The sequence below is a fragment of the Sporosarcina sp. P18a genome, from assembly GCF_002743135.1.
Taxonomy (GTDB): domain Bacteria; phylum Bacillota; class Bacilli; order Bacillales_A; family Planococcaceae; genus Sporosarcina.
Genome location: NZ_PDYQ01000009.1, coordinates 1 through 57671 on the forward strand (window position 1 = coordinate 1; position 57671 = coordinate 57671).

The window sequence follows — 57671 nt, forward strand, 5'->3', positions numbered from 1 at the left end:
AGGGCAGGTTGCCCACGTGTTACTCACCCGTCCGCCGCTAACTGAAGGAAGCAAGCTTCCAACAGTTCGCTCGACTTGCATGTATTAGGCATGCCGCCAGCGTTCGTCCTGAGCCAGGATCAAACTCTCCATAAGAGAAATTCGATTAGCTCGAGTTTCATTTGCTGGCATCAATTAAGATACTCATTTTGTTTATGTCACCGTTAGGTGCACAAACTGTATTTCGTTAACGTTTTGCTGTTCAGTTTTCAAGGTTCATTCAGTTGATCTCTCGTAAGAGACAACTTTTTAATAATAACATCTCATCGTTTCGTTGTCAACACTTTTAGTAAAAACTTTTTCGTTATGTTTTTCGCTAAGTCGCTAACTTCAAAAGCAACTTCATAAATATACCACCCGTTTTCAAAAGATGCAACTGTTTTCTTAAATTCTTTTTGATTTTCTTTTACATTCTATTAAAACACTGTATTTCGGCAATAAAAAAACAGCTCCAATATTGCTATTGGAGCTGTCATATCAGTCTTTAGGACGCATTTGAGGGAATAGTAGCACGTCACGGATTGATTGCGAGTTCGTCAACAACATGACGAGGCGGTCGATTCCGATGCCGAGTCCACCTGTTGGTGGTAGTCCGTATTCCAATGCCGTAATGAAATCTTCATCCATTTCATGCGCTTCATCGTTTCCTTGTTCTTTTTCCACCAACTGCGATTCAAAGCGTTCGCGCTGATCAATTGGATCATTCAACTCCGTGAAGGCATTCGCGTGTTCACGGCGTACAATAAATAGTTCGAAGCGATCTGTGTATCTCGGATCTTCCGGATTCTTCTTTGCAAGCGGCGATACTTCTACTGGATGTCCATAGATGAATGTTGGCTGGACAAGTTCTTCTTTTACTTTCTGCTCGAAGAATTCATTCAGTACATGACCTACTTCCATAGAAGGAGTTACTTGTACGTTATGCTCTTTTGCTAGTTCATGCGCTTGTTCTTTCGTCAGTTGCTGCCAGAAGTCTACACCTGTAAACTCTTTGACTGCGTCTGCCATGTGAAGTCGCTTCCAGCGCGGTGCTAATTCGATTTGATCTTCACCGTACTGGATAGTAGTCGTACCCAGTACTTCTTGAGCGATATGCGCTACAAGATTTTCTGTTAATTCCATAATGTCGTTGTAATCCGCATAGGCTTCATATAACTCGATCATTGTGAATTCAGGGTTGTGACGTGTGGACATTCCTTCATTACGGAATACACGTCCAATCTCATATACTTTCTCAAGACCTCCAACGATCAGGCGCTTTAAATGTAATTCGATAGCGATTCGCATATACAATGTCATATCGAGTGTATTGTGATGTGTAACGAATGGGCGGGCCGCTGCTCCCCCCGCTATTGCGTGAAGCATAGGTGTTTCTACTTCAAGGAAGCCTTGTCCATCCAAGTAATGACGCATCGATTGAATGATCCGGCTGCGCATAATGAATGTTTCTTTGCTACCTTCTGTCGATATTAAATCCAAGTAGCGCTGACGATAGCGTTGTTCTACGTCTTGTAGACCATGGAATTTCTCAGGCAACGGACGCAACGCTTTCGTTAAGAACGTAAACTTTGTTGCTTTAATAGAAAGTTCTCCTACTTTTGTTTTGAAGATAATACCTTGGACACCGACAATGTCCCCAAGATCTGCAGAAGTAAATAGCTTATAAGCCTCTTCACCGATAGCGTCCAAACGTACGTAAATCTGAATTTGACCTTCAAGATCTTGAATGTGAGCAAACCCAGCTTTACCTTTTCCACGCTTTGTCATGATGCGACCAGCAATAGTTACCTCCTGCTCGTTTTCTTCTAAATCCTCTTTTGACTGCCCTTCATATGTAGAGCGTATCTCGCTTGTTAGATGTGTGCGTTCAAAACGCTGACCGAACGGATCTAAACCATCTTCACGTATATCATTCATCTTCTGGCGTCTCACCAAAAGCTGATCATTCATTTCATCCATATTGGACATTTCCTTTCACTCCTTCATACTTTGACCGTCCCTATCCTCGGAATCAGTCGTCTGCAACTATTGTACACAAATTTCAGGCCTAACAAAAGGACAAACAGTCATCTCGTTCCATTGTATAGAAAAAACTGCCTTATTATAGAGCAGTTTGGCCATTCAATGTTCAATCTTGTCGTAAAAACTCTTCGACTCGTCCAATCTTTTTCCAAAGATTTATCCCGTCTTCTTTTATCGCCAGTTCTTCACGATAAAGAGTTCCTGTTATAGGATTCTTTACATCCTTATTAATCTCAACTAGCGGAACGAGCACGAATGCACGCTCTTGCATACGTATATGCGGAATGATCAAATTCTCTAATTGGATGTGACTCTCGTTATAAAGCAAGATATCCAGGTCTACTGTTCGGGGGCCCCAACGTATTTTACGCATTCTACCAAGCTTATTTTCAATAGACTGGCACACACTCAATAATTCCGTTGCTTCTAATGTCGTGCTGAGCTTTACCACGATATTCAAAAACTTCGCTTGTTCCGTTAGTCCGACTGGATCGGTTTCGTATACGGAAGAAACTATTGACACATTAATAGAAGGATGTTCATTTAACAACTGCACAGCTTGCTGTAAATGTTCAAGGCGATTGCCTATATTTGATCCCAGTGACAAATAGGCGTTATTCAGGAGAAACGCCCCCTCGTGATTTCCACGGAAACGGATGAATAATGTCCACGAATCGGTGGATCCGGTTTTATAAGCAAGACACGTACACCGTTTACCTTTTCTGCAAAGTCTGTCATGATCGTCCCGGCCACTGTTTCAGCCACCGTCTCGATCAGATGAACCGCTTCACCTTCCACGATGTTCTTACACATCTCATACACTTCTGCGTAATTCATTGTTTTCGATAAATCATCCGTCTGTCCGGCCTCTGCAAGATCCGTAGCCAATGAAACTGTCAGCCGAAAACGTTGTCCGAGTTTATTCTCTTCAGGCAATGCGCCGTGGTAACCGTAAAACTCCATATCATTTAAATGAATATAATCCATGAAATCCCTCCATTTTATCGCTTACCCAGTGTATGCTGCTTTCTTAGTCAATACATCCATCATCTTGACCATCCGTGAGATTTCCTTCACATCATGAACACGCATAATATGCGCGCCATGCTCAATACCGTAACAAACCGTTGCACCCGTACCCTCCATACGTTCTTCCACTGGTAGATCAAGCAATTTACCGATCATGCCTTTACGAGACGTACCGAGTAAAACCGGATATCCGAGTTCCGCAATCGAAGACAACCCTTGCATTGCTAATATATTCTGCTCGAGATCTTTCGCGAAACCGATGCCTGGATCCAGCCAAATCATCTCTTCATTAACTCCAGCCCGCTTTGCAATATCGATACTCTCCTGCAAATCTTCTATAATAGCCCCCATGAACGGTAGCTGGTAATCACGATTTTCACGGTTGTGCATCAAAATGATAGGCACACCATAGCGCGCCGCCACTTCCGCGATCGCCGGTTCCCGCTTCGCGCCCCACACATCATTAATTATACTTGCGCCCGCTATAATTGCCGCTTCCGCCACAGCTGCTTTTGACGTGTCGATTGATAATACACAGCCGAGTTCCCTCGCGAGTACTTCGATGATTGGTACAACACGATCTATTTCCTCTTCAACTGAAATAGGCGTGTACCCTGGACGAGTGGACTCTCCACCGACGTCAATGATTTTCGCACCGTCTGCAAGCATTGTCCGCGCATGTTCAAGCGCCAGGTTTTGCCGACCATATTTTCCACCATCCGAAAATGAATCCGGTGTGACATTCAATATCCCCATAATCACTGTTTCTTCGCTAAAATTAATCGTCGTTCCACCCAATTTATAAGATGCACGTGCTTTTGATAATTCCATCACTGGTCACTCACTTTCATTCGATTGATTGCCTCTTGATAACTCGCATGCAACCGTTGATAAATCGGTCCTTCCTTGCCAGAAAACATCACTTCTCCTACCTGACGAATTGGCACTAGCTCCTGGATCGCGTTGGTAATAAATACTTCTTCCGCTGATTCAAGCGCTTCCTGCATATACAACCCTTCGTTGATAGGCAACCCTAGTTCTCCAGCCATTTCGATGACAAACGCACGCGTCGTACCAGGTAAGATCCCCGTCTCCAAAGAAGGTGTATACAACTCGCCTTGTTTCACCCAAAATACATTCGATGTAATACCTTCTGCCACATAGCCGTCCGAAGTAACAAATAGACCTTCTGTTTCTTTCAATGAAGGTAATTCCAGACGCCCTTTTACATTATTTGCATACTGGTGTGACTTATGACGAACGACACTTTCCGGTTCATTACGCGTTGTCGCAAGCCAGACGCCCTCTTTTTCCGTATGTGCAGGCGGTAGAATAAGTACTTTTTGGAAGATTAGTACATTAGCTTGTTCATATTGTGTAGGTGCAAGCCCGATATCATGCACACCCGCTGATACGTTCAAACGATAATAGCCATCTACACAACCATTTTCTTTATACAAAGAATGTATAGCTGATAGAATCTCTTCATCACTATATGGCATTTTAATACGGAAATCAGCCAATGCCGACCGCAAGCGAATCATATGCGATTTGTAGAGGAATACTTCTCCGCCATACGTGCGGAATGTCTCGAAAAAACCCAGCCCGTAAAGAAATCCATGATCAAAAGGTGATATCAGCAGTTCTTCCGCGACTACTCGCTTACCGTTCATCCAGCAAATCAATACAGTTGCTCACTTTCATCACGAATCGCCAACTCAGCCATTTCTTTCGCTTGCCATAGCGCTTTCGCTTTATTAAGAGACTCTTGATATTCAGCAGCAGGATCCGAATCGGGTACTAAACCAGCACCCGCTTGGATATGCACGATGCCCTCTTGAATGAATGCTGTACGAATCGTGATATTCAATTCCATGTCTCTGTTGAAGCCTATCCAACCCATCGATCCAGTGTAGAGCCCTCTACGAGTCGGCTCTAGCTCCTCAATGATTTCCATCGTACGCAATTTAGGATCTCCCGTAATGGAGCCACCAGGGAATACTCCATGCACAATAGATGCCAGATCTTCAGAGGACGCAGTACCACGAACATTCGATACCAAATGCATGACGTGCGAATACTTTTCGACGACCATGAATTCATCCACTTCCACTGTACCTTCCTGACAGATGCCTTCAAAGTCCGCGCATTCGAGATCGACAAGCATCTTGTGCTCACCTATCTCCTTTGTGTTCGATATCAACTCTTCCTGCAATGCAAGGTCTTCTGCTTCCGTCATCCCACGCTTTCGTGTACCGCCAATTGGTCGCGTGCTCAATTCAGTACCGCGCTTTTTCAACAATAATTCAGGCGAACCGGAGACTACTTCAAAATTCGGTGCCGCCATATAGGCCATATAGGGTGAGGGATTGAACGAGCGTAATGCTTCATACATCAATAAAGATGGTGCGACGAGCGGTTTTGACTGTCGTACAGACAAATTCACTTGCACGACATCTCCGTTCTCAATGAATTGCTGTACATCGCGCACCATTTGCTCGAACTGTCCTCCTGTTACAGAAACTTGTAAATCTTCTTCTGTAACGCCCACGTCTATTGCTTGTCCAGTAGTAAATTGACGATTCAGCAGACCTGTTTGTGATGCTTCGGTCCATTCCTTTACCATACTGTCCAGTGCGTGCCGTTTTTCAGGCAATGCCATAAAGTAGACGTCTTCTTTTTCTATATCGAACACAGCCCATTGATCAAAAAGATAAAAGAATACGTCAGGCGTCGTCAAGTCGTCCATCGCGAGAAGCGGTAGAGCCTCATAGCGTCTGACATAATCGTAACTGACCATCCCAATCGCCCCTCCTTGAAAGGCAGGTAAATCTTTCTGATGCTCTAGGTTATATTTCGCCATAAAGTCATTCAACAAAACTAGCGGATCTTCTCCCGTCAGCAATTCTTCTTTGCCATCGCGCCATTCTAAACGTAGACCTGTTTTGGTTGCATTGAACGTCACAAGCGGATCAAGTCCTGCCACACACATCTCCCCGCCACGACCACTCTCCAATAAAACATGCCGGTTTTTCCCTGTTGCAAGTTGGCGATAGGCATAAAAGAATTCGTCTTTTGTCATTGAAGCTGTCTGATAGGCTACTGTATTCATGCTAGTTCCCCCTGCGTCTCTAGTATTTACTCCGCGTTACTTTCCTCTATTAACTGTTTGATCATCGTATCATCCAACGGCAGCATCACTTTATCCGTGATTACACCATCTTTATTGATAATATACGAAGTCGGATAGACTTTTATCTGATACATTTTCATTACTTCGCTGTCCTTATCCAATAAAATTGGAAACGTTAATTTATATTTATCGACGAAATCTTTCGCACTCTTTACCTTCTTCTTCTCAGTTTTCGTCATGTTGACTGCGAGTATCTCCATATCATCGGACTCTTTATTGTGTGTATAGTACTTTTCCATATGTGGCATTTCAGAACGGCATGGCGGACACCACGAGGCCCAAAAGTTCAACATGACCGTCTTGCCACGGTAATCGGACAATTTGACTGTGTCACCTGAAAGTGTAGTTAGTTCGAAGTCCGGAGCCAAATCTCCTTTAGCCAGTCCAGGCTTATCCGTATCCGTAGTAGTTTGCCAATCTTCAGGTAAACGATCAACCACATCTTTCGGCAAGCTCTCCATATTCAAATCCTCGTAACCAGGAAGGCCGCCCGTCTCCTCCTTAATTTCCTGTTTTAATAAGAAAATTATCGTGCCCATGACAATCACAATTAAAACTGACGCTAGTATGCTCCACTTTTTATTCACAGTGAGTCCCCTCTATTCTATGTATAACTAGATTGGTTCGTCTCAATTATACAGAATTTCACCCACTGATAACAGCCTGACGATTGCGCAGTTTTTTTACTGGATATAAAAAGAAACTGCCGCTAGAAGCAACTTACTACTTCTAGTGACAGTTTCATATATGCAAGGAATCAAATGACGTCAATGAAATCAATACAGTGCTAGCAAATGAATGCTACGATACCTTATTTCTTACTCTTCATCAAACTGATAAAGAGGTGTGCTCAAGTAACGCTCACCGTTAGATGGAATGATCGCTACTACCGTTTTGCCTTTGCCTAGCTTCTTCGCCACTTGCAACGCAGCTGCAATCGCCGCGCCTGAAGATACTCCGCCAAGGATACCTTCTTCACGAGCCGCACGACGCGCAAACGTATATGCGTCATCATTGGAAACTTTGATAATCTCATCATAGATTTCTGTATCCAATACTTCCGGCACGAATCCCGCACCGATACCTTGAATTTTATGTGGTCCTGGCTTACCGCCAGATAATATCGCTGAATCTTCCGGCTCTACCGCTACGATATTAATTCCAGGGAAACGCTCTTTTAGCACTCCGCCTGCTCCTGTAATTGTACCGCCCGTCCCGATTCCCGAGATAAATGCATCTACTTGATCCAAGGCATTCGCGATTTCGGGTCCCGTTGTCAGACGGTGAACTTCTGGGTTTGCTTCATTATTGAACTGCTGCGGTAGGAACCAACCGTTTTCTTCTGCTAATTGCTCGGCTTTCGAGATTGCACCCTTCATTCCTTCAGCTCCAGGAGTCAATACTAAATCCGCTCCGTATGCGCGAAGTAAGTTGCGTCGCTCTAAGCTCATGGTGTCTGGCATGACAAGTACAGATTTATACCCTTTCGCTGCCGCAATCATAGCAAGCCCAATTCCTGTATTGCCACTAGTCGGTTCGATGATTGTACTATTTTCTTTCAGATCACCGCTTTTTTCTGCCGCCTCGATCATGGCAAGCGCAATACGATCCTTGACGCTTGAGCCGGGATTGAAGAATTCAAGTTTCAAATACACATCTGCGTCATCTGCACCTGTCAAACGATTTAATTTTACTAACGGTGTGTTACCTACCAAATCAATAACTGAATTTCCCACTCTACTCATTTGTCATCCGCTCCCAATACCAAGTATTTTAATATGTTTTATTGACTTAATATTACTACCTTCTATTTTACTTGTCAATATAATCATTCGGAAGATTATGGTTTTTCAATCCCCCGCTAAACAGGTTGATCTGCAAGGCGGTATCCTTTGCGCGGATGCTGATAGCGCTTTCCAAATTGATTATATAAGTTCATGTAAATTAGTAAATTACCCGCTACCGCAAAACACTTTCGGCAACGGGTGAGTAGTTTAGAGTAAAATCAAAGTAATTCACGAAGCTCTTGCTCAGAGAATTGATACTTCTCCAAACAGAAGTGGCATTGCGCTTCTGCACCATGATCTTCATCGATCATCGCTTGAATTTCTACAGCTCCAAGTCCTTTAATAGCTTCACTAAAACGTTCCTTGGAACAATCACAATCAAACTTCACGTCGATTCTAGAGAGGAATTCCACATGTTCCTGGCCTAGTACTTCTTCCAGGATTCCTTCAGGTGTCAATCCGTTGTCAATCATAGTAGAAATCGCTGTCATGTTCGCGATTCTTCCTTCTAGCAATTCAATCGTCTCTTCCGTAGCACCTGGCATTACTTGCAGAATAAAGCCACCTGATGCTTTAACCGTGTTATCTGGATTAACGAGTACGCCTAACGCCACAGCGGATGGCACTTGTTCAGATACTACCATGTACTGGGTGAAGTCTTCGGCAATTTCCCCGGAAATAATCGGTACTTGCCCCGTAAAGTAATCTTTCAACCCTAGATCTTTTACGATCGACAGCATACCTTCCGTACCAACTGCTCCACGAACGTCTAATTTACCTTGTTCATTTAGCGGCAAGTGCGTTTGCGGATTCGTTACATAACCACGAACTTCCCCTCTAGCATTAGCATCCACGACAATTGGACCAAGTGGACCATCGCCCTGAATTTTTACCGTAATGCTATCATCGCCTTTTAACATAGCACCCATCATGACTGACGCTGAAATCGTTCGTCCTAAGGCAGCAGTCGCTGTCGGCCACATTTGATGACGCTTTTGTACCTCTCCCACCGTTTCTGTTGAACGCACCGCATACGCACGAATTTGCCCTTCAAATGCCAATGCTTTTACTAAGTAATCTGTTGTCATTTTATTCTCTCCTTACAAGTTTCTTTCATAAATCAGATGTAATCCTTTTAGCGTCAGGAAGTCATCTACAATATCAATCACTTCGGTTTCAGATGCAATTAATTCTGCCATCCCACCTGTCGCGATTACAGTAGGTTCGACTGCACAATCTTCTTTTATACGATTGACTATTCCTTCAACCTGTCCAACGTAACCAAAAATAATACCCGACTGCATAGCAGCAACGGTGTTCTTACCTACTACATGCTCCGGCCGTGCGAGTTGAACGCGCGGTAGTTTAGAGGCACGATCAAACAATGCTTCCATAGAGATTTTAATGCCGGGAGCGATGGAGCCACCCATGTATTCGCCATGTTCATTCACATAGCAATACGTGGTAGCTGTTCCAAAGTCTACGATAATGAGCGGGCTCCCGTATTCGCGAATCGCTGCCACCGCATTGACAATCCGGTCTGCACCGACTTCTCGAGGATTTTCATATTTGATATTTAATCCTGTTTTCACACCAGGTCCAACGACCATCGGCTTTTGATTAAAGTACTTTTTACACATTTGCTCTAACGGGAACATAACAGGCGGCACTACGGATGAAATAATAATGCCCGTGATGTCAGCGAATGAAATCCCCACGTGTTGGAACATTGCCTTTACTTGCATGGCGTATTCGTCTTCTGTTTTATGTCGGTAGGTTTCCATCCGCCAGTGGTGCTTTAGTTGATCCCCTTCATATACACCTAACACAATATTCGTATTGCCTGTATCTAATACTAATAACATAGTCGTTGTCCCCTCTTACTTTGACTTTTTCCCGTACATCATATCATAATTTCACATCGAGATACTGTGAATGCGTACTGAACACGTTTCCCCCTCATAAGAAAACAGCCGACTGTATACAGTCGGCTGTTGGGTTCGCTTAGTCTCTACGTTCTTCATCAATAGACGGCAATGTCTTATCTACCGCTCCACCTTCACGTGGCAAGTCACCGATTGACGGGTCAGATGGCGCACCCGTGCTATCCGGGATTGTAGTTTCCGCAGGGGATTTTTCTACAATTTTCTTGTCATCATCGTTGTTGTCGTAAGGACGATCAGGTAAAGTACCGTGATCCTTCAAGTGATTGATTTGTTCCGCATCCAACGTTTCAACTTCCAATAAAGTGGTTGCAATCAGATTAAGCAACTCTCGGTTTTCAGTCAAAATTTGTCTTGTGCGTTCGTATTGTTCTTTGATAATTATTTGCATTTCAGAATCAATCTCGTATGCGATTGCTTCAGAATAGTTTTGTTCAGAGTTAAAGTCACGTCCAAGGAATACTTGGCTGCCTTGCGTCTGCCCGAACTGCATCGGACCGATTTTATCACTCATTCCATATTCTGTAACCATCGAACGCGCAATACCTGTAGCACGCTGGAAGTCGTTATGTGCACCGGTTGATACATCACCAAGTACAATTTCTTCTGCTACGCGTCCACCTAGAAGACCCGCAATTTTGTCGAGGAGTTCAGGTTTTGTCATGAAGTAGCGGTCTTCTTTCGGAAGCATAACTGCGTATCCGCCAGCTTGCCCACGAGGAACAATCGTTACTTTATGGACGATTTCCGCATCGTCAAGCATTAAGCCCACAACTACGTGACCCGCTTCGTGGAACGCAACGATATTTCGTTCTTTTTTCGAGATGACACGATTTGTTTTCGCAGGACCTGCAATCACACGATCCGTCGCTTCATCAATGTCAGACATATCGATTTTCTTTTTATCTCTTCTCGCCGCCACAAGAGCCGCTTCATTCAATAAGTTCTCAAGATCTGCACCAGAGAATCCTGGAGTACGTTGAGCAAGAGCTTTCATATCGACTGTATCATCAAGTGGTTTGTTTCGTGCGTGAACTTTCAACACAGCTTCTCTTCCTTTAACATCAGGACGGCCAACCGTAATTTGACGGTCAAAACGTCCCGGACGAAGAAGTGCCGGGTCCAAAATATCCGGACGGTTTGTAGCGGCAACGATAATAATTCCTTCGTTTCCTTCAAATCCATCCATTTCTACCAGCAATTGGTTCAATGTTTGTTCACGCTCATCGTGACCGCCGCCTAAGCCGGCTCCACGCTGACGTCCAACTGCATCAATTTCATCAATAAAAATAATACATGGTGAGTTTTTCTTGGCATTCTCAAATAAATCGCGCACTCGAGAAGCACCTACACCTACGAACATCTCAACGAAGTCAGAACCTGAAATCGAGAAGAATGGTACGCCTGATTCACCTGCTACTGCACGTGCAAGCAATGTTTTACCTGTACCTGGAGGTCCTACTAGCAAGATCCCTTTTGGAATCCGTGCACCTAACTCCACAAACTTACTAGCATCTTTCAAGAAGTCCACGACTTCTTCAAGCTCAGCTTTTTCCTCATCTGCACCTGCAACATCATTGAAACGTACTTTCTTCCGATCGTCCGTTTGCAGTTTCGCTTTACTTTTCCCGAAGTTCATCACCTTGCCGCCACCGCCGCCTTGTGATTGGTTCAGTAAGAAGAAGAAAAGGATAATAATAATTATGAATGGTACGAGTCCTGTAAAGAACGATACCCACGCGCTTGTTTCTTTTGGCGGTAGGATTTCAATCTCAGTACTTGTCGTTTTGACAATTTCACCGATACTGTCCATATCATTTTCTGGAATGTTCGTTACGAAAGTTTCACCTTTTTCGTAGCCGGCCATTTCCCCTTTTACTTCATACACAAGCTGTAATGGTTGAAAAGTTGCTTTTTCGACTTTTCCTTGTTCCAGCGCTGTGACGAATTCATCATACCGAATTGGTTTCATCTTCGGATTTGGATTGTTAAGCGAACTGAAAATACCCATAATTGCTAGGAAGATCAATCCATATAAAAGAAAGTATCGAAGTATTCGATTCATCCCAAGCCTCCTCATCTCATTCAACAAAAACTAAACAGAAAACTATTGTAAATTTTAGCATAGATTAACACTACTTAACAAAAGAAATGCCTTACGGAAAATAGCCTTCAATCCGGTTCATTGCACATTCGTCAGAAAGAGTAAATTTCCTTCTTCAATACCCCGATGTACGGTAAATTACGGTATTTCTCTGCATAATCCAAGCCGTACCCAACTACGAACGCGTCCGGTACGTCAAAACCTACATAATCGGCTTTTAAATCTACTTTACGCCCTGTTGGCTTATCCAACAGCGTTACGATCTTGATAGAGTTTGCTTTTCTGTATTTAAACAGCTCCACTAAGTAATTCAATGTCTTTCCACTGTCAATAATATCTTCAATAATCAACACGTCGCGACCTTCTATGCTAGTGTTCAAATCTTTGATGATTTTCACTTCACCTGATGAAACTGTCGCATTCCCATAACTAGAAACATCCATGAAATCTAACTCGATATACGTATCAATGCGTTTGATCAAGTCACTCATGAATGGTAATGCACCTTTGAGTACACCGACTGCTAATGGGAATTTTTCACGGTACTCTTCAGTTAATGTTGCTCCGAGTTCTCGGACTTTCTCCTCTAGTTGCTCTTCTGAAATTAAAACATGCTCGATATCTTGCGCGATCATCGGCCCGTCCCCCTCTATTTTATCTTGTCTCGCCTTCTCGCGTAATCCATATGTATGAATCGCCTTCCGGTTGGCGGCGTGAAAACATCTCACTATACCGTACACCAGGTACTGCACATACAGTACCGCTTGCTGTCGTAATGACAGGCTGCTGTTGCCTTTGCATGATCCCTATCTTTTCGTCAATCAATATCCGATTCACACGTTTTGGATCGGACATTCCTTTGATCAACATTCTGTCTCCAGTCATCCGAAGCCGTACAGTTAACGGTAGTTCCGACTCAGGTAATTGAAAATACCTGACTTCATCGGAAGGTGAGCATTCTTCTATTATATGTGCGTTGGCATGATGCCAGTAAAACTGAATATTCCCCCACGTATGCCAAGTACCTTTTGCGAGTACTTTTGGACGAAGGGATGCTGTGTCTATATCCATTTTTGTAATTAGCAGTTTATCATATTCCCTGATAAACCGATAGCCATACACCAAATCAATTGCGACGTTTCCGTCTGAGTTCGTAATGTGCTGTAACAGTTCATCCACTAATGCAAAATGCCACTCAGCGTTCTCTGTTGCTGGGTTAGTTAGACATTTTAATAGTAGTTGAATCACGCGCTTTTGTAAAGCGTGGGGAATAGCAAGAAATGCCTCCCGTTGAAAAGAGGGAAGCTGCTCATGCGTATACGTAACAATCGAACGCCAATGTTGATCCGCAAGCTCATTCAGCAAGCTTTCATCCGCTTGCCTTTGTTCCGTCTGGCGAACCGTGTTGACCGCGACGGATGGATTTTCGTCCATCAAGACTGGTAGCACGTGATGTCGCATACGATTACGCAAATAATTGTCTTGCTGATTACTTGGATCTTCTCGGAATGTGATGTCGTGATGTGACGCATACATGTACAATTCGTTCTTTCTCAATGGAAGAAGTGGACGTATGACTTTACCCAAGTCAATTGTCCGTTGTATTGGCATACCATTTAATGATTGCCCCTTACTCAATTGAATCAGCACCGTCTCTAGTTGGTCATCTGCATGATGGGCCGTTGCGAGAACCGTGAACCCCTCGCTTTTCATCGTTTGTTCGAAACACGCATAACGCTGTTGCCGACACACTTGTTGCATATTACCACCCTGGCTTTCCAAGATAGTCGGAATAGGTACTTGTTCAGAATAAAAGGGTAGCCCGAATTCCTCGCACAGTTGCTTCACAACAAACGCATCTTCAGCAGATTCAACTCCACGCAACATGTGGTCTACATGGATGGCCGCTACCTCAATGACCAGAGATTGCTGATGCGTCGCAAGAAAGTGAAGCAGTGCCATGGAATCCACACCACCCGAACACGCGACCAATACACGAGAGCCGGGAGGAATCAACGTTTGCTTGTCAATAAACTTTAATACCTTCTGCTGCAAACTTTTCATGATCCATCTCCCTCCTCTCTCTATTCTACCATTGTTTAGCTAGAAATGATTCGAGGTTGCTTATTAGCTTTTGACCACTTTGGTACAATATGACCGACTTTCATTACGAGAATCGTCCGATCATCTTCTACTGACTCAAATACCCGTTCCATCTCCATCATTACTTGATCGGCAATCGTCCGGCAATCCATATCTTTAAAACGTTCTATCGTTTGATTCATCACGTCTTCTTGAATATCAAGCGGTATATCCCCATTAAATATGCCGTCCGTCATCATAACGACGATATCACCGGACTTGAGCTTTTCGTTTTTCGCCTCTATAGAAAATGAAGGCAAGAAGCCAAATGGTACCGTTTTGCTGTCTAACCGGATACAATCATCACTTCTTTTAATGTAGGTACTCATCGAACCTGCCTTCCACGACCACAGTCGCCCTTCTTGTAAATCAATTAACGCCAAGTCGAGCGTTGCATACATATCATCCAGTCCATTTAACGCCATCATATAATGCAAGGTATGGATCGCCGTTTCCGGATCCATTTTTTGACCCAGACATTCCCGCATCAGCCGGATTACCTTTCTACTTTCGTGGTATGCATTGATATCTTGTCCCATTCCGTCCGACAACAATACAGCCGACAAGCCTTCGTGAATCTTGAATAACTCATACGCATCGCCACCATTGAACGATCCCTTCCCGGCTGTTGTGACGATATCGTAATCAAGTGAAAAGCGAACAGCGGAACTAAAGGTCAATTGCACATGTGGGAACGGGAATGGCTGATAAGTCGATTTTGAAATATGCATCGGTTCATCGTACATTTGCTCCAAGATGGGCAGTAATAAATATTCTCCAACCGTCGTTTCCGCTTCAAAATCCGCCTTTTTTTCCGGTACAGAAATCACAATTCTGCAGGCACCCCGTTCTTCCGATAATATATCTATTTGAAAAAACTCTATGGCTTGTGATTGTAAACGATTCGCAAGCTCTTCTTCAGCCAACTTATACGTAGTCAGATCTTCCTTTACTTCTCTCATAACTTTTTCAATATGCGTACTCATATCGCGTAATTGCAATGCTAGCATCTTTCGACCATGCTGTAACTGCCCCATCAATAATTTATTGGCCCCTCTCTCCTCCAATTCATTCATTAACCCCTTAAAACGTAGACATTTATATTTCATCTTCTGTTCAACACGTACACGAGCTGCTTTCTTCGTTGCAGAATAGGTGGTTTCCCATTCGTCAATCAACGGTTCTATACTGTCCTCTTCACTTTCCCAACACTTGCGGTAACGAAAACAGGATTGACAAATAGATGGTACTTGACTTGTCGCTGCCACTTCCTCTTCGGGGGACAGACGATCATTCACGAGCGTTGACATGAAATGAGCAAACTGTTGGAACTCCTCTAACTGCCCATCCAGTTTATCCGCGAGCCATTGCTGTCGTTTTTCCGATATTCCTTCTTGTTTCGGTAATAAAACCTGTCGTATTTGACTTAATTTGCGCGAAGGTATCAATATAAACAGTAAAGCTGCGGCGCCAACTGTGGAAAAGTGAACAGTATCAAGAGGCAGCGTCGCATCATATAGAAGGAAAAAGAGCGAAACAAAGACACTGCCGGTGATGACCCCAAGCTTTCCAAAGCGTTTTAGTGAACCCGCCAACAAACCAGTCATACCATATAACGCCATCATGCCCGTAAAGGACAATTCTGATACACCTATGATCAACGCGATAATCATTCCGACGGTTGTAGCGAACGGCACTCCCCCAACAACTGCAGCTACAAATATCGCTAAAAACAAGAATACCCCAGCAACCGATACCGTACCGATTTGGAACCCTCCCATTCCGGTGGCTGCAAGCGCTCCCACAATACACATTGCACTGATCTGCTCGGGATTCCACGGCCCATACAGCATTCTTTCTATAGAAGGAAAAGCTAGTAACATGAAAATGGTCATGAACAATGCAAGCAATGCTTCTAACCCTATAGACAACTGAACCGCTAAAGGTAACATCCCGTCGCCGTATTTTACGAGCTGCCAGATTAATTGCGGAATAATCATTCCTCCAGCCACAGCGATTGGAATAGACCTTTTCACGACTGGAATCTTTATAATTGAATGAAACAGTAATAATTGCGCCAAATGAATGACAGCTTGTCCCACCCCAAGAAACGCGCTGCCCGCCATTCCACCTATAAATACGTAGATCATGTGTTGACGGTAGCGCATACTTGCTAATGCCCAGATTGGCAAGAAGAATGGTACTGCCATATCGAATACTACTGCTTGTGATAGAAAGAATGATCCTACCAAGAACAGTAGGGCAGTTAGCAAGTATACTTTACGATTCATAAATTCTTGCCAGTATGCCCTGAACATCTGCAAAATTGGTCGCTCCATATTGTCAATCATCTTCATTTCCCATACCCCCTATGTTCTCTTACGTAAAACTATACATGGGGTTCACGAGAAAATTTGTCTGTTTGTGGCGGCATATTCACAAAACATTTCGACGTATTCCGTATGCATATTTTTTAGTAAAAGATATGTTGACACTTCTCCAAATGCCTAGTATGATAAGAGACGTTGTATATGGAATTACCTCATTTCATTGCATCAATATCTTGGCGGCGTAGCTCAGCTGGCTAGAGCGTTCGGTTCATACCCGAAAGGTCGTGGGTTCGACCCCCTCCGCCGCTATAATAGTAAATCAAAAAATGATTCGAGGAACGCATATGAACTTTGGTTAACGTCGATTCAGTGCGATTTGGATTACGATTCTTTTATGGGTGCGTGAGGGGCGGTGTTAAGTTTTGTTTTGCCGACAACGAGCCAGAACATTAATCAAGTGTGCCTAGCTCTCGACTCCGAATTTCGCGCATAAAAAAACGCATGCTCCATAATAGGGAACATACGTGTAGGATGTCATCTGATTTTAGTTTACAGTTGAAACAGTCAGCAAGTTATCCTCTTCTGGCTCCACGACCGCCACGCTTGGACTCTGTTGCTCTCTTTAAGGTAGTTAGACGTTCTTCGCTGTCCTTCATGAACTTTGCCATCTTCTGTTCAAAATTCTCTGGTCGTTCAAAGCTCGGTTTGCTTCCTTGACGAGGTCTAGTTGGACGTTGTGGACGCTGTGGACGTTGTTCTGACTCAGGTTTAGCCTTACGGATGGAAAGACCGATTTTACCGTCAGATCCCACATTCATTACTTTGACTTCAACCATATCGCCGACTTTTAAATGATCATTAATATCTTTGACATAATTGTCAGCTACTTCACTAATATGGACTAATCCTGTGGACCCGCTTGGCAATTCAACAAATGCCCCAAAATTTGTGATCCCGGTTACTTTACCTTCTAACTTGCTGCCTACTTCAATTGACATAAAAAAAATGCTCCTCCTTAAGTTTTAAGCGGCTCGTAAGCCTATCAACCATATTGGCAGTGCCTGTATTTTACAGGCTCCTACTTATATTATAGCCAACAAAAAAAGAGTGTCAACATGACTACTCTTTTCTTATGTCTTTTTCTGACTCTTTTTTCTTATCAGGAATTGAAAAAATGATCTCATTGGACTCTGAAAGAAAATATTCTTTCCGCGCGAGTTTAGCAATATACTCGTCATCGTCCAATCGAATCAACTGCGTTTTCAGTTGTTCTTGCTGTTCTTTCAAATCCTCTAGTGTAGCCGTTGCTTGAGCTTTTTCCTTATGTTTGGCTGCCAGGATTTCTTTTTGACCGGCATTCATATTGAATAAACTTCCAGCAACCACACAGACGATGACAAAAAATACGGCCAGCCGATTACGCAAGCGTTTTTGTTGTGCTTTTTTAAAATTTTCTTTTTTTTGCATGGAGCGCACATAGTCTGTATCGATTGATGTCACATTCTTTGTTGAAGGGTTCTGTGTTTTTTTCATGGCGCACACACCTTTCTGGCGTAGTTCTACTATTGCACTCTATTATATAGTACTCTGCATTTATTTTGAAGGAATTTCCCTATGTTCTTTACTAATCTTAGAAACGGTGATGTGATGAATGACAGAATAGAGACAATTACATAGAAAATCCGTTGAATCGTTAGGTAGACAAGACGAATGATGAGCCAAATCGGCCTAAGCACCACAAGTAACAGTAGCCTACCTACGAATCTCACAGGATAATGGAAGATGGCTGCATACAATAACAGGCCACTAACCTGTGCGACGGGGTCATACATTCTCCATGCCCCATCGCGTACCATCATTAATACCCAAAACGACATAATGCCTAACATAATCCAGATAAGGCATTCAAACCAGAATGCCCACCTTCTAATGAACGAACGTTTATCGCACCCGGCGACAATGGTTCCGAATAAATCCAGTACAATTCCAGCAGTAATTCCTGTCCCGATCATCGCCAACAGACTGAAGAACTGGACGGATAGGCTCATCCGAATAGTTTATGGAGGAAATTGCGTGAGCCTGCTTCTTCGTCATCATATTGAAGTGTTTGGACTGTGCCTTCAAGCGTTAGCAGGCCCTTGTCCACGTCTAGATGTACAATACGCAGTTCCTCCCCACGGATTTGCAGTACGCCTAGCGATGTTCTAACGAGAAATTCCTCCTGGTCAAAGCGGTCGATCGTTTTCACGGATGTGAGGTCCATTCTTTTGCGATTGCGCATCGTCACTACGTGGTCTCCTGATGGAATAGTATACATGGAGCTGTCTGTTTGAATCTGCATATGCGTCCCCCTTCTCTAGTACGTTCCCCTTATCATATGCAGAGGCTTGGCCAAACATGACAAGCCGTTTTTAAGTTGAGGTGCAAATTCTATATTCTAAACCCTTTAGTCTGTCTCGTTGTTAATTAGTTTGCCTCTTCGTCATCCACAAACTCAGGCTCCACTTTCTCTAAGCGCTCTTCGCTAGTGATTGTGTACATACCTGCTGCATCTTCTTTTTTCGTTGACGCCTTCAGCTCATTTACCGTAGCATTAACGATCTTTTGGCCGAAACGGATTGAAAGTTCATCACCTGGTTTGACAACGGACGATGCTTTGGCTACTTTTCCATTAATCGTAATTCTACCTTGGTCAGCCACTTGCTTCGCAAGCGTTCGGCGTTTTATAAAGCGTGATACTTTTAAAAACTTATCGAGTCTCATTTAGTTCCTTCCTTTCGTTTAGCCTGTTGCCAGAATTCTTCTAGTTCGTCTACTGTATAACTTTCAAATTTTCCGCTTCCTTGTTTCACGGATTGCTCTACGGACTGAAAACGGGATTTGAATTTTTCGTTGGCATGCCACATGGCTTCTTCTGGTGAGAGCTTCAGGAATCTTGCGATGTTGACGATAGTGAACAATACGTCTCCGAGCTCGTCTAGCTGTTGCTCCGGTCCACCACTTTTTACTTCTTCCTGAAATTCTTGCCACTCTTCCTGGAACTTGTCGAAAGCTCCTTCTATAGATGGCCAGTCAAACCCCAGTTTGGCTGCAGTCTTTTGGTAATTATAAGATGTCAGCAAGGATGATGCCAAACGTTCTTGTCCTTCAAACAGCGTAGGCGGTTTAGGTTTTTCCTGCTCCTTGATGGCTTGCCAGTTCGTCAACACTTCTTCCGTTGTGTCAGCTTGCGTTTGCGCAAATACGTGTGGATGACGACGTATCATTTTGGACCCTACAGTTTCGAGTACGTCTTCCATCGAGAAGTACCCATTGTCTTCCCCGATTTGTGCATGAAGAAAGACTTGTAGTAAAACATCTCCCAGTTCTTCGATAATAGCGTCATCATTTTCTTCATCGATGGCCTGGATCAACTCAAAGGATTCTTCGATTAAATAGCGCTTTAAGGATTCATGCGTTTGTTCGCGATCCCAAGGGCAGCCATTCGGTCCACGTAACGTTGCGATGATGTCCCTGAACGAACTCCACTCTTTTAGTCGTTGTTGGTGATCAGGTAGCGGCGGTACATATACAGTCGTCAAATTATTCAATGTTACTGTACGGTCAAGCTCAAACAGTGGGATTTCAGTTAATTTTTCATCTTGGGAACCGGCGGACGTAACAATGGTGACAACGTGATGATCGGGATATTTCTCCATCAAAGACAATTTCACATCTGAAGCGACGAATGCGTCATACACTTGTCCTATTAATACGTGCTGATCCATCCGTACATCGTCACGTTTCATGTCAGTCCCATCCAGCAACTGAAATCCTTCAATTGGATCAATACGCAACGCTGTAAAAATCGGATCTAAAAAGCTACTACCACCTGCGATATGAAGTTCAATATCACCTGTACGTTCTTTTTCAATTAATAGTTGGACCGTACGTTCCGCTACGAGCGGGTGGCCTGGCACAGCGTATGTAATCGGCTGATGCGTACTCAGTTCGAGAAGTTTATCAACAATTTGCCGATAGACGTCTTCAAATGCATCATTTGCTTCATAGATTGAATCAAAACTTTCCATCTTTAGCCCTTCCGAACGCAATTCTGCAATTACAGGATGTTCTTCCGTGCGAATATAGAGATGGTCCGCTTGTTTCAATAATCGGTACGTGCCTAGCGACAATTGCTCTAAATCACTTGCGCCAAGTCCGATAACAGTTATTTTGTTCACATAATTCACCTTCTATTTTTAGTTAGCCATAGTTGAGCAGTCGCCAATCGTTTTCCGAAAGGCAGTAAGTACCACTCTTTTTCTTTCATTATACGTGATTTCAAGATGACGAAAAGGAATATGATTGCTCCAATTGTGACAGCAGACAATGCAGTGAACATTGAGCTAGTGCGTGAGGATAATCCATCAAATAGCCATGAATCGACTAGAAGCATCCAAGGAATCAATACCCCCGCCATTGCCACGCCGGCAATAATCAGCACGATATAAAAACGTCGCGAAGCTAGTGGGAATCTCCAAAATCTCTTAAAGTAGAGAATCAATAACACAGCAACGACTGCGAATGAAATAGTACCCGATGCAGCGGCACCTTCAATTCCATACTGGCGAACCATCAATGGTGTAGTTGACAGTTTTATTACGATTCCCAGCAGCATGAGTAGCAACGGCCCACGCACTTTACCACTTCCTTGAAGAATTGCTGTTAGCGGTAAAATAATCGACAACCAGAAAATCTGTATACAGAAGATGATTAGCGCAACAGAGCCTGCTCGTGATTGAAATAGCATTTCATTGACGAAAGGAAGTACAAGAACCAATCCGATCGTCGCTGCCCAACCGAATAAAATGGATGTCCGGAACGTCAAGCCAATGAACGGTAAGGCACCCCGTCCATCATTTTTAGTGGCATGGTGCGCGATTAACGGCACGAGTGCTAGCGCCAATGTAGATGCTAGCAAAATACCCATTTGCGCAAGCGGCTGTCCCCTATCATAAACACCTTTCATTTCCATGGCGGTCTCACTCATTGCCCCTGCCTCGACTAATGCGTTATAGATCGTAAAAGAGTCCACCAATTGAAATACCAGTAAAATTAATGAACTTGCACTTACGCCAATGCTAATCTTGGTCAAATCTTTCATCACTTGCCATGGCTTTACAGTAGCTACCGCCAAACTTTTCCGCTGTAGGAAGAACCAAGTCAGGATCAAAACACCTACCACTTCTCCTGTAACCGCCGCCCACATCGTAATTTCTCCTATTTTATAAAGTGATGTTCCTGCACGTATCGCAATCCACGTACCTGCAAGTACGATGATCACCCTGAACAACTGCTCCGAGACGTTGGAAATCGCTACAGGTATCATTTGCCCTTCTGATTGAAAGACTCCCTTCAGTACAGCTAGGAACGGAAGTACGAGAACGATATACGCACCAGCCTGCAAAACGGGCGCCAATGCGGTATCTCCCATTAGTTCAGCAAAGAAAGATGAACCTGAACGCAATAATAGAAAGGTTCCTACTGATAAAACGAGAAGATATGCGAGTGACACACGTAAAATCCCACGTGCTTCCCTGGGATTTTTGCTTTCCGCAAGCATTTTAGACACCGCGACAGCAAAACCCGAAGACGTCCAAACGATAAATATTCCGATAAACGGATACACTTGCTGATAAATATAGAAACCTTTATCTCCAACTAAGTTTTGAAATGGCACACGATAGACCGCGCTCAGCACTTTGACGATGATGGCGGCAATAGTTAGAATCGATGCACCTTTCATAAACGACTTCATATTCCATTTAGTCAACGCCATATACGCGCCTCTTTCATTCGATGATGATTTCTAGTATACCATTTCATCACGTCAGAATAGGCGTGTGACCGCAATCAATAAAATAATAACTCCACTCATGAATGTTCCGAACTGCCCTACTGACATCTTGCCAATCCGCACGCCTGCCAGTCTTGCGCCCAGTCCTACGCCAATAGACAATGTAATATAACTACCGACAGCCGCTGATAATGCGATTGCAATCGGCGACAATGTTAGAAGACCTGCTCCGACACCATTCGTTAGTGCATTCGCGGAAAGCGCGATACCAAGCAGTAAAGCTTCTCCAACGCTAATATGCGAAGATCCGTCAAAATCCATTTTTTCCGGTTCACTAAATACATTTGCTTGATGTTTTCTTGGTTGACGAAAGGCAATAATCATAATACGTATTCCAATAATGCTAAGTACCGCAAACGCTATCAGATCGGGTAGTATGCCCGGTAACATTTCAGCCAGCCACGCACCGGCGACAATGCCTATTAAACTAAAGATAAAACAAATTGCCGCAATGAATGCATTCGATGTAAATGGAATCCGGACTTGCTGTACACCATAAGAAAGTCCAACTCCAAAGTTGTCAATGCTAGATGAAACTGCAAAGCCTGCAATCAGTAGCCAAGTCATTTCGCTCCCCCATTTGGTTTTATCATACTATACGCGCGCAATGAGGCAGGCGTGTGTGCGCTAGACGCGTAATAGAACCGGACTTTTCCATGAACGTGGGTAGACTGTGTGGTAAATGTAGATAGAAGGGGACGAATTTAGGTATCCGCTACAAACTATGGTGAATCTAGGACTTTATTATAGGTACCGCCTAATTTTACGACATGTAATTACACGTTTACGGTCGGGATCTAATACGTTCATAAACGCATTGAGCGGTTACCAAACAAGTATGATCGCTTACACAGTATGATAGAGCGCTTGCAAGAATTTATGAGTACCGCTACCCTGCACTTATTCCTAGTCTGTGAGCCAATAACCAACAGTCCACCCAGAACGTCAAACAACGCCCCGTCCGCATCAACCACTCACTTTACAAATTAAAAAACGTCTTCCCTATCCGTGATAGGGAAGACGGGTCTCTATTCATCTTCATCTGGGTGTAGGCAAAACCAATTCCTTCGCTACCGATACACCTGTACGCATCGCTGCCTTTCCTACTGCGTGCGCAACAATTGTAGGAATACGATCATCAAATGGATCCGGAATGATGTAATCATCACGTAGGTCCTCATCTTTGATCAAATCAGCAATCGCATATGTTGCTGCAAGTTTCATCTCTTCATTGATCTCAGTTGCTCTAACATCTAGTGCTCCACGGAAGATACCAGGGAATGCCAAGACATTGTTGACCTGATTAGGATAATCGGAACGGCCTGTCGCGATAATACGTACGCCATACTCATCTGCCAATTCGGGCTTTAACTCGGGCATTGGATTTGCCAGTCCGAATACGATAGGATCTGTATTCATTAGCGCTATCAATTCCTTCGTCAGCAAGTTTGCAACAGATACACCAACGAATACGTCAGCACCCTCCATTGCAGCCTCTAATGAACCCTCTATTTTTTCTAGGTTTGTGATGCGTGACATTTCATGCTTAATGTCATTCATCGCATTCTCGCGACCTTCAAAAATAATGCCTTTGGAATCACACATAATAATGTTTTTGAAGCCCATACTCAACAATAATTTCGTAATCGCAACTCCAGCGGCACCTGCACCATTTAATACTATTTTTACATCTTCTTTTTCTTTTCCTACTACTTTTAATGCGTTAAGTAAACCCGCACCTACTACAATTGCCGTTCCATGCTGATCATCATGGAAGATTGGAATATTACATTCTTCACGCAATCTACGTTCAATTTCGAAACAACGTGGAGCCGAAATATCTTCAAGGTTTACAGCACCAAATGTCGGGCTCATAGCTTTTACGATATTGACAATTTCATCTACATCTTTTGTATCCAGACAAATCGGGAATGCGTCAATCCCTGCGAATTGCTTCAGCAATAGAGCTTTCCCTTCCATTACCGGCAAAGCTGCTTCAGGGCCGATATCTCCAAGACCTAGTACAGCCGTTCCATCTGTTACAACTGCAACCAAGTTCCCTTTGATTGTATATTCATACGCAAGTGATGGATCATGAGCAATTTCCACACAGGGTTCAGCAACTCCCGGTGAGTACGCCAAACTCAAATCCTCTTTATTCTCTAGTGGCACTTTCGAAACCACTTCCATTTTTCCATTGTGAATTTGATGCATGTGTAAAGAAGATTTGTATTTCCTGTTCATAATATCGCTCTCCCTGTCTGGTTTTTTATTGTTCATTCGTGTTGGTAGTGATTATAAGCGCAAATGCGAAGTAATTACAAGCACCAATTTTCTATTAACTCCAAAAATTGAAAATTCGTAAGCGGTTACATTGCCTTTGCCTCGGGTTTTTCAGGACATAAAAAATTTTTGAAAAAAGTTTTGACTTTTATGCTTTTTCGTAGTATGTGAAACCTTTCACTTTTCAATTTGTGCCTTGTGAAGCCCTTCACTAAGGGCTTTTGTGAAAAGATTCACGTAAAGAAAAGTGATGCCAAAAAGCGGTTTATGGATGTAGTATGTGAAAAACTTCACTTTTTAAGTGTTGGAAAATAGTAACTTGTATTTTGTGTCACACGGACCAAATTAGGAATTATATGCAAGTAAAATCATTGCCTACCTACCAATTAATAGGTTAAATAATGTCCCTTTACATATCATGATTCTGATAATAAGATGCACAATTTAATTTATAGTAAATTACACATCAAAAAAACTCACAATAGATACATCTATTGTGAGTTTGAATTAAAAACTTAATATTTATATCAAATCCGTTTAGCTTTCCATCTGTTTTGACAGGAAGTTGGCTGCCGTCTCTGCCGCTTTTTGCTCGACCTCTCCGACAAAATGAACTTTTGACAGCAAATAGACCGCACCGATTGCATCGCCATTTGTAATGATTGGTACAATACAATAAGACTTAATCTGCTCTACTTGACCTGGCACCCATTCTACCGTCTTCTCATGCTTTTCCACGACAGTAGATCGGCCGTTCAGGATTTCTTCGCATATCGGGGCTAATTGTCTGTTCATATAGTCCTTTTTTGCAAGACCTGCTACCGCTAGCATCTCATCGCGATCACTGATCAGTGTAGGTGTACCAATTGTTTCATAAAGTGATTCTGCATATTCTGCCGCAAATTCGCCAAGCTCTGAAATAGGTGAATACTTCTTTAAAATGACTTCCCCTTCTCGATCAGTGAATATCTCCAAAGGGTCCCCCTCACGAATGCGAAGTGTCCTTCTAATTTCTTTTGGTATAACTACTCTTCCCAAGTCATCAATCCTGCGGACAATACCCGTTGCTTTCATGTATAATGCCTCACTTTCTCGAAATTAAATGTATTTCTGAGAATAGTATGCATCAACATTGGTCATTTTATGCAATCGAGGTGTTACAAGGCATCTGTAGATTCTACTTCCTTTGCTGTTTCCTGCATTGTGTGTACCATATCTTCTACCATGTCGAATTCCGTAAACTGATTAGATTTTTTTTCATTCACGGTTACGGTTATTTGCCCGTTGTCAATTGTAAGTCCAACCGCATGACCAAACTTCAATGAACGTTCCATCAGTTTTGCACCGTCAGCACGAGCCGTTCCCTCTGCCGACAAGCGGATCTCCACTATTCCATGTACATTTTTAATGGATATTACGCCAGCATCACGACCCCACGCTTTCATACGTCCAACGCGGAGCAATAAATCAGCTTCGAATGGCATATCACCGAAACGGTCGATCATCTCGTCAACAAGCTCTAGATAATCCTCATCGCCTGTAATTGCTTTTACGCGTTTATACATCTGGATTTTTTGATAACCATCTTGGATGTATGATTCAGGGAGATATGCATTGATAGGCAAGGAGATTTCAACATCCACCTTGTCTTCTTTTACGACACCTGTCTGCCTTTCTTCAATCGCTTCTTGTAGTAACTGCGAATACAAATCGAAACCAACAGAGTCAATGAATCCATGTTGTTGTGAACCAAGTAAATTCCCCGCTCCCCGAATGGATAGATCACGCATAGCAATTTTAAAACCCGAACCAAGCTCAGTGAACTCTTTGATTGCCTGTAAGCGATTTTCCGCGACTTCCGTTAGCACTTTATCGCGCTGATAGAGCATATAACTGTATGCTACGCGATTGGAACGACCGACTCGGCCACGTAATTGATAAAGCTGTGAAAGTCCCATGCGATCTGCATCATGGACAATCAACGTATTAACGTTCGGAATATCGATTCCGGTTTCAATAATGGTCGTTGTAACAAGTACGTCAAATTCTCCTTGGAGAAAACTTAATATTACTGCTTCGAGGGCGGCCTCCCCCATCCTGCCATGAGCAGAGGCAATACGCGCTTCTGGTACTAAGTCACGAATTTCCTGAACTTTACGATCCATATCTTCTACGCGATTATATAAATAGAAAACCTGACCGCCACGTCCCATCTCCCGCTCAATCGCCTCACGAACGAGTCCTCCATTATGCTCCATGACATATGTTTGGACAGGGAAACGATTGGCTGGCGGTGTTTCGATTACGGATAAATCGCGCACCCCGACCATCGACATATGCAAAGTCCTTGGTATCGGTGTTGCCGTTAATGTTAGTACATCTACGTTATTTTTCAATTGCTTCAATTTTTCTTTATGCGTCACGCCAAAACGTTGCTCTTCATCAACTACGAGAAGCCCAAGATCCTGATAGACTACGTCCTTCGACAATAAGCGATGTGTACCGATGACAATGTCAACAGTCCCCGCTTTCAACCCTTTGATCGTTTCATCCTGCTCTTTCTTAGTCCGAAAACGATTCAGTAATGAAACCGTCACAGGATAATCTGCGAAACGCTCTTTCATCGTCTCGTAATGTTGCTGTGCCAATATCGTAGTCGGCACTAAGAACGCCACTTGTTTACCGTTCGTTACCGCCTTAAACGCTGCACGGATTGCAACTTCTGTTTTCCCGTACCCTACGTCACCGCATAATAATCGATCCATAGGTCGTATACGTTCCATATCTTTCTTAATTTCCTCGATGGATTGTAACTGGTCCTGTGTCTCTTCGTAAGGAAAAGCATTTTCGAATGAACGTTGCAAGTCATCGTCTTTACTGAAGGCAAAACCTTTTTCCGCTTCTCGTCTGGCATATAATTTAATCAAATCATCCGCGATATCCTGAATAGCCGCTGTTACTTTACGTTTGGTTTTTACCCAATCCGTGCCGCCAAGTTTATGTAGCTTTGGCTCTTTCTCTCCTGTAGCAACGTACTTTTGAATCAAATCAATTTGGTCAGCGGGTACGAAAAGCTTATCCTCACCGCGATAACGAATATCTAGGTAATCTTTCTGAATACCTTTAACATCCAATGTAACGACGCCATAATATTTCCCAATACCATGATGAACATGGACGATATGGTCGCCTGGCTTGATCTCTGAATAACTTTTGATCCGTTCGGCATTCGTTAGTTTAGGGGGACGTGCTTTGCGTTTTGGTTTGCCAGTAAACAATTCCGCATCTGTAATGACAGCAAGTTTCTGGAACGGTAATTCAAAGCCTACTGATAAATCCCCTTCTATAATGGATAACACACCATCTTTATTCGGCTTGCCGTCTATTGCTGCTTCTATATCATACTCTCGTAAAATATCTTGGATTGTCTTCTTTCTCTCGGTTGACGAAGCCAAGAGAAAAACATTATAGTTCCCCTGTCGCCAACGCTCAATTTCACTTTTCAATAATGGCATTTGACTATGAAACTGTTGCATCGGCTTACAAGAAATTGAAATAGACTTCTTGATAGTGAAGCCAGGTACTGAGCGTGTAAACAAAGACAAGTAGAGTTGCTGCTGATTAATATTTTCAAGTACTTGCTCGTATTTCCATGCCAGTTTCGCGTCATGCAACATTTTTCCATCTTCGAGCATCGCTAGCTGGTATTCTTGCTCCTCCGACTCCAATGTAGCTACAGACTCTTGTATTCGCCCCAATTCGTCAAATATTATGACACCATTAGCGGGGAAGTAGTCCGTTAACATGGCATTAGCTTCAGAAGAAAATGAGGCATATTTCTTTATTGTGTCTGGCACTATCCCATCTTTCATCATGCCGATATCTTGCATGATTGTCATCAATAATTGCTGCTGTAATTCTTCACTTTTGACTTTGGTCAAGCTCTCGCCAAGCGCTTGTTCCACTTTTCGTGAAACTTGCTGTAATTCTTCAGGCGTCCAGATGAATTCGGTCGCTGGCAATAACGTAATAGATTCCAATTTTCCTGTTGAACGCTGATCTTCTGCTGAAAATGTACGAATGGAATCAATTGTCGTATCGAATAACTCAATACGAACAGGTTCCGCCATTGTGAGCGGATAAATATCCAATATTCCACCGCGTAACGCAAATTCACCCGGTGCACTCACCAGGTCTTTTCGTATATAGCCCATAGATACTAAGTTCTCTAGCCAGACACCTATATCGATCTCTTCATCCGTTGAAGCGGTTACGTAGTGTGTCAACCACCGTTCCTTTGACGGCAACAACTTGCGCAAACCTGCAACAGGTGTGATATAAATACCACTACCTACACGCGCCATGTGATCCAATGTATCAATCCTGCCAGCACGCAATTCATAACTCGCGAATGAAAAGTCAGCGGCAACAAGTTCTTCTGCTGTATATAAGTGAAGATGTTCGTCATTGACCAATTTGCTTAGATCTTCATACGTTCGCTGTGCTTGAAGCATATTTGGTGAAACAATTAGGACAGGGCGTGTCAGTGACTGCTGAATCAATTTAAAGAAGATCGCTTTGGATCCTCCTGCAAGGCCTGTGATCAACTGCCGATCCAGCCCATCTTCCAAGTCGTTCAGCAAGCCTTGAATCTCTTTCTCTTCTAGAAAAAGCTGTTCTATTACTCCCACTCAACTACTCCTCCTTATCTATTGACTAAGTGTATCTATCTATTGAACAGAATGCTTTATGCACAAAAAGCTTTGGCTATCAGCGCCAAAGCATCTGTTACTTATTGTAACCATTTTTTTAAGGTGTAATAATCCGGGAACGTCTGCAATGATTGCTCACAGTGTTCACAAATACATCGTATATGCAGACCACCATCCCGATCTACGGACAAAAATGTACTTTTATCTGCATCGTCTATTTGACTTAGCGTATCCTTTGCCGATTCGAATGGAATGGAACCGATCTCCGTATGACAGTGATTGCAAGAATAACGGATCATATTCTCTTCACCTTCCTTTTTCAAAGTATAGGCAAAGAATTAATGTATTATGCTTATCCGTTAAATTTATTCATCACTTCAAGAAATGGCGTCTTTTTCGTTGTCCATTCTTCACAGGCATCTGCACTCTTTTGTATCGCGTCTTCAATCAACGGTTGCTCGTCCTTACTAAAAGGGGATAGTACATAGTCAGCGACCTTCATACCGCCAGTAGGACGATCAACGCCTATACGAATGCGGTTGAATTCAGATGTACCTAGATGTGCAATGAGTGATTTCATACCATTGTGACCACCCGCGCTTCCTTTTTGACGAAGTCGGATCTTCCCCGCAGGTAAATCCAAGTCATCGTATAACACGACGATTTCTTTATCATTTACTTCAAAATAATCTGCTAGAGGTCGGACGCATTCTCCGGACAAGTTCATATAGGTCATAGGTTTTAATAATATCATTTTACCTTCAGTTGTATGGACAGTTGTAAATTGACCATTGAACTTTTGCTGGAATGGTGGAGCTTGCCACCGCTCAGCCAATTCGTCAATGACTTGAAAACCAATATTATGCCGTGTGTTTTCGTATTTTTTCCCGGGATTTCCGAGACCGATTAGTAATTTCATGTTCTTCTCTTCCTTTTCTAAATGATATATATACATAGAAAAGGAGCGCACGATTCAAACACGTGCGCCCATTTTGTAACTTATTTCTCTTCTTTATCTTCGCCAATTACTTCCGGCTCAGCTTCAGTGCTTTCAGTTGCTTCGTCTAATGCTTCTAATTCTTCTTCAGTACGTGGAGCGGAAATAGTTACTAATCCCACTTCGTCTTCAGTCACGATTTCAAACTTCACTTTGTCGCGGATATCGCCAACAAGAATTGTTTCGCCAATTTCAAGTTCTGAAACATCTACGTCGATATGTTCAGGAATGTCAGATGGCTTTACGCGAATTGTAACTTCCCATACCGGTTGCTGAATGGTTCCGCCTGCCTTTTCACCTGGCGCGTCTCCAACAAGGTTGATCGCTACGTCTACTTCAAGCTCTTCTGTCATATTGATCGCCAAGAAGTCAGCGTGTGTAAGGAAACCAGTCAATACGTCAGACTGATAGTCGTTTAAAACGACATTTACGTCTTTGCCGTCAACAGTCAATTTAATTACACCGTTTCTTCCTGTTTCACGAAGTGTGTCTAGAAGGTCTCGTTCTTTTACTGCGATTGGCGTGCTTTCTGTTTTATAACCGTATACTACAGAAGGAATCCATCCGCTTTTTCTTAATTCGCTTACTGTCTTCTTGTCAGTTTGTCTTAAGTTCGACTTAATTGTACTCATTTGTATAGTCCCCTATCCTATTAAAAAGTTTTTTTCACATCTTTGGATATTCAACATCAGAAGATATCAGTTAACTTATTATTACTCAAATAGTGTACTTACAGACTTGTTCTCAAACACACGAATGATTGCAGATGCTAACAATGGCGCAATCGACAGCTGTTTGATTTTTGGAGATTGTTTACTTTCCGGCAATTTAATAGAATTCGTAATGACTAATTGCTTGATTTGAGAATTATTAATGCGCTCAATTGCTGGTCCTGACAAAACAGGGTGTGAACAACAAGCATACACTTCTTTTGCTCCACTTTCAATTAGGGCGCTTGCAGCAATTGTTATAGTACCGGCTGTATCAATAATATCATCAATTAGAATAGCCGTTTTTCCTTCTACATTGCCAACGATATTCATCACTTCCGCTACATTTGGACGCGGACGACGCTTATCAATTATTGCAATTGGTGCCTTCATACGATCTGCCATTTTACGTGCACGCGTAACACCGCCATGGTCAGGTGAAACGATAACAAGATCATCGCTTGCTAATCCTTGACTCTGGAAGTACTCCGTTAGGATAGGTTCTGCAATCAAGTGATCGATTGGAATATCGAAGAATCCTTGAATTTGTGGCGCATGTAAGTCTACTGCGATTACACGGTCAGCACCTGCTTTTTCTAGTAAGTTTGCAACTAGTTTAGCCGTTATAGGTTCACGTGAACTCGCTTTACGGTCTTGGCGCGCATATCCATAATAAGGCATGACCACGTTAATCGTACGTGCAGATGCACGCATTAAGGCATCCAGCATAATGAGAAGTTCCATTAAGTTGTCGTTGACCGGATTAGAAGTGGATTGAATAACAAATACTTCACAGCCACGGATGCTTTCATCGATATTGATTTGTATTTCCCCGTCACTAAAACGTTTGACTGAGAGCTTGCCGAGCGGAAGCCCGACTTGATCTGCTACTTCTTTAGCAAGTGGTTCGTTCGCAGTTAAAGAAAAGATTTTCAGTTTGTCATTTGGATATTGATTTGCCATGATGGCCCTCCTGTTGGTTGGGTAAGATTAGTTTTTTACGTATCCTTCTTTATTCTCTTGCCGAACACGTCCAATTGCAAGTGAATTTTCCGGGACATTTTTTGTGACTGTGGACCCCGCTGCCACAATCGCATTCTTTCCTATCGTGACCGGTGCGACCAAGTTGGCATTGCAGCCAATAAAGGCATTGTCTTCTATCTCTGTTTTGTGCTTGTTTTTACCATCGTAATTCACTGTAATCGTACCACAGCCAACATTAACATTCTTACCTATTTCTGTATCCCCTATATAACTAAGGTGGGAAACTTTACTAGCGTCACCAAGCTGAGATTTTTTCACCTCAACAAAATTGCCTACTTTTACATGGTCACCGAGCTGTGTTTCGGGACGTAAGTGCGCAAATGGACCAACTGCTGTCTGACTTCCCACTGTACTATCACGAACAACTGATGAATGAATCGTCGTGTTGTCGCCCACTGTACTGTTTTGGATGTGACTGTTCGGACCAATGACACATTGTGATCCAATTTTCGTAGCGCCCTCAATGAGTACACCAGGTTGGATGACAGTATCACGTCCAATTTCAGCCTCCGCACTGATCACTGTCTGATCAGGGCTAATAATGGTAACGCCGTTGCGCATATGCTTCTCCGCAATCAATTGACGCATATTTTTTTCTGCTTGTGCCAGCGCTACACGGTCATTGACACCCAGCGTTTCATGGAAATTCGGCGTCGTATAAGCTGAAATCCGCTGTCCTTCAGATTTTAAAATCCCCAATACATCCGGAAGATAATACTCGCCTTGCGCATTTTCGTTAGTCACTTTTTTCAGTGTGTCGAATAACACGCGATTGTCGAAGCAGTATGTGCCTGTATTAATTTCCTTAACGAGGCGCTCTTCGTCATTCGTGTCTTTATGTTCGACGTTTCGCATTACGTCACCGTTCTCCGCACGAATGATGCGGCCATAACCAGTTGGATCATCTGCTATTGCAGTAAGTATGGTCGCCTTCGCTTCCGTTTCATGGTGGTGTGCAAGAAGCGCTGCCATTGTCTCAGTACTGATTAACGGTGTATCACCACAGACGACGAGCGTAGTACCTTCAAGATCCGCAAGTACCCTCTCAGCTTGTTGCACGGCATGTGCTGTGCCCAACTGTTGTGTCTGTAGCGCATATTCGCTTTTGTTGCCCAGCGTCTGCTCTACCATCTCGGCACCATGACCGACGATCGTGACAATCCGATCTGAGTGAAGATCGCGAATGTGGTCGATCACGTGCTCTACCATCGGTTTGCCACAGACTGGATGAAGCACTTTATAAAGATCCGACTTCATTCGCGTGCCCTGTCCCGCTGCTAGGACGATCGCATATGTATTTGTCATCTGTCAGCCTCCATCCTTGTTTGATAAATTCATAATTGACTATATCGGAAATGACTGTTTTTTTCAAGCATACCCCCTTGACAATTACATAACTTTATTTTATGATTGTTAATCTTTTTGCGATTATATTGGTATAGGAATAAGAGCGGTAGGTAAATATAGATGATGCGTTCAAATGCAAGTGATTAGGAGTGGTGAGCCTACTAGTCACTACGTTCCTTTAGTTGTCTCACCTTATCAGTCTGATCCCCTCCCCCATCCAGCTGCCAGCTTCTCCACTTATATTTCAAGACGATAAAAAGGCCATCGAATAGATGGCCTTTTTATGAATATGAAGAATGGAAACGCTTTCCCAAACGATATAAAATTATAGAACAGCCTCTTGCAATTCCCCTTGCTGTTCGTCTACTTGATGATAAGCTGCCAGGATGGACTCCTGTACTTTTGTTCGTGCATCTGAATTAATCGGATGCGCCACATCGCGGAACTCCCCATCCGGTGTGCGTTTGCTCGGCATTGCCACAAATAATCCGTCATTCCCCTCGATGACTCGGATATCATGGATGACAAATTGATCGTTAAGCGTAATGGAAGCAATTGCTCTCATCCTACCTTCTGTGTCTACCTTGCGTAATCTCACATCTGTGATTTCCATTTTCCCCACTCCCTTGTTGTCATTTTCACACTAAACGTATTCTAGGTTAGTTGGTATGATTACTTTTTTAACCATAATACTGGTGCTGATTCTATAATACTAGTTTTTACCTCGAATGAAAATAGAATCTTTTGTGAATTTTTAAAATTTGTATATTCCTTTACATATTTGGCTACTTTCTACCTATTCTTTTTCTACTAACGAGAAAAAACCGCCCTGATCTAGATTCTGTCAGGGCGGGCAACACATTCAATTACTTACAAATTGCAATCGCTTCGATTTCTACTCGTACATCTTTAGGAAGACGGGCCACTTCCACTGTCGAGCGGGCCGGTTTATGCTCTCCGAAGTGTTCTTCGTAAATGGTATTTAGTGCTCCAAATTCATTCATATCTTGAATAAATACTGTGGTTTTAATGACTTGTTGTAAACTTGAACCCGCTTCCTCAAGTACTTTGCCCAAGTTTTGAAGAACTTGGTTTGTCTGTGCCTCTATTCCGCCACTAACTACTTCACCAGCAAGCGTCAGAGGAATTTGTCCTGACGTGTACACTACCCCGTTCACTTTTACAGCTTGTGAATAAGGTCCAATCGCCTGTGGTGCATTTTCTGTTTTTACATATTCCATAATTCATTCCCGCCTCTCGTGAAATAATTCCCTTCTTCCAACTCAATCTTACGGCGCTTTTCATCAACTGCATGTAATTTCACTAATGAAAGATATTCATCTACTAGTACTTCCTCAAGATGTTCGGCTTCTACTAAGACTGCCACACCACCAAGTTCGCAGTTGAATTCTTCAAGTAAGCTTTTCATGCCTTGCATGGTGCCGCCCACTTTCATAAAATCATCTGTTAACAGTACTTTTTGACCGCTCTGCATACTTCTCTTTGACAGCACCATTGTCTGGATCCGGCGGGCAGAACCAGATACGTAATTAATGCTGACGGTAGGACCTTCCGTCACTTTGCTGTCCCGTCTAACCACGATGACAGGCACGTTTAAATGACGTGCTATCGCATGAGCAATCGGAATACCTTTTGTTGCAACTGTCATGATTGCATCGATTTCTCTATCAAAGAAAGCTGTCGCAATTATCTTACCGATTCGATCAAGAAACCGGGGATTTCCCAATAAGTCAGTCATATACAAATAACCGCCAGGAAGTAATCGATCCGATTTCCTTAGTTCATTCATTAATGAATGAATAACTTCCTTTATCTCCTCACGGCCGGCTAACGGAATATATTTAATACCGCCAGCAGCACCTGAAATCGTTACTAAACGACCCGTGCTACTCTCTTCAAATGTCTCTTTCAAAATACCAAGATCTTCACTAATTGAGGACTTGGCCGCTGAATACCGGTTCGAAAAAAACGTCAAAGAAATGAGTGTGTGCGGATTCTCCAGCAAATGACGTGTCATATCGACAAGCCTTTCACTTCTTTTCCATTTCATATAATACCGACTCCTAAACCCGAATGTTTTATAAGTAGGTTATCATAATCGTCCGGCATTAATCAACTACAATAGGTTCCCCAAGCATACGCACGGCATGTACATCCTGACAAAACCCTTTCAAAGCATTGACAATTTTCGGTACACGCGATTCATGTTTCACCAGCCCAAATACTGTTGGACCGCTACCGCTCATTAAAACAGCATCCGCACCAAAACGCTCCATTTGTTCCTTGAGTGTGACAACTTCCTCATGAATACCCATCGTTACAGGCTCCAATACATTCCCTAGTGATGCGCACATCTTGTCATAATCACTCTCTTGCAACGCTTCCATCATACGGTCCGTTTGCGGATGTACGATAGAAGACAAGTTCAACTGACCGTAGATATTTCCGGTCGATACACCGATTGTTGGTTTCGCCAGCACGACCCAGCAATTAGGTGGAGCAGGTAGATGTGTAATGTCTTCTCCTCGCCCTCTCGCAATTGCAGTGCCGCCGTACACGCAAAATGATACATCTGATCCGATTTCCGCACCTAGGGTTGCTAACTCGTCTAAAGTTAAGCCTAGTTCCCATAGACGGTTTAATCCACGAAGTGTCGCGGCTGCATCTGAACTACCGCCAGCCAGCCCCGCTGCAATCGGAATGTTTTTATCCAGAGTAATTTCAACTCCGTAATCCAAGCGATAGCGTTTGCGTAATAAATCTGCTGCTTGGTACGCCAAGTTTTTGCGATCATTTGGCACAAATCGATGAGATGACTTAATCGTAATGGCATGATCCCTCGTAGGACATAGCCAGATACGATCAGCCAAATCAACCGTTGTCATAATCATCTCGACATCATGATAGCCATCCGGCCGTTTACTTAACACATCTAATGTTAAGTTGATTTTCGCAGGCGCCTTTTCGTAAATCATGATAAAAGCTCCCTCCCCACTGCATTGTTCTTGCTCATATATTACCACAGAATGGATAGAACATAAGAGGATTAAATAAAAAAGACCTGCAATAGCTTTGCAGGTCTCTTTGTCACGTGAAATTCCGTACCACAGTTCTGTAGTAGATGATTCCTACAGTTACCTTTGCATGCCTAACATTTCATTCGTTATTTGCGCAAGATTTTATCCATCGCTTTTCCCTTTGCCAACTCATCAACCAGTTTATCCAAATAACGTATTTCTTTCATCGTTGATTCTTCCATTTCTTCCACTCTAATCCCACATATAACACCTGTGATTAGCGTCCGTGAAGAATTCAACTTAGGAGCCTCCGCGAGGAACGTTTTGAAGTCTGTCTGTTTTTCCAACTGTACTTCCAGCTCTTCCTGGTTGTACCCTGTCAACCAACGAATGATTTCATCGACCTCCAGTTTCGTGCGCCCTTTTTTCTCCGCTTTGTTAATATAGAGCGGGTACACTTTGGCAAAACTCATTGTATACATTTTATGTGTAGTCATCGTTACTCTCCAATCATCTGTTACTTAGGATAGTTTCTACTTGAAAAACGATGTGCGACAGCAAATCCGCGGCATTTCGTCTCGCACTTAAGCGAGGTGACTGTCCGCTCCAAAGATGAATCCATTCGGGACAATTTTGCTTGGCAGCTTCACTACGAATCCCTGCCGTCAATGTATTCATTATAGGATAATCCGGTAGTTCTTCTTCGTAAGGTTTTATGTCACGGATAAAGGCATTTTGAATACCTCTTGCTGGTTTACCGCTAAATACTGACGTGACGACAGTTTGGTCTTCTGTACTTTGGAGAATGGCATCAATATGTTGTATTTTTGCACCACTTTCGATGGCCGTCACAAAAGCGGTCCCCATTTGAACAGCTTGCGCTCCTAGTGTGAGAGCTGCTAAGACACCTCTTCCGTCCATAATTCCTCCTGCAGCAATAACTGGAATCTGCACATGGTCCACTGCTTGAGGAACAAGCGACATCGTTCCGATCATGGAATCACCGTAGCTTCCTGAAAATGTACCACGATGCCCGCCCGCCTCGCTTCCTTGCATCACGACCATATCAACCCCGTACTTCTCATTGATCATAGCTTCTTTCACAGTTGTGGCAGTCCCCATAACGACGATGTTCTCTTCTTTTAATCTTTGGATATTCTCTTTAGATGGCACGCCGAATGTGAAACTGCAAACCGCTATCTTCTCCTCAATTATGACTTCCACTTGTTTATCAAAGTTCGCGCTAGATGCTTGCTTTACTTCAGGCTCGGCTACGTGTAACTCTTCACGATAAGGTCGTAATAATTCATTGGCCTTTTTAATCTTATCTGCGGATACCTCTGACGTCTCGGGAATAAACAAATTGACACCGAAAGGTTGATCCGTTAATGCCTTTATCTTCTTTATCGCTTCTCGCATATCTTCTGCCTTCATATAACCTGCCCCAAGCGTACCCAGGCCACCAGCATTGGAAACAGCAGCTATTAATTCAGGTGTGGTCGTACCGCCAGCCATTCCCGCTTGAATGATTGGATATGTAATTCCAAGTATTTTTGTTACATCGTTTTTATTCCACATCTTTACTAACTCCCCCGAAAGATTATGTAGTAGTTTTACCGCTTTTCTCTTTTTCACGTCTCATTACTATTTTATTTCCCAACCAATAACCGATTAAAGCAGCCGCTGCCATAAGCGCAATCGATAAAAATGAATTCAAAGCTGGAAAAAACAACTCCTTGATCAAGCTGATGATACCGACAAAGACACCAGCGAATAGTGCACGACCTATATTTCCTTTCTTCACACTTTCTCCTCCTGCCATTCTAGAGATCTACACAAGGACTGAGAATTTTCGTACGTATAATGAATGTTCACTCCATCATATCGTAAATCACAGAAAATTGAAGTTCCTATCATCATTTTATGTATTAGAAAAAGTTGCAAAGCTACTTCACTCTGCAACTCTACTAATTCGACTGTTACTTTATCATGGAACTTGGTAAGTACACTAAATTCGCCGCTGTACTTACATTATCATCGTTCACCGTCAATATCACGACATAGCCAGTCTTTTCCCATCCTGAATTAAACGTGGTTTCATAGTCAGTTTCAGAATAATGGTCCACTCCAAATTCACGTTGCGCGTGCTCGTTTAATTCATTGTACATCGCAAACATTTCATCTGAAGTATGATAATGATCCTCGCCCTCCATAAAATCATAGGTTATGAACTGCAATTTGTTGTTTTCGAAGTAGTAAATCAAATCTGTATAGTAATTATACTTTGTAGTTCGATAGATCAATAATCGTTTATTCCCCTCACGTAAATTAGAAAGTAATATTGCCGGTGACTTCGATTCAACACTCATCACTTGAGCCGGGTCCATTCCGAAGTGAATTCCTCTTGTCACCATGACTGGCGGTGCAGGTCGGAATGCGGGATCCATGGCTCTTGCCACGAAAGCGGCAATATGAGACCGGGTTAGTGTTACATTTGGTTTAAATGTACCGTCTGGATAGCCTGAGGTGATATTTTCAAAAGCCAGTTTACGCACCGCATTATAAGCAGTAGAGCCCTTCGATACATCTTTAAATCGAATATCTTTTTCTTTAGTAAGTTTAAATGCATTCGCAATAAAAGCGGCCATATGTCCACGCGTTACCTTTTGCGTAGGTTTGAAAGTACCGTCTGGATATCCATTAATAATTCCCGCCTTCACCGCGGAATTGATATAGCCAGAGGAATATCTGCTAGAAGGAACATCTTTAAACTTCGTCTTCGTTTTCTTCCCGTCAAGGCCCGTAGCTTTAGCCACCATGACCGCTACTTCTTCACGTGACACTTTGTCATTCAACCCAAAGCGCGCGCTAGGTTCAATCACTTTGTTTTCTAACAAATACATAATTGCAGTATAATTCGGATGATTTTTCGGTACATCCGTAAATACTTTAGTGGAAGCCTGTGTTTTAGGAGCTACTGAAAACGTTAAAATAAGTAGTAGAATTACTGCAAAAACTTTCTTCATGCTTGTTGATCTCCTTTTCGCCGTAAGATGTAATGACTATATCACGTTCATTAAGTGAAAAGTTGAATACGTTAAAAGACGTTGTTTTACTACACAAATGTACCAAATTCGCTAAGTGCAAAATCATAATTTGTCTATATACATTGGCGCAGTTCTATTATCTAAAGACTTCAACAGTACACTGCTATCACATAAGAATTTCGTAGTCAGAATTAACTTTCTATAATGTGTTGTGCAACACAACGCTAAAAAAGTAGTTGAGCATAATATCCTATTTTCACTCAAATTGTAAATGAAATTTCTATATATATAGACTCCTAGTCGTAGGTATATAGTGTTGACTATTATCCATTTTTACTGTTAAAAATTTCTTTCACGCCACATTTACGTTAATTACTAAACAAGTCTCCTAAACTAGTGCTGTTTTTCAAACATTGATTCATAAAAGAAATGATTCTATGATGAACCTAGTTATTCCAAACTACAAGGAGGAAGAAAGAGATGAAGTTATGAATGCCCCATATAACTATCGCGCCTATACTATTCGGTGCACTTTTTGTAATAGTATTAACTTTTTCATTTACAAATCAAGTCTCTGCACACGGCTATGTAAGCCAGCCAGAAAGTCGAGCACTACTATGCAAGCAAGGCGATAATAGGAACTGTGGGAGAATCATCTATGAGCCACAGAGCCTAGAAGCGTCCGGGAACTTTCCAATTGGCGGACCAGCCGATGGTAATATTGCCAGCGCAAATATTTTCTTTGAGTTAGATACACAAACCCGCCTTCGTTGGCACAAAGTCGCAATGAAAAGTGGTGACTATCAATTCAAATGGAAATTCACAGCACCACATGTTACAAGTTCATGGGAATATTACATAACACGTACAGGATGGGATACGAACCAACCGTTAAAACGTGCAGATTTTCAGAAGTTTTGTGCAGTAGATGGCAAGAAACAGAAACCCCCTTCCGAAGTAACACATGCTTGCAACTTACCTGAACGTACGGGTTATCACGTGATCCTCGCTGTCTGGAATATAGGCGATACACAGAATGCATTCTATAACGTCATTGACGTAGATTTCGGTGGAAAGCAAGCACTACCAACCGAGTTGGACAAGACTTTGGAGATGACTCCTATTCTACCTAGCAAACCAGTACCTGAAACGAAGCCAGAAAAATCTACTATAGAGAAGCCAATCCAACAAGTGGGCAAATGGGATAAAGGCATGGTCTATGTTGAAGGAAATCAAGCACGATTTGAAGGTTCTTTATATGAAGCGAAATGGTGGACCCGCGGAGACCTTCCCGGTGATTCGGCTGTATGGAAGCTAGTAGAACCTGCCAACTCAAACTTACGTGACTGGAGGATGAAAAACGTTTACACAGTTGGTGAGCAAGTGGTTCACGAGGGTATCGTATACGAAGCACGGTGGTGGACGAGCGGTGACACTCCAGGAAAGAAAGATGTTTGGAAATTCATTAAGATCATTAATGCCAATGTGAAGAACTGGGAAAAGAAACTTGTTTATTTAGTAGGAAATCAAGTAATGTATGAAAATAGTTTATATGAAGCAAAATGGTGGACTCGTGGTGATCTTCCAGGAGATTCGGCAGTATGGAAACCGGTAAAATCCGCCACTACCGGCGTACCACAATGGCGCACTGCGAATGTATACGTTGCTGGCGATCAAGTAATCTATGACGGCAATCTATATGAAGCGAAATGGTGGACCCGCGCGAATGTTCCGAGTGATAGTAAACAGTGGAAACGTAAATAATTCCATATGATTGCAGCGCTATCTACCAGTTATAATGACTGGTAGATAGTCCACAATTTTATCGTAAAAAAAGAACTGCAAAGTAATTTCTCCTTTGCAGTTCCATTTGTCAGCCTGTTTTGGATTCTACGGACATCGGTTGAATTATTTTCTTTCCTCCGCTTGTCTACTTGCCATTTCAATTGCATGTTTTACCATGTTCCCTGCATCACGAGAGCGGATACCGCCCCAGCCTTCTTTCTGTACTACCTCATAAAAGCCAAGCTCTTTCGCGATTTCAATTTTCAATTGATCTGACATGACGCCTTTTCTCGCCATTTTAGTTTCCTCCTTTTCGGCTGACATCTGTAGTGTGTGCCATCCGGAGAAATTTACACTTCGATTAGTTAACGCAATAAAAAATCCGCCTGAACGTTCTGGGCGGATTCACTAGGAAATAAATTAAAATAGCATGATAAATTATTTGATGATAAAGGCCGTTTGGTCCGAACCATCAAGGACTGTTATTTCAACCGCTTCGGTTAAAATATCAGCATAGCTGTAAGAAACTCTTTCAAACGCATTGTCATCCTGGTCCAACTCTACTACGAAAACGGCACGATACGTATCGCGCAAGACTCCAGCATGTTCGATCGTCTTCTTACGACCACCATTTGCTTTCAAGTGGAGACGTTTCCCTAAATGAGCGTCCAGTGACTTTTTAATGTCTGCTAATGTTTTTGGCATGTTACTTACACCTCACTAAATACAAGCATAACATTTTTCCACTCATTTGTCAACAAAATTTTTATTTTAACAGTTTGTATATGTCTTTGTCAATCACTTTATGATGAAATTCACTATTTTTTCGTATGAAATTGTCATTAATTTTATTCCAGTTTTGTCTTGCCAAAGTAAGGGTATAGTGCATTGGCCAGTTTGATGAATTCCGGAATCGATAATGTTTCCCCTCTTCTGACTGGATCTATTCCTGATTGTTCAAACGCTTGCTGAATCAATTCCTTTTTTTCCTTACCTTCAGGAAGTGAGGACTGGAGATTGTTCCACAGCGTCTTACGACGATGCAAGAACGAACCTTGTGTCACAGTGAATAAGAAGTCTTCATCCACTACAGGAGCGTGTGCCACTTCTCTGCGCGTCAAACTAAGTACGGCAGATTCCACATTCGGTTGAGGAATAAACACCGTCTTAGGCACAATCATAGATACTTCTGCATCCATATAGTACTGGACAGCGATTGACAATGACCCATATGCCTTTGTACTTGGTACTGCTGTGATTCGATCTGCTACTTCTTTTTGCATCATGATGACAAGCTGACTTACACGGGCTTTTTCCATCAGGAACTTCATGATGATTGGTGTTGTTATATAATACGGTAAATTGGCGACAACCACGATATCCTCATAGTCTGCAAATTGTTCTTCAATCACTTGATGAATATCCGCTTTTAGTACATCTTGGTGAATCACAGTGACATTCGAATAAGGAGACATCGTATCTTCGAGTACAGGTAACAGTCGACCGTCTATTTCAAATGCCACAACTTTCCCTGCTTGTCGTGCGAGATGTTCAGTTAATGCACCGATTCCCGGTCCCACTTCAATGACACCTGTGTCTTTCGTGATCGCTGCGTGAGAAACGATATTATGCAATACGTTCGAATCTACTAAGAAGTTCTGGCCTAAACTCTTCTTGAAGGAAAACCCGTGTTTCTGTAAAATTTCTTTCGTTCTCACTGGCGTTGCTATATCTTTATACATCTGTTTTCATTTCCTCCTCATCAAGAACTTGTATCGCTTCATTCAACTTTACGATAGAAATTCGGAACATCTCCAGTCGTTTCTTCAATCCTTTGCCGTTTACCTGCCCAATATTTAATAACTCCGACAGACATTCTCTACGCTTTCTTGAGTCGGTGTGACCGATTAATTTAGCTTCTAATAATACTGCCATCGGGATCTCTTCTATTGTATGCTCACTCACCGTATAAACAGAAGCCAACGCTTGACGAATCGCTTCATCGTTCGCATGTTCAATTCCTACACCCCGTCCATTTCTTGCTATAGTTTCTTTCTTTGGTAAAAATGCATGCTTCACATCGGGAATCTGTTCTTCGATAATTGCCCGAATACGTCGGCCTGGAAAGTCGGGATCAGTAAATACAATGACTCCACGCGTCTGCTGTGCATGGCGTATGCGCTGGATCGTCTTATCTGAAATCGCTGAACCGTTCGTTTCAATCGTATCTGCTCCTGTCGCTCGTTTGACAGCAATAGTGTCGGATTTCCCTTCCACCACGACTACTTCTTCTATATTCACACTATTCCTCTTTTCTTACGATATCATTCTTCCCATTTTACTGTGTTTTTTCAATTCTGTACATCCATACCGGTAGGAAACAGAAAAAACCGACAAGAGAGAGAGTTTTTCTCTTCTTATCGGTACATTGCTATTAGTTAATAACTTTAATTTTCACTTGACGACGACCAAATGAGTAAGCCGCTTCTTTGGTAGGCATGTGTAAATCGATACGGTTTCCTTTGATAGCGCCACCTGTATCACCAGCGATGGCATAACCATAGCCTTCCACCCACACTTTAGATCCTAATGGAATCACTCGTGGATCGACTGCGATTAATTTCATATTCGGGTTCGCACGCAAGTTAATACCTGTCGCTGTAATACCCGAACATCCATTACAATAAGCCGTATACGCACTTGCATTGGCGTAGAATTCTTTGCCGCCGCTTGGTTCCCCATTGTTACCACGTGATACTGCAACTTGCGCCCGTGCTGGTGTACTTGAAGATTTTGCCGTTGTATTGGCAGATGCTTTTGCTATAGCCGGCGTTGCAGTTGCAACTTCTACTTTCGGCGCTTTAGCTCCTACGTGAACTACTTTATGTGTAGGTTCTTCTACCATTGTCTTACCAATCAATTCACGAGAAACTACTTTTCCATTCTTTTTCGTAATTTGGAATTTCTTTTGTAGTTTACCCTTTTTACCATTCGTGACAACTTTCTCTTTACCTTTGAGCATAGTCATATCTGTTTTTCTTTTTGTTTTGAAGTCCGCTGTTTCTTCAATTACATCTGTGATCTTTTCAACACGTGCAATGTTAACCACTGCATTAGATGCCGTCAATTTTGCATTTGTGTCGCCTTCTACTTTATCCAAGTTTGAAAGACGGATTTTTTGATCTGTCAAAAACTTTCTGACGGTTGTTTGTGTTGACCATACAGTATGCTCTTTACCGCCGTCTTTAACAATCACAGGGAATGCTTTAGCAATCGTAATTGGTTGATTTCCCGTAATCTTCGTCTCTAGAGCGGGTTCAATTTCGTCATGTGTAGAGACTTCAATTTTTGCTGTTTTAAGTACATCATTCACTGTAGCTTCTGTTGTCCAAAGTTCTTGAGTTTTGCCATCCACGTCAATTACTACTTTGTTTGCTTTTTGCCATTTGATCTCTGTATCGTTTTCAATGGGTGTGTTCACTGTTGGTTCTACTAGATCATGCTTTTGTACATTTACATCATTTGCTGCTAGTACTTCTCCGACTGTAGCCGCTGCTGTACGTAATTCTATTTGCTTGCCATTAAGATCCATTGAGATATTCTTCTTTTTTCCGTCAATCAGTACGAGTGACGTTGTGGTTACGAATAATGCTATCGCCATAAATAAAAGCGCAATGCGCATAACCTTTGTATTCTTCTGAGACATGTTAAAAAATTCCCCTTTCATTACTCGGCTGAGTATAAAGCGTTTGTTTTACACTGTCAAACTTCTAAACTACTAATCCTTCTTAACTTAAGGCATTCCAGATTTATTAGACAAATAATTGCCGTAAGTTGTTCACTGAATCTTAAACAGTTGTAATGCATTCGCAGTCGTTTGCTTTGCTACTTCTTCAACCGACATTTCTTTCAACCGCGCGATTTCCTCCGCCACTAATGTGACATAGGAAGGTTCATTGCGCTTCCCTCTATAAGGATGTGGTGCCAAATACGGTGCATCCGTTTCGATCAGCAACTTGTCTAGTGGTATCTTTGTTGCTACTTCTTTTGGCATTCTAGCATTCTTAAACGTTACAGGTCCGCCTAGCGAAATAAGAAAGTTCATTTCTATACATTGTGCAGCTGTTTCAACACTACCGCTGTAACAATGCATAATCCCACCGACCTCTGCCGCATTTTCTTCTTGCAAAATCCGAACTACGTCTCCTGTCGCATCGCGATTGTGAATGATGATTGGCAAATCTACTTCTTTTGCTAGTTGGATCTGTTTACGAAACAACTCTTGCTGTATATCTTTCGGTGATTTATCCCAGTAGTAATCGAGACCGGTTTCTCCAATGCCGACGACTTTCGGATGGGCCGACAACTCTTTGATCCATTGTAGATCACTTTCTGTGCAATCTACTGCATCAACAGGATGCCAACCAATAACACCATAGATGAATGGGTATTGTTCTACTAATTCCATGGCCTTGTTGATAGTCTTTGTATCAAACCCAACTACGACCATTTTTTCTACGTTTGCATCAATTGCACGTTGAATGACTTCTTCCACGTCTTCTTCGTATTGATCTGCATTTAAATGAACATGTGTATCAATAAACATAGTATCTCTCCTAACACTGTTTTCTATTCTATTGTCTTTGATTGTGTCTTTCATCTCATTTGTATTACAGTTGTGTAACAAATAGTTTGTTTATTCCGTCTACTATCTTCAAAACTCTTTACTACTAGACGTGCAAAAGTATTAGGGGGTATATGGAAGAATTTCGACTTTTATAAGTTTGTTGTAACATTTGCGACATAAAATCAAGCAAAGTGGGTATATCGCTTTCTAGGTTAAGTGAAATTGTTTTTTTCTAGACCAAGAAAGTGCGATCGAAAAGGTAAACACTTCTTCCATTTCTACAACTAGACACATCGCGTAAGTCTCCCGGCAGAACCAGTATCCTTGTAAAATAACTAGTCTGAGGATTCATCCGACAACTGTCTCCTACTTGCCAAGTCTCCAAACCATTACAGGACAGGCATAATCACTCATGCGCAACAACATAACTCCGCATTCTACTCTCCAATGACCTAATTGATACCTAAACGCAAAAAACTGCCACCAGAAGTCGTGGATTCCGACCTCTAATGACAGCTTTATTACGTGATCAATTATTTTACTTGTGCGCCATTCTCTAATGCTGGATCAACTGTCGCAAGTTTTAGCACGCCATCTTTTTCGCCTGCCAAAATCATGCCTTGTGATAATTCACCACGTAGTTTAACCGGCTTCAAATTCGCAACGACGATGACTTTCATGCCTACTACATCCTCAGCATTGTAATATTGTGCAATGCCAGATACTACTTGACGCTGCTCATAGCCTAAGTCTACTTGTAACTTTAACAGCTTGTCGGCTTTTGGTATTTTTTCACACGCCGTGACAGTCGCTACACGCATGTCTACGTTCATGAATTCTTCAAACGTGATTTCATTTGTTTCTTCTTCCAGTTTCTCTTCCATTTCAGCAGGTGCAGTAATGGCCATTTGCTGGCGAATGTACTCAACTTCTACTTCTGTCTCCAGACGCGGGAAGATAGGAACGCCTTTCTTGATGACTGTTGTGCCCGCTTTGATTGCATAGCCTTCATCTAAAGTATTCCATCCTAATGAATCTTCGGACAGACCTAGTTGTTCGATCATCTGTTTCGGTGCGTTTGTCATGAATGGCTGTAAGAGAACCGCTGTATGATGAAGGGATAGCGCTAAGTGATACATAACTGAAGCCAATTTCATGCGGTCTTCTTCTGACTTCGCCAATATCCACGGAGACGTTTCATCAATATATTTATTTGTACGGGAAATTAATGCCCATACATCAGAAAGTACGACGCTAAATTGCATCTTTTCCATAGAAACCTCATATTTCTTCACTGTATGCTGAATCATGTCGCGTAATGGTGCATCAAATTCAGTTGGTACAAGACCTTCAGTCAGAACCTCGCCATCGAAGTATTTATTGATCATTGAGATGGTTCGGTTCAATAAGTTTCCTAAGTCATTCGCTAAGTCATAGTTAATACGCTCGACAAATGCTTCCGGTGAAAATACACCGTCTTGACCAAATGGTAATTCACGAAGCAAGAAATAACGTGTAGCATCAAGGCCATAGCGTTCAACAAGCATTTCTGGATAAACTACATTGCCTTTAGATTTCGACATCTTGCCATCTTTCATCATGATGAAACCATGTGCGAATACTTTCTTCGGCAATGGCAATTCAAGTGCCATCAGGAAGATTGGCCAATAAATCGTATGGAAACGAACGATATCCTTACCTACCACATGAACATCCGCAGGCCAGTACTTATCGAATAAAGACTCGTCATCGGACATATAACCAAGTGCTGTAATGTAGTTCGTCAATGCATCGACCCAGACGTAAATAACATGTTTTGGATCTCCAGGCACTTTAATTCCCCAGTCAAATGACATACGAGAAACAGATAAATCTTCAAGACCTGGTTTAATGAAGTTATTGATCATTTCATTTTTGCGTGATTCCGGCTCAATGAATGTAGGATTCTCTTCATAATACGCAAGCAGACGATCTGCATACTTTTTCATATTAAAGAAGTATGACTCTTCTTCTACTCGGTGAACTGGACGACCACAGTCTGGACAGTTTCCATCTACCAGTTGCGATTCGGTGAAATATGATTCACATGGAACGCATTTCCATCCTTCATACTTTCCTTTATAAATATCTCCATTATCAAGAAACTTCTTAAATATCTTTTCAACGATTGTCTTGTGACGATCTTCCGTCGTACGGATCAAGTCATCATAAGAAATATCCATCAGTTTCCACAAATCTTTCGCAATATCTGCAATGCCATCGACGTATTTAATTGGTGACAGACCTTCTTCTTCTGCCTTTTCTTGAATCTTCTGGCCATGCTCGTCCATTCCAGTTAGAAATCTGACATCGTAGCCACGTAAACGCTTATATCGCGCCATTGCATCCGATGCAATTGTCGTGTATGCCGTTCCTATATGAAATTTCCCACTTGGATAATAAATAGGTGTTGTGATATAAAATGTTTTTGATTGATTCTCCACGCGTAATTCCTCCAAATAATTAATGTATATTTTCATTTTATAGGATGTTGCACGAAAGTGCCATGTTCTCCTCCGAACCTTATATTTTTATAACTTCTTTCAGCTTGCTCATTGGCTACGATCCCCATACCTTCAGCATCTCTCATTTTTTACCTATCAAATAATTAATAAATATTAATAGCGTTTATTTGAGTTATGATGATTGACGGTTATTGGAAGAGTTGGTATGATATTTAACAGACAAGAGAATCCTGTCGAATTTTGACGAATGTCAAATCTGGAGTGTAGGAGGAATTTTTTCCATGAAGTCTACTGGAATTGTGAGAAAAGTTGATGAGCTAGGTCGTGTTGTGATCCCGATTGAACTTCGTCGTACGCTCGGTATTGAGCAAAAAGATGCGTTAGAAATATACGTGGATGACGACAAAATCATCTTAAAAAAGTACATGCCTAATATGACATGTTCGATCACAGGAGAAGTGTCGGATGATAATCTTCGTTTGATCGATGGTAAGTTAATTTTGAGTCCTGAAGGTGCAAAGCAATTGATGGATGAAATTGAAAATAAAATCAATTGATTTGTAAAAATCCTGAACGTGTACACGTTCAGGATTTTTTCTTACCCTACATGATAGGCTTGATAAACATCTCGTTTACTCAACTCACGAACATCTGCCACTTCTTTGATCGCATCTTTCGAACGAATTTCCTTTTCTTCTATTATACGTTCTACATGTTCCTTAATGGATAGGTCTGTCCACCAAGCAATTGCGGCTTCGTGTTGCACGTTCTGATTACCTTCCACAATCAAACAGAACTCCCCTCTGATTTCATTGGATTCTGCCCACTCTATTGCTTCTGCAATCGTTCCTCTCAAGAACTCTTCAAATCGCTTCGTTAATTCACGGGCCATCACGATTTTTCGTTCATCTCCAAATTGTTCTACTAAACCGCGCAATGTCTGTTTTAAGCGATGTGGAGCCTCGTAAAATATTATTGTTTCCTCATAGTGCTGTAACTTCTCAAGCTGTTTTTTTAATTCCTTTTTTTGACGCGATAGAAATCCAAAAAACAAAAACGGTTGCGCTGTAATACCTGAAGCTACTAATGCTGTAATAGCTGCGTTCGGTCCCGGAACGGGAACGACAGCGAATCCCTGTTCAATCGCTAATTCCACAAGATCCGCGCCGGGGTCTGAAATACATGGCATTCCTGCGTCACTGACAATAGCAATGTTATTCCCTTCTTGAAGGAGTTCTATTATTTTTTCTCCCGCCGCACGTGTATTATGTTCGTGATAACTGATCATTTGTGTAGTAATCTCAAAATGATTACATAATTTAATCGTATTACGCGTATCCTCCGCCGCAATATAATCTGCTTCCTGTAAGATCCGGACTGCACGAAATGTCATATCTTCGAGGTTGCCGATTGGTGTGCCTACGATGAACAACTTCCCGAACTCTGTTGCTTCAGCACTCTTTTGTGACGTAATCATGTGGACCGCTCCTTTTTTATATATTGTTCTTTTTGTTTTCGGGTTAATTGCTTAAACTGATACTCTGCTTGCATCGCATGCCGTTGAGTTTCAAATAATTCTTGATAAATATACTTTACAGGTAGACGCCCTCTCGTATACTTTGCGCCTTTTCCTTCATTATGTACACGTAAGCGGCGTTCTAAATCATTCGTATATCCAGCGTAATATGATCCGTCATTGCATACTAGTACATAGAAGAAGTGCTCAATTTTCCCCATACAATAGCTGCCTTACTTCATCCGTATATTCTCCATTTTCACGGTAGACATATAAAGGAGGTAGAATTTTAAGATCAGGTTTTCCATCCTTAATTGCTTCGATTAATAGTGTATTTGCTTCTTTCCCTTCTTTCGGATAGACGAAACGAATACGCTTTGGTTCTAAACGATACTGCCTCATGGATGTGATGATGTCAAGAAGTCTACCGGGACGGTGAACAAATGCTGCTTTCCCACCTTGTTTCAATAATTCACTTGCAGATTTCACTGCTTGATCTAGTGTTAGCTCTACTTCATGCCTAGCGATCGTGTAATACTCACTTTTGTTTCTAGCACTTTTTTCATTTGCCGGGAAATAAGGAGGATTGCATGTAACCGTATCATATAACTCATAACCAATTTTTTTTGCAATATTTATGACGTTTCCATTTTCAATCGTGATCTGTTGTTCTAGACCGTTAAGCACTACACTTCTATGCGCCATATCCGCTAGGCGTTCTTGCAATTCAATACCTATGATTTCGCCTTTCGTCCGGGCACTCATGAACAAAGGGATTACACCGTTACCTGTACATAAATCAACAATCTTTCCTCCTCGGATCGGCATATAGGCAAAACGTGCCAACAGCACTGCATCTAGTGAAAAGGAAAAAACAGAAGGGCTTTGAATGATGCGCAAGTCCTCTGCCAATAAATAGTCCATTCGTTCATCATTTTCTAGGTTCACAATCTACACTCCTTCAATCAAAAGAAAAAGCCAATACCTAAAAATAGGAATTGACCTCTCAACCGTTCTGTTTATTTAAGAATGACAGGCAGAATAGACAATCTTCGCCTTTACGGCTGCTGCCGTAGTGCACATTGCACACATGAAAACCTTCATTGTACAAACGAGCTAGATTGTCTACGCCTTCGCCCACGTCAAGCTTCTTTGGACGTTCATCACGCGCGGCCTCTTCTATTTCTTGTGTAATCTTATCGATTTCATCAAGTCGCGTTCGCAGATGATGGTTTTCCAGACGAAGCGAGTGGTTTTCTTCAGTCATCTTTGCAACAAATCCAATGAGTTCCCGGAATTGTTTTTGCATAGAATCCAACTGTTGTTCAAAATCCATTACCCTGTCAAGAAAGTTCACTTCTTTCAACTGTTCCACCTCATCATTTAGTCAATTGAGCTGTTTCATTCTGTAAATCCTCAATCTCACTCCACGCATATTCCACTACTCGTTCAAATGCCGGCATATTCACTTGAAGTACACGCTCCAATAAGTTCAGTCCGACTACTTTTCCTACTCCATCTTGTGTAACTACTTGTTTACCAAGATCGGGCATTAGCGCTTTCGCTTCTTCATATGCATCATTTTCATACTTCAAACAACACATCAAACGACCACATAGACCCGAAATTTTTGATGGGTTCAATGAAAGGTTCTGATCTTTCGCCATCTTGATAGATACCGGCTCAAAATCACCTAAAAATGTTGAACAGCAAAGCATTCTACCACATGGACCGATACCGCCTAGCATTTTCGCTTCATCACGTACACCGATTTGGCGCAATTCAATTCTCGTCCGGAAAATCGCAGCGAGATCCTTTACTAGGTTGCGGAAGTCCACTCGGCCTTCAGCGGTGAAGTAAAAAACAATTTTATTACGATCAAATGTATATTCCACATCTACTAAACGCATATCTAATTGATGTTCTGTAATTTTTTCAACGCAGACATCAAATGCTTCATTTGCCTCTTGCTCATTCTCTTTGACTCGTTCACGATCACCCTCATCTGCAAGACGAATGATCTTTTTCAGTGGCAAGACGACATCTTCATCATCTATTTCATTACTTCGACTGGCTACCTTACCGTACTCTACACCTCGTGCTGTTTCCACAATGACATAGTCGCCAATTTCAATCGGCATATCCAATGGGTCAAAATAATATAACTTTCCCGCTTTTTTAAAGCGGACGCCTACGACTTTATACAAACGATAACCCCTCCTGCATAGTAAGCACCAATTGTTCTAGTAAAAGCGTACGATTCATATTTTGATGCAATCGTTTTTTCGCCTGCAAGACGGCATCTATTTTAACAGTTAAACTGCTATAAGTATTTTTGACAGAATGTCCCGTGAAGACTTCTAATTGATCGGGATACGATATAGTTGATTGCAAACCTGCTTTCACCGCCACAATATCACGGTACGCGAAGAGAAGCAAATCAAGGCCTTGTTCACAATCACTTTTTTCCTTCATGACAGGCATCCAATCTGTCTGAATGAACAGCAACGCCTCACCTGGGGATCGCTGTTCAATTGCCTCTACTAATTTTAACACTAATTTCCGTCTCTGTACAAAGGAATCTTCTTGAGCCATCCTATAAGCCGCTTCGACATTTGCTGTCATCATCGTTACAGTAGATGCCATAGAAGCTGTAACTCCTTTTTCCACGAGACTTTCAATACTATTTTGGCGATTCATCGGCTGAAGCGAAATTCGCTGGCACCGTGATTGAATTGTTGACAAAATGGATGGATAGGAATCCGTAAGTAAAATAGCTGTGACATTTCCTTCAGGTTCTTCAAGGAACTTCAGCAATGTATTGGCTGCTGAGGCATTCATTCTCTCCGCATGAACAATCACATATACTTTCCGTCCCTCTTCATACCCTTTTTTCGTCATTTTTATAATTAATTCAGACATTTGATCCTTTTTGATGTCCTGTCCATCAGGTCTGATCCAGACTACGTTCGGATGATTACCTGATTCTATACGTTTACACGAGTGACATGTTTCACATGGAACATTTTCTTTCGGATTCATGCATAATAGCAGTTTCGTGAAATATTGTGCAACTGCCTCTTTGCCTGCACCATTCGAACCTTCAAATAAATAGGCATGTCCAATACGCTGTCTTTTGTGAATCCTAGTTAATTTGTCGATAACTTGCTTCTGAGACTGCAATGCATGGTCGTGCAACGTCTGTGACATGCAAGCTCCTCCTTAGTTAGTAAAGATGTTGCAAAAAACCCCGTGCTACATGTGAGTGCGGCACGGGATCACGTATATAAATTGATCAGAAGGCCTTTGATTTCACCAATTTTGGCGAGTAAATCAATGGATGATTCTTCTTCATCCAACAGTGCCTCCGTCAACGCGATTAGTTTTTCATCTATTGTTTGGACCAAATTTAACCGGCGACCTTCACCGAACTGGTTCCATGTATGAGATTGTGTTAACTCAATACCTGAATCTACTGCCTCTTTCAAAAAACGTTTGATCAGCATCTTGTATTTCGCCATGTCACGTAAATTTCGAGACCTTGCGAGACGATCTCCAGCACTTGAGATATCCCCAAACAACCGGGCAATCTGTTCTCCTTGCAGACGTGATCCTTGTTTTTCTACCATTTGTCCAAACTTGGGATTACCCTGTGCATGCCGAAGAGGATCAGGCGATAATTTATCCATCCCTGTACGGTATTCACCATTGACTTTCATCAGCATTCACCTCTAAATCAAAAATGGTGGAACTGCTCAATTGGCAAGACAAATACAGTAGCTCCGCCTACTTCTACTTCAATTGGATACGGAATATATGAGTCCGCATTACCACCCATTGGTGAAACCGGTGCAACCATTTGATCCCGAGAACGGCAATTATCACGAATTAAATCTAGTGCTTTGGAGACTAACTCATCTTCCACACCCATTAGAAATGTTGTGTTACCTGCGCGAAGGAATCCACCAGTACTGGCTAATTTTGTATTCCGAAAATCACTTTTAGTCAATGCGGAAGATAATCGGTTACTATCTTGGTCCTGTACGACTGCTACAATCAGTTTCAATGTACTCTCCCCTTTTCCGATTTCTCATAAAACGTATTTCTTCTTTATTATATCATGAATTCTTATGTAAGTTGACTTCCGTACTTACAATTTGCCAAACATTTTCAATTACTTGTGCTGGTAATTGTTGTGCGTCAACTATCTGTATTCGCCCTTCATCTCGTAACATCACTTCTTGATAGCCTTTGTACACTTGCTCATGAAACTCCATTTTTTCCAAATCCAGACGATTCTGTTCACGTTCCTTATCTCTCCATATCCGGGCTAGTCCTACTTCGGGCGGCACATCGAAGAAAATGGTACAATCCGGCATATACTCTTCAATCGCGAATAAGTTGATTGCCAGTACTTCGTCGATGCCTAATTTACGTGCGAACCCTTGATATGCCAATGAACTATCAATAAAACGGTCGCATAGAACAATTTTATTCTGTTGTAGTGCAGGTATGATTTTTTCTACTAAATGTTGTCTACGTGCAGCTGCATACAACAGCGCTTCCGTCTTACCGTCCATTGTACTGTGATTTGAATCCAAGATGACTTCACGAATTTTTTCTGCAATTGGAATTCCACCCGGTTCTCGTGTCATGATTACATCTTGTCCTTGTGCCAATAAACGTTCCGCAATTGCTTGCAATACAGTCGTCTTGCCGGCCCCTTCCGGCCCTTCAAAACTAATGAATAATCCTGCCATCTTCTTATCCCCTATCTATTCCAAAACTACTTTAACTTGTTTTGTCTTTCCATTGATTGCTCCTTGAAATCTACAGCCGGACGTCAATAGATCCTGCATTTGTTTCATGTGCTCTTGACAAATACGCTCTCCCGCACATACTAGTGGAATGCCCGGTGGATACGGAATAATCGCGTCCGCTGCCACTCTTCCAGTTGCGTCTTGCATACTCACCCATTCCATATCCATCCTATGAAGCTGAGTTGCTGTGTATACTACCGTTGACGTAGAATTAATTGATGAAAAGCTGTTAAGCCGTACTGAAGCAGCTTCTTTCCCTTCTATCCACTCCATCGCTATCTTAAATTTGTCCACTAGGTCAATGCCATGTTCCGCGTCCCCCGCTTTCACTAAGGGCAGTACTAGCAACACTTGGTATAGATCGGCCAACTCGGGATAAATACCCTGTTGCTCCAATGCTTCCTGCAAGACGTATCCGGTATGACCTGTTGCGCGAATGAGCAACTTCAGTTGATCATCAGTCTCTACTACTTCGATACGCGCTATGTTGCATAGATCACGGACTACATTACTTCTGTATAGTCGAAAACTCTCATAGTCCTTTTCGTCATACGTTTCTGCATAATACCTTGCATCATCCAACGATGCCATCAATAAATAAGACGGACTGCTGGACTGTAACATCTGAAGATAATGTGCAACTCTTTCCGCTTTTACAAATTGCGAATGTATATGTAAAAAAGAGGCCATTGTCATCGCGGGTAATGTTTTATGCGCCGACTGAACGACCAGATCAGCTCCGAGTTCGAGTGCGCTTGTTGGAAATGCATCATTTACTATAAAATGTGCACCATGCGCTTCATCAACGAGAACCGGTAAACTATAGCTATGACATACTTCTATAATTTGTTCTAGATCTCTATTTATTATTCCATAATAAGTAGGTGTGGTGAGAACGACCGCTTTCACATTCGGATACTGCTTGAGTGCTTCTTTTACGGCCTTCAATGATACTGTTCCAGCTGTTTGCGTCGGATCATCCCATTCTGGAGATAGAAAAACCGGAATCGCACCTGTCAGTTCCAGTGCATTGAATATCGATTTATGTGCATTACGTTGCACCATTACACAGTCTCCCGGCTGAACTGTTGCATACAGCATAGCCAGGTTTCCCACAGTCGAACCATTCACCAGAAAGAAACTCCGTTCACTGCCATAAAGATTTGCCAACTTATCTTCTGCTTCCTTGATTACCTCTGCCGGTTCATGCAAGTCATCTAGTCCTGTCAGCTCCGTCAGATCATAAGCAAGTGCTTGACGCACAGCGGACGGCAAATCAGATAATGTGCCCCCTTTATGTCCCGGCACGTGGAATGAAACAGGTTTTCGGTTATGAAAATTCTGCAATGCTTGCACAAGTGGACGATCTTGATATTTCATTTAGTACGCACTCCTTTACCTTTACTCAGTATAGCAAAAAGCGACACTCCTGACTAAAGGAGTATCGCTTTCAAGTCACACCCTATTGTTTATACGCTGTTAACCTAACTTATATTTTTTATTGTCACTTTTTTTCGTGTAGTGTCAGCAACACTATGATAGAATTCTGTTATTTGTTGCCTGTACTAGTCGATCTACATAGAAATACGGAACGTGCATCCAGTTCACATCATGTTGTTGTTTACGAACTCTGACATATTCCTTCAACAGTGAACCTATCGTCTCTTCTTTGATAAATAACTGCGCATATTCATATTCTTTACTATAAACCATGGCTTCATGTAAAGAATGTGCCATTTCCAACCAGTGCTCTTGATAGGCGTAACACAAGCTTTCTAAAATTGTTGCTTCGATAAATGTCTCAATTTGCCCTTCCTGTAACGCTTCAATTTTCACATGTACTACTTTCTTTAACGCTTCCCCCCATTGGCCTTTTTGCAACAGTAGTCTTACATCTACGAGTGTGACAAATGGATGTTGAAGATTATCCACGAAATCCTCCTTCAATTTCAAATAGGAGATTTCTGCTTCTTCTAGACAACTTTGCTTCAAGTAAATAAATGCTTCAAATGCATATAAAAAGTCTTTCCAGTAGCTATCTTCTGTATAAAACAGGGCACTCTGCAACGTTCCATGCGCATTTTCCATTTCGCCATTTGCCATATGTAGCTTACAACTCAATACATACATAGGAATTAGCAGACCTGGATCTTGGAAGTGATGGGCTGACAGAAGTGCTTCTACTTGGTGTTCTCTAGATTCTTTCATCAAGCCTTTCATGTACAATGTTTCCGCTTGAATTCCGTGATAGTAACCGATTATAGAAAGTTTATTTGCTTGGCAAGATTGCTTTTCCAATAGGTATTTCTGGTGTTCAGGGGTTGCTGACATTTTACGTGAACCTAATGGTGTACGTGATAACGTAGGCTCGGTTTTATTGAACTGAAGTGGCAGTAAATATAGCTTAGAGCGTTTTTCTACGTTAAAATCAAATCCTTTTTGCAGCCACTCCCCTACTTCTGTCACACCGCCCATTCGGATGATCGTAATGTAGGACTTGATTAAGAAATAGTCGTAGGGAGCGGATGGGCTTCTACTGGTAAAAGCATTCCATTCTTTTCGATTCTCTTGTGTTGTCATTTTACTTGTGACAAGATCCGCTGCATCTATTTGGTGCTCGGAAAGAAGAGAAAAAGCATACAGTAACTGAAGATCCAAAGCTAATGGAATATGAGCTTCCTCAAATTCACGGCACCAAGATATGAAGGTAGAGGTTTCTCGACTTTTGATAATGTCCACGCCGTGATTCATCATCC

Annotated in this window: 58 protein-coding genes, 1 tRNA gene and 1 rRNA gene (1 of these 60 running past the window's edge); 3 read left to right on the forward strand and 57 right to left on the reverse strand. The window is 42.2% G+C overall.

The annotated features are described in order from the left end of the window. The 15 genes from CSV75_RS15325 to CSV75_RS15395 form a co-directional block, all read right to left on the reverse strand. Nucleotides 1–135, reverse strand: a 16S ribosomal RNA gene (locus CSV75_RS15325); the annotation flags it as partial. A 381-nt stretch (nucleotides 136–516) separates the two neighbouring features. Continuing rightward, nucleotides 517–2007 carry a lysine--tRNA ligase gene (gene lysS, locus CSV75_RS15330; RefSeq protein WP_099676519.1) on the reverse strand — a complete coding sequence of 497 codons (1491 nt, stop codon included), beginning with the start codon at nucleotides 2005–2007 and terminating at the stop codon, nucleotides 517–519. A gap of 160 nt (nucleotides 2008–2167) precedes the next feature. Next, nucleotides 2168–2683, reverse strand: coding sequence for a 2-amino-4-hydroxy-6-hydroxymethyldihydropteridine diphosphokinase (gene folK / locus CSV75_RS15335; RefSeq protein ID WP_143565349.1), 516 nt, complete (start codon nucleotides 2681–2683; stop codon nucleotides 2168–2170). Then, entirely contained in the window at nucleotides 2680–3048 is a 369-nt protein-coding gene (gene folB, locus CSV75_RS15340) for a dihydroneopterin aldolase (RefSeq protein WP_099671486.1), read from the reverse strand. Before folB ends, folK begins: the two co-directional genes overlap by 4 nt. Before the next feature lie 21 nt (nucleotides 3049–3069). Next, nucleotides 3070–3921, reverse strand: coding sequence for a dihydropteroate synthase (gene folP, locus CSV75_RS15345; RefSeq protein ID WP_099676520.1), 852 nt, complete (start codon nucleotides 3919–3921; stop codon nucleotides 3070–3072). After that, on the reverse strand, nucleotides 3921–4775 hold the full coding sequence (gene pabC, locus CSV75_RS15350) for an aminodeoxychorismate lyase (RefSeq protein ID WP_099676521.1): 855 nt from the start codon (nucleotides 4773–4775) through the stop codon (nucleotides 3921–3923). The genes folP and pabC overlap by 1 nt, the downstream gene beginning before the upstream one ends. Further along, nucleotides 4772–6202: an anthranilate synthase component I family protein gene (locus CSV75_RS15355; RefSeq protein WP_099676522.1), complete on the reverse strand. Its 1431-nt coding sequence runs from the start codon at nucleotides 6200–6202 to the stop codon at nucleotides 4772–4774. Before CSV75_RS15355 ends, pabC begins: the two co-directional genes overlap by 4 nt. 26 nt (nucleotides 6203–6228) lie before the next feature. Then, nucleotides 6229–6870 (reverse strand): TlpA disulfide reductase family protein, encoded by a 642-nt coding sequence (locus tag CSV75_RS15360; RefSeq protein WP_099676523.1) that lies wholly within the window; start codon nucleotides 6868–6870, stop codon nucleotides 6229–6231. Nucleotides 6871–7101: 231 nt separating this feature from the next. Beyond that, nucleotides 7102–8028 carry a cysteine synthase A gene (gene cysK, locus CSV75_RS15365; RefSeq protein WP_099632542.1) on the reverse strand — a complete coding sequence of 309 codons (927 nt, stop codon included), beginning with the start codon at nucleotides 8026–8028 and terminating at the stop codon, nucleotides 7102–7104. A 260-nt stretch (nucleotides 8029–8288) separates the two neighbouring features. After that, nucleotides 8289–9158, reverse strand: a complete 870-nt coding sequence (gene hslO, locus CSV75_RS15370) for an Hsp33 family molecular chaperone HslO (RefSeq protein ID WP_099632541.1) — start codon at nucleotides 9156–9158, stop codon at nucleotides 8289–8291. Nucleotides 9159–9170: 12 nt separating this feature from the next. Next, nucleotides 9171–9935, reverse strand: coding sequence for a type III pantothenate kinase (locus CSV75_RS15375; protein ID WP_099632540.1), 765 nt, complete (start codon nucleotides 9933–9935; stop codon nucleotides 9171–9173). A 139-nt stretch (nucleotides 9936–10074) separates the two neighbouring features. Then, complete coding sequence (gene ftsH / locus CSV75_RS15380; RefSeq protein WP_099676524.1) at nucleotides 10075–12078, reverse strand: ATP-dependent zinc metalloprotease FtsH; 2004 nt, start codon at nucleotides 12076–12078, stop codon at nucleotides 10075–10077. Between the two features lie 131 nt (nucleotides 12079–12209). Further along, on the reverse strand, nucleotides 12210–12752 hold the full coding sequence (hpt, locus tag CSV75_RS15385) for a hypoxanthine phosphoribosyltransferase (RefSeq protein WP_085132333.1): 543 nt from the start codon (nucleotides 12750–12752) through the stop codon (nucleotides 12210–12212). A gap of 19 nt (nucleotides 12753–12771) precedes the next feature. Next, complete coding sequence (gene tilS, locus CSV75_RS15390) at nucleotides 12772–14181, reverse strand: tRNA lysidine(34) synthetase TilS (RefSeq protein WP_099676525.1); 1410 nt, start codon at nucleotides 14179–14181, stop codon at nucleotides 12772–12774. A gap of 35 nt (nucleotides 14182–14216) precedes the next feature. Continuing rightward, nucleotides 14217–16616: a SpoIIE family protein phosphatase gene (locus CSV75_RS15395; RefSeq protein ID WP_099676526.1), complete on the reverse strand. Its 2400-nt coding sequence runs from the start codon at nucleotides 16614–16616 to the stop codon at nucleotides 14217–14219. A gap of 208 nt (nucleotides 16617–16824) precedes the next feature. On the opposite strand from CSV75_RS15395, the gene CSV75_RS15400 reads away from it, so the two are divergent. Next, a tRNA-Met gene (locus tag CSV75_RS15400) sits at nucleotides 16825–16898 on the forward strand. Between the two features lie 263 nt (nucleotides 16899–17161). On the opposite strand, the gene CSV75_RS15405 is transcribed toward CSV75_RS15400, so the two are convergent. The 24 genes from CSV75_RS15405 to CSV75_RS15520 form a co-directional block, all read right to left on the reverse strand. Then, nucleotides 17162–17587, reverse strand: a complete 426-nt coding sequence (locus CSV75_RS15405) for a S1 domain-containing RNA-binding protein (RefSeq protein WP_029054887.1) — start codon at nucleotides 17585–17587, stop codon at nucleotides 17162–17164. A 121-nt stretch (nucleotides 17588–17708) separates the two neighbouring features. Further along, nucleotides 17709–18122: an FtsB family cell division protein gene (locus CSV75_RS15410; protein ID WP_099632536.1), complete on the reverse strand. Its 414-nt coding sequence runs from the start codon at nucleotides 18120–18122 to the stop codon at nucleotides 17709–17711. Nucleotides 18123–18151: 29 nt separating this feature from the next. Further along, nucleotides 18152–18637 (reverse strand): spore cortex biosynthesis protein YabQ, encoded by a 486-nt coding sequence (yabQ, locus tag CSV75_RS15415; protein WP_099673745.1) that lies wholly within the window; start codon nucleotides 18635–18637, stop codon nucleotides 18152–18154. Next, entirely contained in the window at nucleotides 18634–18930 is a 297-nt protein-coding gene (yabP, locus tag CSV75_RS15420; RefSeq protein ID WP_029054884.1) for a sporulation protein YabP, read from the reverse strand. Before yabP ends, yabQ begins: the two co-directional genes overlap by 4 nt. A 125-nt stretch (nucleotides 18931–19055) precedes the next feature. Beyond that, a complete protein-coding gene (locus CSV75_RS15425; RefSeq protein ID WP_099632534.1) occupies nucleotides 19056–19352 on the reverse strand; it encodes an RNA-binding S4 domain-containing protein in 297 nt (98 codons plus the stop codon). Beyond that, entirely contained in the window at nucleotides 19349–20809 is a 1461-nt protein-coding gene (yabN, locus tag CSV75_RS15430; protein WP_099676527.1) for a bifunctional methyltransferase/pyrophosphohydrolase YabN, read from the reverse strand. The genes CSV75_RS15425 and yabN overlap by 4 nt, the downstream gene beginning before the upstream one ends. 5 nt (nucleotides 20810–20814) lie before the next feature. Next, nucleotides 20815–22407, reverse strand: coding sequence for a putative polysaccharide biosynthesis protein (locus CSV75_RS15435; protein ID WP_099676528.1), 1593 nt, complete (start codon nucleotides 22405–22407; stop codon nucleotides 20815–20817). A gap of 51 nt (nucleotides 22408–22458) precedes the next feature. Next, nucleotides 22459–23052: a sporulation membrane protein YtaF gene (ytaF, locus tag CSV75_RS15440; RefSeq protein WP_099676529.1), complete on the reverse strand. Its 594-nt coding sequence runs from the start codon at nucleotides 23050–23052 to the stop codon at nucleotides 22459–22461. Nucleotides 23053–23523: 471 nt separating this feature from the next. Further along, nucleotides 23524–24729 carry an NAD(P)-dependent malic enzyme gene (locus CSV75_RS15445; RefSeq protein ID WP_099676530.1) on the reverse strand — a complete coding sequence of 402 codons (1206 nt, stop codon included), beginning with the start codon at nucleotides 24727–24729 and terminating at the stop codon, nucleotides 23524–23526. 576 nt (nucleotides 24730–25305) lie between these two features. After that, the gene (gene spoVT, locus CSV75_RS15450; RefSeq protein WP_099632529.1) at nucleotides 25306–25842 is read right to left on the reverse strand and encodes a stage V sporulation protein T; all 537 of its coding nucleotides are present in this window, start codon (nucleotides 25840–25842) and stop codon (nucleotides 25306–25308) included. Between the two features lie 83 nt (nucleotides 25843–25925). Beyond that, nucleotides 25926–29459 (reverse strand): transcription-repair coupling factor, encoded by a 3534-nt coding sequence (mfd, locus tag CSV75_RS15455; RefSeq protein WP_099676531.1) that lies wholly within the window; start codon nucleotides 29457–29459, stop codon nucleotides 25926–25928. Between the two features lie 101 nt (nucleotides 29460–29560). After that, nucleotides 29561–29779 carry an anti-sigma-F factor Fin gene (locus tag CSV75_RS15460; protein ID WP_099676532.1) on the reverse strand — a complete coding sequence of 73 codons (219 nt, stop codon included), beginning with the start codon at nucleotides 29777–29779 and terminating at the stop codon, nucleotides 29561–29563. 53 nt (nucleotides 29780–29832) lie between these two features. Beyond that, nucleotides 29833–30399 carry an aminoacyl-tRNA hydrolase gene (pth, locus tag CSV75_RS15465; protein ID WP_099676533.1) on the reverse strand — a complete coding sequence of 189 codons (567 nt, stop codon included), beginning with the start codon at nucleotides 30397–30399 and terminating at the stop codon, nucleotides 29833–29835. An 80-nt stretch (nucleotides 30400–30479) separates the two neighbouring features. Next, the gene (locus CSV75_RS15470) at nucleotides 30480–31109 is read right to left on the reverse strand and encodes a 50S ribosomal protein L25/general stress protein Ctc (protein WP_099676534.1); all 630 of its coding nucleotides are present in this window, start codon (nucleotides 31107–31109) and stop codon (nucleotides 30480–30482) included. An 81-nt stretch (nucleotides 31110–31190) separates the two neighbouring features. After that, nucleotides 31191–32150: a ribose-phosphate diphosphokinase gene (locus tag CSV75_RS15475; RefSeq protein ID WP_099632524.1), complete on the reverse strand. Its 960-nt coding sequence runs from the start codon at nucleotides 32148–32150 to the stop codon at nucleotides 31191–31193. Nucleotides 32151–32177: 27 nt separating this feature from the next. Next, complete coding sequence (gene glmU, locus CSV75_RS15480; RefSeq protein WP_099676535.1) at nucleotides 32178–33536, reverse strand: bifunctional UDP-N-acetylglucosamine diphosphorylase/glucosamine-1-phosphate N-acetyltransferase GlmU; 1359 nt, start codon at nucleotides 33534–33536, stop codon at nucleotides 32178–32180. 367 nt (nucleotides 33537–33903) lie between these two features. Then, the gene (gene spoVG, locus CSV75_RS15485; protein WP_099632522.1) at nucleotides 33904–34191 is read right to left on the reverse strand and encodes a septation regulator SpoVG; all 288 of its coding nucleotides are present in this window, start codon (nucleotides 34189–34191) and stop codon (nucleotides 33904–33906) included. A gap of 253 nt (nucleotides 34192–34444) precedes the next feature. Next, on the reverse strand, nucleotides 34445–34819 hold the full coding sequence (locus tag CSV75_RS15490) for a RidA family protein (RefSeq protein ID WP_099676536.1): 375 nt from the start codon (nucleotides 34817–34819) through the stop codon (nucleotides 34445–34447). After that, nucleotides 34807–35649, reverse strand: a complete 843-nt coding sequence (gene purR, locus CSV75_RS15495; RefSeq protein WP_099676537.1) for a pur operon repressor — start codon at nucleotides 35647–35649, stop codon at nucleotides 34807–34809. The genes CSV75_RS15490 and purR overlap by 13 nt, the downstream gene beginning before the upstream one ends. Nucleotides 35650–35707: 58 nt before the next feature. After that, nucleotides 35708–36574 carry a 4-(cytidine 5'-diphospho)-2-C-methyl-D-erythritol kinase gene (ispE, locus tag CSV75_RS15500; protein WP_099676538.1) on the reverse strand — a complete coding sequence of 289 codons (867 nt, stop codon included), beginning with the start codon at nucleotides 36572–36574 and terminating at the stop codon, nucleotides 35708–35710. A 188-nt stretch (nucleotides 36575–36762) separates the two neighbouring features. Further along, nucleotides 36763–37113 (reverse strand): DUF2200 domain-containing protein, encoded by a 351-nt coding sequence (locus CSV75_RS15505; RefSeq protein ID WP_099676539.1) that lies wholly within the window; start codon nucleotides 37111–37113, stop codon nucleotides 36763–36765. 13 nt (nucleotides 37114–37126) lie between these two features. After that, the gene (locus tag CSV75_RS15510; protein WP_099676540.1) at nucleotides 37127–38194 is read right to left on the reverse strand and encodes an NAD(P)H-dependent flavin oxidoreductase; all 1068 of its coding nucleotides are present in this window, start codon (nucleotides 38192–38194) and stop codon (nucleotides 37127–37129) included. A 22-nt stretch (nucleotides 38195–38216) separates the two neighbouring features. Next, the gene (locus tag CSV75_RS15515) at nucleotides 38217–38420 is read right to left on the reverse strand and encodes a hypothetical protein (protein ID WP_099676541.1); all 204 of its coding nucleotides are present in this window, start codon (nucleotides 38418–38420) and stop codon (nucleotides 38217–38219) included. Between the two features lie 175 nt (nucleotides 38421–38595). Beyond that, nucleotides 38596–39642, reverse strand: coding sequence for an S-layer homology domain-containing protein (locus tag CSV75_RS15520; protein ID WP_099676542.1), 1047 nt, complete (start codon nucleotides 39640–39642; stop codon nucleotides 38596–38598). A gap of 513 nt (nucleotides 39643–40155) precedes the next feature. On the opposite strand from CSV75_RS15520, the gene CSV75_RS16365 reads away from it, so the two are divergent. Continuing rightward, nucleotides 40156–41427, forward strand: coding sequence for a lytic polysaccharide monooxygenase (locus tag CSV75_RS16365; protein WP_158231680.1), 1272 nt, complete (start codon nucleotides 40156–40158; stop codon nucleotides 41425–41427). A gap of 144 nt (nucleotides 41428–41571) precedes the next feature. Here the strand turns inward: CSV75_RS16365 and CSV75_RS15540 are convergent, their stop codons facing one another. The 7 genes from CSV75_RS15540 to metG all read right to left on the reverse strand — a co-directional run bounded on the left by CSV75_RS15540 (nucleotide 41572) and on the right by metG (nucleotide 48558). Continuing rightward, nucleotides 41572–41745 (reverse strand): small, acid-soluble spore protein, alpha/beta type, encoded by a 174-nt coding sequence (locus CSV75_RS15540; RefSeq protein WP_099676543.1) that lies wholly within the window; start codon nucleotides 41743–41745, stop codon nucleotides 41572–41574. Nucleotides 41746–41886: 141 nt separating this feature from the next. After that, nucleotides 41887–42153 (reverse strand): biofilm formation stimulator Veg, encoded by a 267-nt coding sequence (gene veg, locus CSV75_RS15545; RefSeq protein WP_029054863.1) that lies wholly within the window; start codon nucleotides 42151–42153, stop codon nucleotides 41887–41889. A 143-nt stretch (nucleotides 42154–42296) separates the two neighbouring features. Then, nucleotides 42297–43190, reverse strand: coding sequence for a 16S rRNA (adenine(1518)-N(6)/adenine(1519)-N(6))-dimethyltransferase RsmA (gene rsmA / locus CSV75_RS15550; RefSeq protein WP_099637352.1), 894 nt, complete (start codon nucleotides 43188–43190; stop codon nucleotides 42297–42299). Then, nucleotides 43183–43749 (reverse strand): ribonuclease M5, encoded by a 567-nt coding sequence (gene rnmV, locus CSV75_RS15555; RefSeq protein ID WP_099673728.1) that lies wholly within the window; start codon nucleotides 43747–43749, stop codon nucleotides 43183–43185. Before rnmV ends, rsmA begins: the two co-directional genes overlap by 8 nt. Nucleotides 43750–43882: 133 nt before the next feature. After that, nucleotides 43883–45154: a G5 and 3D domain-containing protein gene (locus CSV75_RS15560; protein WP_233191692.1), complete on the reverse strand. Its 1272-nt coding sequence runs from the start codon at nucleotides 45152–45154 to the stop codon at nucleotides 43883–43885. Nucleotides 45155–45286: 132 nt separating this feature from the next. After that, complete coding sequence (locus tag CSV75_RS15565; RefSeq protein ID WP_099676545.1) at nucleotides 45287–46054, reverse strand: TatD family hydrolase; 768 nt, start codon at nucleotides 46052–46054, stop codon at nucleotides 45287–45289. 554 nt (nucleotides 46055–46608) lie between these two features. Next, nucleotides 46609–48558 carry a methionine--tRNA ligase gene (gene metG / locus CSV75_RS15570; protein ID WP_233191693.1) on the reverse strand — a complete coding sequence of 650 codons (1950 nt, stop codon included), beginning with the start codon at nucleotides 48556–48558 and terminating at the stop codon, nucleotides 46609–46611. Between the two features lie 302 nt (nucleotides 48559–48860). Here metG and CSV75_RS15575 point away from each other — a divergent pair, with 302 nt between their 5' ends. Beyond that, nucleotides 48861–49136, forward strand: a complete 276-nt coding sequence (locus CSV75_RS15575) for a transition state genes transcriptional regulator AbrB (RefSeq protein WP_099676547.1) — start codon at nucleotides 48861–48863, stop codon at nucleotides 49134–49136. A gap of 41 nt (nucleotides 49137–49177) precedes the next feature. Here the strand turns inward: CSV75_RS15575 and rsmI are convergent, their stop codons facing one another. The 11 genes from rsmI to CSV75_RS15630 form a co-directional block, all read right to left on the reverse strand. Then, nucleotides 49178–50053, reverse strand: a complete 876-nt coding sequence (rsmI, locus tag CSV75_RS15580) for a 16S rRNA (cytidine(1402)-2'-O)-methyltransferase (RefSeq protein ID WP_099676560.1) — start codon at nucleotides 50051–50053, stop codon at nucleotides 49178–49180. Beyond that, a complete protein-coding gene (locus CSV75_RS15585; protein WP_099676548.1) occupies nucleotides 50053–50316 on the reverse strand; it encodes a GIY-YIG nuclease family protein in 264 nt (87 codons plus the stop codon). The genes rsmI and CSV75_RS15585 overlap by 1 nt, the downstream gene beginning before the upstream one ends. Beyond that, on the reverse strand, nucleotides 50303–51019 hold the full coding sequence (locus tag CSV75_RS15590) for a tRNA1(Val) (adenine(37)-N6)-methyltransferase (protein WP_099676561.1): 717 nt from the start codon (nucleotides 51017–51019) through the stop codon (nucleotides 50303–50305). The genes CSV75_RS15585 and CSV75_RS15590 overlap by 14 nt, the downstream gene beginning before the upstream one ends. An 82-nt stretch (nucleotides 51020–51101) precedes the next feature. Next, nucleotides 51102–51461 carry a DNA replication initiation control protein YabA gene (gene yabA / locus CSV75_RS15595; RefSeq protein ID WP_099632507.1) on the reverse strand — a complete coding sequence of 120 codons (360 nt, stop codon included), beginning with the start codon at nucleotides 51459–51461 and terminating at the stop codon, nucleotides 51102–51104. A 13-nt stretch (nucleotides 51462–51474) separates the two neighbouring features. Then, nucleotides 51475–52302 (reverse strand): PSP1 domain-containing protein, encoded by an 828-nt coding sequence (locus tag CSV75_RS15600; protein ID WP_099676549.1) that lies wholly within the window; start codon nucleotides 52300–52302, stop codon nucleotides 51475–51477. After that, a complete protein-coding gene (holB, locus tag CSV75_RS15605; protein ID WP_099676550.1) occupies nucleotides 52295–53305 on the reverse strand; it encodes a DNA polymerase III subunit delta' in 1011 nt (336 codons plus the stop codon). Before holB ends, CSV75_RS15600 begins: the two co-directional genes overlap by 8 nt. 68 nt (nucleotides 53306–53373) lie before the next feature. After that, on the reverse strand, nucleotides 53374–53814 hold the full coding sequence (locus CSV75_RS15610; RefSeq protein ID WP_099632504.1) for a YaaR family protein: 441 nt from the start codon (nucleotides 53812–53814) through the stop codon (nucleotides 53374–53376). Nucleotides 53815–53831: 17 nt separating this feature from the next. Continuing rightward, nucleotides 53832–54161, reverse strand: coding sequence for a cyclic-di-AMP receptor (locus CSV75_RS15615; protein ID WP_009499399.1), 330 nt, complete (start codon nucleotides 54159–54161; stop codon nucleotides 53832–53834). Nucleotides 54162–54213: 52 nt separating this feature from the next. After that, a complete protein-coding gene (gene tmk, locus CSV75_RS15620; RefSeq protein WP_099673721.1) occupies nucleotides 54214–54855 on the reverse strand; it encodes a dTMP kinase in 642 nt (213 codons plus the stop codon). Between the two features lie 15 nt (nucleotides 54856–54870). Continuing rightward, the gene (locus CSV75_RS15625; protein WP_099676551.1) at nucleotides 54871–56295 is read right to left on the reverse strand and encodes an aminotransferase class I/II-fold pyridoxal phosphate-dependent enzyme; all 1425 of its coding nucleotides are present in this window, start codon (nucleotides 56293–56295) and stop codon (nucleotides 54871–54873) included. Between the two features lie 153 nt (nucleotides 56296–56448). Beyond that, on the reverse strand, nucleotides 56449–57671 hold the 3' portion of the coding sequence (locus CSV75_RS15630; protein WP_099676552.1) for a winged helix-turn-helix domain-containing protein. 1102 nt of this gene lie beyond the right edge of the window; only the last 1223 of its 2325 coding nucleotides appear in the window; its start codon lies off the right edge, out of view — the gene reads right to left on this strand; it ends in the stop codon at nucleotides 56449–56451.

Excerpts from the sequence above, each read along its gene's own strand:
- lysS (WP_099676519.1), bottom strand. The coding sequence starts at position 2,007 with ATGTCCAATATGGATGAAATGAATGATCAGCTTTTGGTGAGACGCCAG.
- folB (WP_099671486.1), bottom strand. The coding sequence starts at position 3,048 with ATGGATTATATTCATTTAAATGATATGGAGTTTTACGGTTACCACGGC.
- folP (WP_099676520.1), bottom strand. The coding sequence starts at position 3,921 with ATGGAATTATCAAAAGCACGTGCATCTTATAAATTGGGTGGAACGACG.
- CSV75_RS15355 (WP_099676522.1), bottom strand. The coding sequence starts at position 6,202 with ATGAATACAGTAGCCTATCAGACAGCTTCAATGACAAAAGACGAATTC.
- cysK (WP_099632542.1), bottom strand. The coding sequence starts at position 8,028 with ATGAGTAGAGTGGGAAATTCAGTTATTGATTTGGTAGGTAACACACCG.
- hslO (WP_099632541.1), bottom strand. The coding sequence starts at position 9,158 with ATGACAACAGATTACTTAGTAAAAGCATTGGCATTTGAAGGGCAAATT.
- CSV75_RS15375 (WP_099632540.1), bottom strand. The coding sequence starts at position 9,935 with ATGTTATTAGTATTAGATACAGGCAATACGAATATTGTGTTAGGTGTA.
- ftsH (WP_099676524.1), bottom strand. The coding sequence starts at position 12,078 with ATGAATCGAATACTTCGATACTTTCTTTTATATGGATTGATCTTCCTA.
- hpt (WP_085132333.1), bottom strand. The coding sequence starts at position 12,752 with ATGATCGCGCAAGATATCGAGCATGTTTTAATTTCAGAAGAGCAACTA.
- tilS (WP_099676525.1), bottom strand. The coding sequence starts at position 14,181 with ATGAAAAGTTTGCAGCAGAAGGTATTAAAGTTTATTGACAAGCAAACG.
- CSV75_RS15395 (WP_099676526.1), bottom strand. The coding sequence starts at position 16,616 with ATGAAGATGATTGACAATATGGAGCGACCAATTTTGCAGATGTTCAGG.
- CSV75_RS15405 (WP_029054887.1), bottom strand. The coding sequence starts at position 17,587 with ATGTCAATTGAAGTAGGCAGCAAGTTAGAAGGTAAAGTAACCGGGATC.
- CSV75_RS15410 (WP_099632536.1), bottom strand. The coding sequence starts at position 18,122 with ATGAAAAAAACACAGAACCCTTCAACAAAGAATGTGACATCAATCGAT.
- yabQ (WP_099673745.1), bottom strand. The coding sequence starts at position 18,637 with ATGAGCCTATCCGTCCAGTTCTTCAGTCTGTTGGCGATGATCGGGACA.
- yabP (WP_029054884.1), bottom strand. The coding sequence starts at position 18,930 with ATGCAGATTCAAACAGACAGCTCCATGTATACTATTCCATCAGGAGAC.
- CSV75_RS15425 (WP_099632534.1), bottom strand. The coding sequence starts at position 19,352 with ATGAGACTCGATAAGTTTTTAAAAGTATCACGCTTTATAAAACGCCGA.
- CSV75_RS15435 (WP_099676528.1), bottom strand. The coding sequence starts at position 22,407 with ATGGCGTTGACTAAATGGAATATGAAGTCGTTTATGAAAGGTGCATCG.
- ytaF (WP_099676529.1), bottom strand. The coding sequence starts at position 23,052 with ATGACTTGGCTACTGATTGCAGGCTTTGCAGTTTCATCTAGCATTGAC.
- CSV75_RS15445 (WP_099676530.1), bottom strand. The coding sequence starts at position 24,729 with ATGAACAGGAAATACAAATCTTCTTTACACATGCATCAAATTCACAAT.
- spoVT (WP_099632529.1), bottom strand. The coding sequence starts at position 25,842 with ATGAAAGCAACGGGTATTGTCCGCAGGATTGATGACTTGGGAAGAGTA.
- CSV75_RS15460 (WP_099676532.1), bottom strand. The coding sequence starts at position 29,779 with ATGATCCGTTATTCTTGCAATCACTGTCATACGGAGATCGGTTCCATT.
- pth (WP_099676533.1), bottom strand. The coding sequence starts at position 30,399 with ATGAAATTACTAATCGGTCTCGGAAATCCCGGGAAAAAATACGAAAAC.
- CSV75_RS15470 (WP_099676534.1), bottom strand. The coding sequence starts at position 31,109 with ATGAGTACAATTAAGTCGAACTTAAGACAAACTGACAAGAAGACAGTA.
- CSV75_RS15475 (WP_099632524.1), bottom strand. The coding sequence starts at position 32,150 with ATGGCAAATCAATATCCAAATGACAAACTGAAAATCTTTTCTTTAACT.
- glmU (WP_099676535.1), bottom strand. The coding sequence starts at position 33,536 with ATGACAAATACATATGCGATCGTCCTAGCAGCGGGACAGGGCACGCGA.
- spoVG (WP_099632522.1), bottom strand. The coding sequence starts at position 34,191 with ATGGAAATCACAGATGTGAGATTACGCAAGGTAGACACAGAAGGTAGG.
- CSV75_RS15490 (WP_099676536.1), bottom strand. The coding sequence starts at position 34,819 with ATGGAATATGTAAAAACAGAAAATGCACCACAGGCGATTGGACCTTAT.
- purR (WP_099676537.1), bottom strand. The coding sequence starts at position 35,649 with ATGAAATGGAAAAGAAGTGAAAGGCTTGTCGATATGACACGTCATTTG.
- ispE (WP_099676538.1), bottom strand. The coding sequence starts at position 36,574 with ATGATTTACGAAAAGGCGCCTGCGAAAATCAACTTAACATTAGATGTG.
- CSV75_RS15505 (WP_099676539.1), bottom strand. The coding sequence starts at position 37,113 with ATGACTACACATAAAATGTATACAATGAGTTTTGCCAAAGTGTACCCG.
- CSV75_RS15510 (WP_099676540.1), bottom strand. The coding sequence starts at position 38,194 with ATGTGGAATAAAAACGATGTAACAAAAATACTTGGAATTACATATCCA.
- CSV75_RS15520 (WP_099676542.1), bottom strand. The coding sequence starts at position 39,642 with ATGAAGAAAGTTTTTGCAGTAATTCTACTACTTATTTTAACGTTTTCA.
- CSV75_RS16365 (WP_158231680.1), top strand. The coding sequence starts at position 40,156 with ATGCCCCATATAACTATCGCGCCTATACTATTCGGTGCACTTTTTGTA.
- CSV75_RS15540 (WP_099676543.1), bottom strand. The coding sequence starts at position 41,745 with ATGGCGAGAAAAGGCGTCATGTCAGATCAATTGAAAATTGAAATCGCG.
- veg (WP_029054863.1), bottom strand. The coding sequence starts at position 42,153 with ATGCCAAAAACATTAGCAGACATTAAAAAGTCACTGGACGCTCATTTA.
- rsmA (WP_099637352.1), bottom strand. The coding sequence starts at position 43,190 with ATGTATAAAGATATAGCAACGCCAGTGAGAACGAAAGAAATTTTACAG.
- CSV75_RS15560 (WP_233191692.1), bottom strand. The coding sequence starts at position 45,154 with ATGTCTCAGAAGAATACAAAGGTTATGCGCATTGCGCTTTTATTTATG.
- CSV75_RS15565 (WP_099676545.1), bottom strand. The coding sequence starts at position 46,054 with ATGTTTATTGATACACATGTTCATTTAAATGCAGATCAATACGAAGAA.
- CSV75_RS15575 (WP_099676547.1), top strand. The coding sequence starts at position 48,861 with ATGAAGTCTACTGGAATTGTGAGAAAAGTTGATGAGCTAGGTCGTGTT.
- CSV75_RS15585 (WP_099676548.1), bottom strand. The coding sequence starts at position 50,316 with ATGGGGAAAATTGAGCACTTCTTCTATGTACTAGTATGCAATGACGGA.
- CSV75_RS15590 (WP_099676561.1), bottom strand. The coding sequence starts at position 51,019 with ATGGACTATTTATTGGCAGAGGACTTGCGCATCATTCAAAGCCCTTCT.
- holB (WP_099676550.1), bottom strand. The coding sequence starts at position 53,305 with ATGTCACAGACGTTGCACGACCATGCATTGCAGTCTCAGAAGCAAGTT.
- CSV75_RS15610 (WP_099632504.1), bottom strand. The coding sequence starts at position 53,814 with ATGAAAGTCAATGGTGAATACCGTACAGGGATGGATAAATTATCGCCT.
- tmk (WP_099673721.1), bottom strand. The coding sequence starts at position 54,855 with ATGGCAGGATTATTCATTAGTTTTGAAGGGCCGGAAGGGGCCGGCAAG.
- CSV75_RS15625 (WP_099676551.1), bottom strand. The coding sequence starts at position 56,295 with ATGAAATATCAAGATCGTCCACTTGTGCAAGCATTGCAGAATTTTCAT.